This window comes from Microbacterium zouquanmingi (genome assembly GCF_052266675.1).
Classification (GTDB): Bacteria; Actinomycetota; Actinomycetes; order Actinomycetales; family Microbacteriaceae; genus Microbacterium.
In genome coordinates this window covers 1-55,695 of sequence record NZ_JBQPRA010000006.1, presented here as the reverse complement: position 1 = coordinate 55,695, position 55,695 = coordinate 1, and the positions used below count along the sequence as shown (strand labels likewise).

52 protein-coding genes, 1 tRNA gene and 1 pseudogene (1 of these 54 only partly in view) are annotated in these 55,695 nt (G+C 63.9%); 31 read left to right on the top strand and 23 right to left on the bottom strand.

The genetic code is table 11. From position 1 onward, the window contains the following. Positions 1–489, top strand: the 3' portion of a protein-coding gene (locus ACTU6V_RS13680) for a MarR family winged helix-turn-helix transcriptional regulator (protein ID WP_443469084.1). 105 nt of this gene lie to the left of the window's left edge; 489 of the gene's 594 nt are visible here — the last part of the coding sequence; the start codon falls outside the window, past its left edge; the stop codon is at positions 487–489. Positions 490–495: 6 nt separating this feature from the next. On the opposite strand, the gene ACTU6V_RS13675 is transcribed toward ACTU6V_RS13680, so the two are convergent. Continuing rightward, the gene (locus ACTU6V_RS13675; RefSeq protein WP_443475863.1) at positions 496–837 is read right to left on the bottom strand and encodes a histone-like nucleoid-structuring protein Lsr2; all 342 of its coding nucleotides are present in this window, start codon (positions 835–837) and stop codon (positions 496–498) included. A 50-nt stretch (positions 838–887) separates the two neighbouring features. Beyond that, entirely contained in the window at positions 888–1,706 is an 819-nt protein-coding gene (locus ACTU6V_RS13670) for a LuxR C-terminal-related transcriptional regulator (RefSeq protein WP_443469082.1), read from the bottom strand. A 133-nt stretch (positions 1,707–1,839) separates the two neighbouring features. On the opposite strand from ACTU6V_RS13670, the gene ACTU6V_RS13665 reads away from it, so the two are divergent. Further along, positions 1,840–3,675 carry a monocarboxylic acid transporter gene (locus ACTU6V_RS13665; protein WP_443475899.1) on the top strand — a complete coding sequence of 612 codons (1,836 nt, stop codon included), beginning with the start codon at positions 1,840–1,842 and terminating at the stop codon, positions 3,673–3,675. 66 nt (positions 3,676–3,741) lie between these two features. Here ACTU6V_RS13665 and ACTU6V_RS13660 read toward each other — a convergent pair whose 3' ends face one another. Continuing rightward, the gene (locus ACTU6V_RS13660) at positions 3,742–4,254 is read right to left on the bottom strand and encodes a methylated-DNA--[protein]-cysteine S-methyltransferase (protein WP_443475862.1); all 513 of its coding nucleotides are present in this window, start codon (positions 4,252–4,254) and stop codon (positions 3,742–3,744) included. 212 nt (positions 4,255–4,466) lie between these two features. Here ACTU6V_RS13660 and ACTU6V_RS13655 point away from each other — a divergent pair, with 212 nt between their 5' ends. Then, the gene (locus ACTU6V_RS13655) at positions 4,467–8,126 is read left to right on the top strand and encodes an AAA family ATPase (protein WP_443475898.1); all 3,660 of its coding nucleotides are present in this window, start codon (positions 4,467–4,469) and stop codon (positions 8,124–8,126) included. Next, a complete protein-coding gene (locus ACTU6V_RS13650) occupies positions 8,119–8,316 on the top strand; it encodes a hypothetical protein (RefSeq protein WP_443469080.1) in 198 nt (65 codons plus the stop codon). The genes ACTU6V_RS13655 and ACTU6V_RS13650 overlap by 8 nt, the downstream gene beginning before the upstream one ends. Before the next feature lie 74 nt (positions 8,317–8,390). On the opposite strand, the gene mscL is transcribed toward ACTU6V_RS13650, so the two are convergent. Genes mscL through ACTU6V_RS13635 form a run of 3 tightly spaced genes read right to left on the bottom strand, consistent with a single transcriptional unit; the run spans position 8,391 to position 9,715 of the window. Further along, complete coding sequence (gene mscL / locus ACTU6V_RS13645) at positions 8,391–8,804, bottom strand: large conductance mechanosensitive channel protein MscL (RefSeq protein WP_443469079.1); 414 nt, start codon at positions 8,802–8,804, stop codon at positions 8,391–8,393. Positions 8,805–8,830: 26 nt separating this feature from the next. After that, positions 8,831–9,103 (bottom strand): FmdB family zinc ribbon protein, encoded by a 273-nt coding sequence (locus ACTU6V_RS13640; RefSeq protein WP_443469078.1) that lies wholly within the window; start codon positions 9,101–9,103, stop codon positions 8,831–8,833. A gap of 15 nt (positions 9,104–9,118) precedes the next feature. Continuing rightward, on the bottom strand, positions 9,119–9,715 hold the full coding sequence (locus ACTU6V_RS13635; protein ID WP_443475861.1) for a 5-formyltetrahydrofolate cyclo-ligase: 597 nt from the start codon (positions 9,713–9,715) through the stop codon (positions 9,119–9,121). A gap of 51 nt (positions 9,716–9,766) precedes the next feature. Between ACTU6V_RS13635 and galU the strand changes: the two genes are divergently transcribed. The 4 genes from galU (at position 9,767) to ACTU6V_RS13615 (ending at position 12,390) form a co-directional block, all read left to right on the top strand. Beyond that, on the top strand, positions 9,767–10,654 hold the full coding sequence (gene galU, locus ACTU6V_RS13630; protein ID WP_443469076.1) for a UTP--glucose-1-phosphate uridylyltransferase GalU: 888 nt from the start codon (positions 9,767–9,769) through the stop codon (positions 10,652–10,654). 22 nt (positions 10,655–10,676) lie between these two features. Continuing rightward, positions 10,677–11,306 (top strand): GNAT family N-acetyltransferase, encoded by a 630-nt coding sequence (locus tag ACTU6V_RS13625; RefSeq protein ID WP_443469075.1) that lies wholly within the window; start codon positions 10,677–10,679, stop codon positions 11,304–11,306. 75 nt (positions 11,307–11,381) lie between these two features. Then, a complete protein-coding gene (locus ACTU6V_RS13620; protein ID WP_443469074.1) occupies positions 11,382–12,260 on the top strand; it encodes a hypothetical protein in 879 nt (292 codons plus the stop codon). A gap of 54 nt (positions 12,261–12,314) precedes the next feature. Further along, positions 12,315–12,390: transfer RNA gene (locus ACTU6V_RS13615), tRNA-Ala, on the top strand. Positions 12,391–12,534: 144 nt separating this feature from the next. On the opposite strand, the gene ACTU6V_RS13610 is transcribed toward ACTU6V_RS13615, so the two are convergent. The 3 genes from ACTU6V_RS13610 to ACTU6V_RS13600 all read right to left on the bottom strand — a co-directional run bounded on the left by ACTU6V_RS13610 (position 12,535) and on the right by ACTU6V_RS13600 (position 15,903). Beyond that, positions 12,535–14,034 (bottom strand): MFS transporter, encoded by a 1,500-nt coding sequence (locus ACTU6V_RS13610; protein WP_443469073.1) that lies wholly within the window; start codon positions 14,032–14,034, stop codon positions 12,535–12,537. A 298-nt stretch (positions 14,035–14,332) separates the two neighbouring features. Then, positions 14,333–15,148 carry an SDR family oxidoreductase gene (locus ACTU6V_RS13605; RefSeq protein ID WP_443469072.1) on the bottom strand — a complete coding sequence of 272 codons (816 nt, stop codon included), beginning with the start codon at positions 15,146–15,148 and terminating at the stop codon, positions 14,333–14,335. A 128-nt stretch (positions 15,149–15,276) separates the two neighbouring features. Then, a complete protein-coding gene (locus tag ACTU6V_RS13600; protein ID WP_443469071.1) occupies positions 15,277–15,903 on the bottom strand; it encodes a TetR/AcrR family transcriptional regulator in 627 nt (208 codons plus the stop codon). Positions 15,904–16,184: 281 nt separating this feature from the next. Here ACTU6V_RS13600 and ACTU6V_RS13595 point away from each other — a divergent pair, with 281 nt between their 5' ends. From ACTU6V_RS13595 to ACTU6V_RS13560, 8 genes are all read left to right on the top strand, one after another. Beyond that, positions 16,185–17,072, top strand: a complete 888-nt coding sequence (locus ACTU6V_RS13595; protein WP_443475860.1) for an alpha/beta hydrolase — start codon at positions 16,185–16,187, stop codon at positions 17,070–17,072. A 2-nt stretch (positions 17,073–17,074) separates the two neighbouring features. Beyond that, positions 17,075–18,730, top strand: a complete 1,656-nt coding sequence (locus ACTU6V_RS13590) for a flavin-containing monooxygenase (protein WP_443469069.1) — start codon at positions 17,075–17,077, stop codon at positions 18,728–18,730. Beyond that, entirely contained in the window at positions 18,727–19,473 is a 747-nt protein-coding gene (locus ACTU6V_RS13585) for a glucose 1-dehydrogenase (protein WP_443469068.1), read from the top strand. The genes ACTU6V_RS13590 and ACTU6V_RS13585 overlap by 4 nt, the downstream gene beginning before the upstream one ends. A 50-nt stretch (positions 19,474–19,523) precedes the next feature. After that, positions 19,524–20,252 carry a glucose 1-dehydrogenase gene (locus ACTU6V_RS13580; protein ID WP_443469067.1) on the top strand — a complete coding sequence of 243 codons (729 nt, stop codon included), beginning with the start codon at positions 19,524–19,526 and terminating at the stop codon, positions 20,250–20,252. Positions 20,253–20,317: 65 nt separating this feature from the next. After that, complete coding sequence (locus tag ACTU6V_RS13575; RefSeq protein WP_443469066.1) at positions 20,318–21,067, top strand: SDR family NAD(P)-dependent oxidoreductase; 750 nt, start codon at positions 20,318–20,320, stop codon at positions 21,065–21,067. A 44-nt stretch (positions 21,068–21,111) separates the two neighbouring features. Continuing rightward, positions 21,112–22,461, top strand: coding sequence for a Gfo/Idh/MocA family protein (locus tag ACTU6V_RS13570; protein ID WP_443475859.1), 1,350 nt, complete (start codon positions 21,112–21,114; stop codon positions 22,459–22,461). 115 nt (positions 22,462–22,576) lie between these two features. After that, entirely contained in the window at positions 22,577–24,748 is a 2,172-nt protein-coding gene (locus ACTU6V_RS13565; RefSeq protein ID WP_443469064.1) for a YhgE/Pip domain-containing protein, read from the top strand. Further along, positions 24,745–26,919 carry a YhgE/Pip domain-containing protein gene (locus tag ACTU6V_RS13560; protein WP_443469063.1) on the top strand — a complete coding sequence of 725 codons (2,175 nt, stop codon included), beginning with the start codon at positions 24,745–24,747 and terminating at the stop codon, positions 26,917–26,919. Before ACTU6V_RS13565 ends, ACTU6V_RS13560 begins: the two co-directional genes overlap by 4 nt. Here ACTU6V_RS13560 and ACTU6V_RS13555 read toward each other — a convergent pair. Continuing rightward, a complete protein-coding gene (locus tag ACTU6V_RS13555; RefSeq protein WP_443475858.1) occupies positions 26,912–27,820 on the bottom strand; it encodes a metallophosphoesterase in 909 nt (302 codons plus the stop codon). The genes ACTU6V_RS13560 and ACTU6V_RS13555 overlap by 8 nt on opposite strands. Before the next feature lie 143 nt (positions 27,821–27,963). On the opposite strand from ACTU6V_RS13555, the gene ACTU6V_RS13550 reads away from it, so the two are divergent. Further along, entirely contained in the window at positions 27,964–28,098 is a 135-nt protein-coding gene (locus tag ACTU6V_RS13550; protein ID WP_443469061.1) for a hypothetical protein, read from the top strand. Between the two features lie 79 nt (positions 28,099–28,177). On the opposite strand, the gene ACTU6V_RS13545 is transcribed toward ACTU6V_RS13550, so the two are convergent. Continuing rightward, complete coding sequence (locus tag ACTU6V_RS13545; RefSeq protein WP_443469060.1) at positions 28,178–28,876, bottom strand: IclR family transcriptional regulator; 699 nt, start codon at positions 28,874–28,876, stop codon at positions 28,178–28,180. A 130-nt stretch (positions 28,877–29,006) separates the two neighbouring features. Here ACTU6V_RS13545 and hutH point away from each other — a divergent pair, with 130 nt between their 5' ends. The 4 genes from hutH to ACTU6V_RS13525 all read left to right on the top strand — a co-directional run bounded on the left by hutH (position 29,007) and on the right by ACTU6V_RS13525 (position 34,371). Further along, complete coding sequence (gene hutH / locus ACTU6V_RS13540) at positions 29,007–30,551, top strand: histidine ammonia-lyase (protein ID WP_443469059.1); 1,545 nt, start codon at positions 29,007–29,009, stop codon at positions 30,549–30,551. After that, on the top strand, positions 30,548–32,191 hold the full coding sequence (gene hutU, locus ACTU6V_RS13535) for a urocanate hydratase (protein ID WP_443475857.1): 1,644 nt from the start codon (positions 30,548–30,550) through the stop codon (positions 32,189–32,191). Before hutH ends, hutU begins: the two co-directional genes overlap by 4 nt. Before the next feature lie 10 nt (positions 32,192–32,201). Further along, positions 32,202–33,356 (top strand): imidazolonepropionase, encoded by a 1,155-nt coding sequence (hutI, locus tag ACTU6V_RS13530; RefSeq protein ID WP_443475856.1) that lies wholly within the window; start codon positions 32,202–32,204, stop codon positions 33,354–33,356. A 109-nt stretch (positions 33,357–33,465) separates the two neighbouring features. After that, positions 33,466–34,371 (top strand): arginase family protein, encoded by a 906-nt coding sequence (locus ACTU6V_RS13525; RefSeq protein ID WP_443475855.1) that lies wholly within the window; start codon positions 33,466–33,468, stop codon positions 34,369–34,371. 3 nt (positions 34,372–34,374) lie between these two features. Here the strand turns inward: ACTU6V_RS13525 and ACTU6V_RS13520 are convergent, their stop codons facing one another. Beyond that, positions 34,375–35,652, bottom strand: coding sequence for a DUF445 domain-containing protein (locus ACTU6V_RS13520; RefSeq protein WP_443469055.1), 1,278 nt, complete (start codon positions 35,650–35,652; stop codon positions 34,375–34,377). Positions 35,653–35,708: 56 nt separating this feature from the next. Between ACTU6V_RS13520 and ACTU6V_RS13515 the strand changes: the two genes are divergently transcribed. After that, a complete protein-coding gene (locus ACTU6V_RS13515) occupies positions 35,709–35,981 on the top strand; it encodes a metal-sensitive transcriptional regulator (RefSeq protein ID WP_417510873.1) in 273 nt (90 codons plus the stop codon). Here the strand turns inward: ACTU6V_RS13515 and ACTU6V_RS13510 are convergent, their stop codons facing one another. Beyond that, positions 35,982–37,136, bottom strand: coding sequence for an acyl-CoA dehydrogenase family protein (locus tag ACTU6V_RS13510; protein WP_443475854.1), 1,155 nt, complete (start codon positions 37,134–37,136; stop codon positions 35,982–35,984). Continuing rightward, positions 37,133–37,888 (bottom strand): alpha/beta fold hydrolase, encoded by a 756-nt coding sequence (locus tag ACTU6V_RS13505; protein WP_443475853.1) that lies wholly within the window; start codon positions 37,886–37,888, stop codon positions 37,133–37,135. Before ACTU6V_RS13505 ends, ACTU6V_RS13510 begins: the two co-directional genes overlap by 4 nt. A gap of 351 nt (positions 37,889–38,239) precedes the next feature. On the opposite strand from ACTU6V_RS13505, the gene nrdH reads away from it, so the two are divergent. The 6 genes from nrdH (at position 38,240) to ACTU6V_RS13475 (ending at position 44,012) form a co-directional block, all read left to right on the top strand. Further along, positions 38,240–38,473, top strand: a complete 234-nt coding sequence (gene nrdH, locus ACTU6V_RS13500) for a glutaredoxin-like protein NrdH (protein ID WP_443469052.1) — start codon at positions 38,240–38,242, stop codon at positions 38,471–38,473. Between the two features lie 34 nt (positions 38,474–38,507). Beyond that, positions 38,508–38,957, top strand: coding sequence for a class Ib ribonucleoside-diphosphate reductase assembly flavoprotein NrdI (gene nrdI / locus ACTU6V_RS13495; RefSeq protein WP_443469051.1), 450 nt, complete (start codon positions 38,508–38,510; stop codon positions 38,955–38,957). A gap of 5 nt (positions 38,958–38,962) precedes the next feature. Beyond that, positions 38,963–41,098, top strand: coding sequence for a class 1b ribonucleoside-diphosphate reductase subunit alpha (nrdE, locus tag ACTU6V_RS13490; RefSeq protein WP_443475897.1), 2,136 nt, complete (start codon positions 38,963–38,965; stop codon positions 41,096–41,098). Positions 41,099–41,125: 27 nt separating this feature from the next. Then, on the top strand, positions 41,126–42,103 hold the full coding sequence (gene nrdF, locus ACTU6V_RS13485) for a class 1b ribonucleoside-diphosphate reductase subunit beta (RefSeq protein WP_443469050.1): 978 nt from the start codon (positions 41,126–41,128) through the stop codon (positions 42,101–42,103). Positions 42,104–42,466: 363 nt separating this feature from the next. Beyond that, positions 42,467–43,747 (top strand): tyrosine-type recombinase/integrase, encoded by a 1,281-nt coding sequence (locus ACTU6V_RS13480; RefSeq protein ID WP_443475852.1) that lies wholly within the window; start codon positions 42,467–42,469, stop codon positions 43,745–43,747. Beyond that, on the top strand, positions 43,737–44,012 hold the full coding sequence (locus tag ACTU6V_RS13475; RefSeq protein ID WP_443475896.1) for an excisionase family DNA-binding protein: 276 nt from the start codon (positions 43,737–43,739) through the stop codon (positions 44,010–44,012). Before ACTU6V_RS13480 ends, ACTU6V_RS13475 begins: the two co-directional genes overlap by 11 nt. Before the next feature lie 3 nt (positions 44,013–44,015). On the opposite strand, the gene ACTU6V_RS13470 is transcribed toward ACTU6V_RS13475, so the two are convergent. Continuing rightward, on the bottom strand, positions 44,016–44,999 hold the full coding sequence (locus ACTU6V_RS13470) for a DNA-processing protein DprA (RefSeq protein WP_443475851.1): 984 nt from the start codon (positions 44,997–44,999) through the stop codon (positions 44,016–44,018). Between the two features lie 195 nt (positions 45,000–45,194). On the opposite strand from ACTU6V_RS13470, the gene ACTU6V_RS13465 reads away from it, so the two are divergent. Further along, positions 45,195–45,560 (top strand): sulfate permease, encoded by a 366-nt coding sequence (locus ACTU6V_RS13465; protein ID WP_443475850.1) that lies wholly within the window; start codon positions 45,195–45,197, stop codon positions 45,558–45,560. Positions 45,561–45,566: 6 nt separating this feature from the next. Here the strand turns inward: ACTU6V_RS13465 and ACTU6V_RS13460 are convergent, their stop codons facing one another. The 4 genes from ACTU6V_RS13460 to ACTU6V_RS13445 all read right to left on the bottom strand — a co-directional run bounded on the left by ACTU6V_RS13460 (position 45,567) and on the right by ACTU6V_RS13445 (position 48,995). Next, positions 45,567–46,133 (bottom strand): hypothetical protein, encoded by a 567-nt coding sequence (locus ACTU6V_RS13460; protein ID WP_443475849.1) that lies wholly within the window; start codon positions 46,131–46,133, stop codon positions 45,567–45,569. A gap of 20 nt (positions 46,134–46,153) precedes the next feature. Continuing rightward, positions 46,154–46,612 carry a single-stranded DNA-binding protein gene (locus tag ACTU6V_RS13455; RefSeq protein WP_443475848.1) on the bottom strand — a complete coding sequence of 153 codons (459 nt, stop codon included), beginning with the start codon at positions 46,610–46,612 and terminating at the stop codon, positions 46,154–46,156. A gap of 83 nt (positions 46,613–46,695) precedes the next feature. Continuing rightward, positions 46,696–48,474, bottom strand: a complete 1,779-nt coding sequence (locus tag ACTU6V_RS13450; RefSeq protein ID WP_443475847.1) for a type IV secretory system conjugative DNA transfer family protein — start codon at positions 48,472–48,474, stop codon at positions 46,696–46,698. Then, positions 48,471–48,995 (bottom strand): hypothetical protein, encoded by a 525-nt coding sequence (locus tag ACTU6V_RS13445; protein ID WP_443475846.1) that lies wholly within the window; start codon positions 48,993–48,995, stop codon positions 48,471–48,473. Before ACTU6V_RS13445 ends, ACTU6V_RS13450 begins: the two co-directional genes overlap by 4 nt. 480 nt (positions 48,996–49,475) lie before the next feature. Between ACTU6V_RS13445 and ACTU6V_RS13440 the strand changes: the two genes are divergently transcribed. Further along, positions 49,476–49,784, top strand: coding sequence for a hypothetical protein (locus ACTU6V_RS13440; RefSeq protein ID WP_443475845.1), 309 nt, complete (start codon positions 49,476–49,478; stop codon positions 49,782–49,784). A gap of 50 nt (positions 49,785–49,834) precedes the next feature. Here the strand turns inward: ACTU6V_RS13440 and ACTU6V_RS13435 are convergent, their stop codons facing one another. The 3 genes from ACTU6V_RS13435 to ACTU6V_RS13425 form a co-directional block, all read right to left on the bottom strand. Continuing rightward, entirely contained in the window at positions 49,835–50,914 is a 1,080-nt protein-coding gene (locus ACTU6V_RS13435) for a TY-Chap2 family putative peptide chaperone (RefSeq protein WP_443475844.1), read from the bottom strand. 122 nt (positions 50,915–51,036) lie between these two features. Further along, a complete protein-coding gene (locus ACTU6V_RS13430) occupies positions 51,037–52,524 on the bottom strand; it encodes a VirB4 family type IV secretion system protein (RefSeq protein WP_443475843.1) in 1,488 nt (495 codons plus the stop codon). Further along, positions 52,521–53,303, bottom strand: a complete 783-nt coding sequence (locus tag ACTU6V_RS13425; protein WP_443475842.1) for a hypothetical protein — start codon at positions 53,301–53,303, stop codon at positions 52,521–52,523. Before ACTU6V_RS13425 ends, ACTU6V_RS13430 begins: the two co-directional genes overlap by 4 nt. Positions 53,304–53,439: 136 nt before the next feature. Between ACTU6V_RS13425 and ACTU6V_RS13420 the strand changes: the two genes are divergently transcribed. Further along, complete coding sequence (locus tag ACTU6V_RS13420) at positions 53,440–55,161, top strand: hypothetical protein (protein WP_443475841.1); 1,722 nt, start codon at positions 53,440–53,442, stop codon at positions 55,159–55,161. A 51-nt stretch (positions 55,162–55,212) separates the two neighbouring features. On the opposite strand, the pseudogene ACTU6V_RS13415 reads toward ACTU6V_RS13420, so the two are convergent. Further along, a pseudogene (locus tag ACTU6V_RS13415) lies at positions 55,213–55,659 on the bottom strand (SCO6880 family protein); the annotation flags it as partial. Positions 55,660–55,695: the final 36 nt, after the last annotated feature.

Genomic DNA, 55,695 nt, shown 5'->3' with positions numbered 1-55,695 from the left:
GGGTCACTCTCCCCAGCGGAGATGGAGCAGATCAACTCGCTGATGCGTGCGCTCGGCGGTCTGCGGGACGCCGAGCAGGCTCTCTCAGAGGCTTCCCTGCGCTACATGAAGCTCAACCAGACCGATATGCGGGCGCTGCACTTTCTGATCACGTGCGAGAACAGTGGTTCGATCGCCACCCCAGGAGCGATCGCATCTCATCTCGGGATCTCGACGGCCTCCACGACGAAACTGCTGGACCGACTTGAGCACGGCGGCCACATCACGCGCGCGCCGCATCCTTTTGACCGCAGAGCGCTCGCAATAGCGATTACGCCGTCGACTCGGAAGTCAGCTGTCGAGACGGTCGGGCGACAGCACGCGCGTCGGTTCATCGCGGCGGCGAACCTGTCGACGGCGGAGCGCGATGTCGTCATCCGCTTCCTGACAGACATGAAAAGCAAGATCGCCCTCGGCGATGAGCCGTGGGCGACCTTGAAAGAAGAGTGACGAACTTCAGTGCGCGGCGCGATAAGCGTCGATGATCGCAGCGGGAATGCGGCCACGCTCCGAGACTTTATGTCCGTTATGCTGCGCCCATTCACGGATCACAGCTGTCTCGGCGGAGCCAGCAGACCGCTTACGCGGGGAACTGCCGCGAGACGGAGCAGCACTCGCACGGCGTGCGCCGGCGATGTACGGCTCAAGTGCCCCGCGGAATGCGTCTGCATTCTCTGTCGTCAGATCAATTTCGTAAGCGGTGTTGTTGAGCGAGAAATAAACTGTCTCTCCCTCGCCGATTCCAAGAACGGTTCCATCGATATCGTCAACCAACTGGTGCACAATGCGTCGGGCCATTCCGTAATCATACGCATTAACGATTGAATATGTCTGGAAACCCCGGTTGTTCAGGGAAGTATGCCTGCACGACGCGCGCGGGCGACCGCGGCATGTCTGGTGGATGCATCCAGTTTCGACATTGCTGTCCCGAGATAGGCCTTTACTGTTCCCTCTCGCAGTCCCAGTTGCACAGCGATTTGGGCATTCGTGTGACCCAACCCCACGCAAGAGAGAACATCCATCTCACGCGGGGAGAGGCGCACGACGGGAATAGGGTGGGTGGTCGGTCCGGTGGTGCTGAGCTTCGACTCACCAGCTACTGCAATCAGCTTCTGCTCCAATCGCCCCAGCCGCGTTCGCAGTGATGCATCGGCAACCGCAGCCGAGATGCTGCGCAGCTCGGCGAAGCTCTCGCGCAGCTCTTCACGGGCTGATGGGGTGAGCGGACGCGGAAAAGGGGCCATCGATCGCATCCGTCGTTCGACCTCGTCGTGGATGCGCAATTCGGATGCCACAGCGTCGGCGACCGTCAATGCCGGAGCTGTTGTCACGCCGCCGACAGGGGATTCGTGCCAGGCGCCGGCGTACAGTACGCCGCGGGATCGCCCCGCCACGACGATCGGGATGGCAAGCAGGGTGCGGAGTCCTTCGCCGAGGACGAAGCCGTCGTAATCGTGCGTGATCTGTCGGGATGCTCCGTAGTTGGTCGTCATTCTGGGGCGCAGCTCTGTCATGGCTCGCCCGCCGAGTCCGCGCTCTGGACGCACCTGCAGTCCTTCGAGACTGCGGGTTCTGGATCCCGTGATGCTCGTCACCGATACCGCGCCGTCTTCGATGAGGCCACCGAAGGCGACCGGGAATCGGGTGCGCCGAGCCAACTCGAGCACGGCTTGTGCGACGAGATCGGCGTCCGGATCAAACGCGAACGTAAGGACTCCCTCGAGTACTGACTTTCGGGGGTGACGGTGACGTCGCCCCTTTTCGTAGCGTCGACCCTACCACTCGCGCGGCTACGGGGGAATCGACTACGTCGCCGTAGAAGAGTCCCCGAGATTCCAGAAGCTCAAGCGTACCCAGCGATCGTTCATCTTTCCCATGGCCGCGCTATTTCTGATCTGGTACTTCGTGTATGTGCTCCTCGGCGCCTATGCGACGGAATTCATGGGGCAGCGAGTCTGGGGTGACATCACTGTCGGACTCCTTCTCGGTCTCGCTCAATTCGTGACCACATTCTCGACGGCTGCGGCGCCTGCAGCCGAGAACAACCCGATCCTCAACATCGCGATATTCGCGGCTTTCGTTGCTGTCACGCTCTTCATCGTCATTCGCGCAAGCCGCAACAATAAGACAGCGGCTGATTATTACGCGGCTGGTCGCTCGTTCACCGGTCCGCAGAACGGATTCGCGATCGCGGGAGATTACCTCTCTGCGGCGTCGTTCCTCGGTATCTGCGGTGCTATCGCCGTCAACGGATACGACGGCTTCCTGTATTCAATCGGCTTCCTGGTCGCGTGGCTCGTGGCGCTCCTGCTGGTCGCCGAACTCATGCGCAACACAGGCAAGTTCACCATGGCCGATGTGCTCTCCTTCCGGCTCAAGCAGCGCCCGGTGCGATTGGCTGCGGCCATCACCACGCTGGCTGTGTGCTTCTTCTACCTGCTCGCACAGATGGCGGGAGCCGGGGGACTGGTCTCACTGCTCATGGGAATCGATGGTCGGATCGGACAATCGATCGTGATCGCCGTCGTCGGCATCCTGATGATCATCTACGTGCTGGTCGGCGGCATGAAGGGCACCACCTGGGTGCAGATCGTGAAGGCGTTCCTGCTCATCGCCGGTGCCGTCGTGATGACGATCTGGGTACTGGCGATCAACGGCTTCAATCTCAACACTCTGCTCGAAGCCGCCGTCGCAGCGTCTCCCGAGGGCGATGCTGTTCTCGCTCCCGGCCTGCAGTACGGCGCCAACCCGTTGGACTTCGTCTCGCTGGGACTCGCGCTCGTCCTCGGTACCGCGGGCCTCCCGCACGTGCTGATGCGGTTCTACACGGTCCCCACGGCCAAAGAGGCACGACGGTCGGTGGTCTGGGCCATCTGGCTGATCGGCGGCTTCTACCTGCTGACGCTGGTTCTCGGTTACGGCGCGGGCGCGCTGGTCGGACCGGAGGTCATCAGGGAGGCGCCCGGCGGTGTGAACTCCGCGGCACCGCTGCTGGCGCAGTACCTCGGCGGGCCGCTGCTGCTCGGGCTCATCTCGGCGGTCGCCTTCGCGACGATCCTCGCGGTGGTCGCGGGTCTCACCATCACGGCGGCAGCATCCTTTGCTCATGACATCTATGCGAATGTCATCCAGAAGGGCCGCAAGAAGCCAGACGGTTCACCAGTCGATCCCGACCCGCAGGCCGAGGTGAAGGTGGCCAGACGCACGGTCGTCGTCATCGGCATCCTGGCGATTGTCGGTGGTATCGGCGCACAGGGGCAGAACATCGCATTCCTGGTTGCGCTCGCCTTCGCCGTCGCCGCATCCGCGAACCTGCCGACCATCCTGTACTCGCTGTTCTGGCGTCGGTTCAACACCCGGGGCGCGCTGTGGAGCATGTACGGCGGTCTCGGCTCGGCGATCATCCTCATCGTGCTCTCGCCGGTGTTCTCCGGATCGGAGACGGCGATGATCCCGTCGATCGACATCGCGATCTGGCCGTTGAACAACCCTGGAATCGTGTCGATCCCGCTCGGGTTCCTGCTCGGATGGCTCGGTACGATCACCAGTCGCACGGCAGAGTCCCGTCAGCTGGCAGCAGAGATGGAGGTGCGTTCGCTGACCGGATTCGGTGCGGAGAAGGCGACCGAGCACTGACTGCCGTCGACGCAGCTCGCTGCTAGCGCGAATCCTCGGCCGCACTCGGTCGGGGGTTCGCGCCGTCTAGTTCTTCTCGAGGTCGAGGAGGTACCGCTTGTATTCGGGATGTGCGCCGTACTGACCGACCGTGCCGTCTGCCCGGACCACGCGGTGCACCGGCACGATGATCGAGAACGGAGTGAGTCGACATGCGGTGCCGACGGCCCGCGCGGCTCCGGCACGACCGGCGAGAACCGCGATCTCTCCGTAGCTGGCGGTCTCGCCCCAGCCGATCTTCGTGATCTGCTCGAGAGCGTCTCGATGGAACCCCTTGGTCAGTCGCCAGTCGAGCCGCACGTGCTCGTCGAAGCGCACGGGCTTGCCGGCAAAATAGCCGTCGAGCAGGTGAGCCAGCTCGTCTGCGGCACCCGGGTCGGGTACGGGGGGCTCGTGCAACCGCGTCGAGATGCTCTCGAGCAGCCACGGAACCGATGGGTCGGATGCCTCCGACAGGTCGAAGTTGACGATCCCCTCGTCGGAGAAGACCACCAGTGCATCCCCGAAAGGGGTGGGGGCGAAGTCATAGCGGAAGGTCATGACCCCATCTTGAACCCTGCGGAAGACACGAGAACCTCGATATCGCGCGAGTGGGGGAGAAGCGGTCGATCCACTCCAGTGGTGGAGGAAAAGTGGCTCATTCCGGTGAAACCCGCCCAGGATACAGGGTCTGCGGCGGTGTGGAGCTTAGTCTGTCGTATGTGTGGCGACGTGAAGACAAGGCCGCGAGCGCCGCGGCAGCGGATGCCGCGATGACGATCGGCGATCAATCAGACGACGCGACCGCCGTCGCGGTCGCGCATATCGCCGACGCCGAGCGCACGCGTCTGCGGGCAGAGGCAGCTGACCTGGGTGGACAGTCCCCCCTGACCACGTACCGTGACACCGTCGAAGGCGGCATCGACATCTCCAAGGCTCACCCGGGGAGCCTGCCGCAGTTCATCACCGGAAAGTCGACGCTGCTGTCGAACCTGTTCCGTGACGAGGTCGGACTGCGCACTGCGCGCCTGGCGGCCGAACGCATCACCGCGAAGAACACCGAGCTTCGCACCGTCCGCGGCATCGACGCCGTGCATCTCTCCGTCGGCATCTCCGGATGGCGCATCGGCGGCGCTGACTTCGCAGCTCCGGTCCTCCTCCGTCCGCTGGCGATCCGTCGGCACCACACCGACTACGAGCTGAAGCTGCAGGGCGCCTTCGTGGTCAACCCCGCGCTCGTCCGAATCGCACGCGAGCACTTCGGCATCACGATCGACGCAGAAGCACTGGCATCCCTCGCCTATGACGGGGGAATCTTCAAGCCTCAGCCCGTGATCGACCGACTGCGAGCGGCGACCCAGTCGATCGATACCTTCACCGTGCTGCCGCGTCTGGTGGTTTCGACGTTCGCTGACGTGGGCGCAAACATGTCGCGCGACAGCCGCACGCTGGATCATCAGCTGCTCAATGCGCTCGCAGGTCACGTCGATGACCGCGAACAGGTCACCGCGCCGCGACCGCAGCCGCATGTCACCAGCCCTGATGAGCGTGCTCCCGCATCGGACACGCTGCTGCTCGATGCCGATGCTGAGCAGGAGTCCGTGCTCAGCCGCATCTCTGCCGGGCACTCGCTGGTTGTCGCGACGCTCCCGGGCACCGGCGGCACCCAGACCGTGATCAACGCTCTGGGCGAGTTGGTCCGCGCGGGCAAGCGGGTGCTCGTCGTCTCGGCCAGGCGCTCCACGCTCGATGGCGTCCGCCATCGCCTGAGCAGCATCGGGCTCGACAGCCTCGCGGTCTCACCAGGCAGCATCCGTCGTGATCTCGTGCGCGCCATCGGCCGCAACGAGAAGGCCACCGCCCCGAAGGCCGGCGACGTCGACGACGCTCTCGTGCGCCTGCGCAACGTGCTGCTCGACTACCGCAAGGCGCTCTCGACTCCGATCGATGGGCTGGATGCCACGATCCTCGACGCGACGCGGCACCTGACTCGTCTCGCATCTCTTCCCACCCCGCCGTCGACCACCGCGCGACTGAACGCCGACACGTTACGCAGGCTCGCCGGTGGCCGCGCAGATGCTGCCGCAGCGCTGGTGCAGGCGGCGCGACTGGGCGAGTTCCGCTTCGGCCCGGATGATTCGCCCTGGTACGGCGTGAACTTCCGCAGCACCCAGGATGCTCGTGCGGCCCACGAACTCGCCGGCAGGCTGCACGCCACGGATGTTCCTGACGTTCTCGAACGTGGCTACGCGCTGATCTCGCAGACGCGGATGCGTCCGTTCGCCACGATCGACGAGCTCGGCGAGTACCTGCGTCTGCTCGAGGGAATTCGCGACTCGCTGGACCGCTTCAGCCCGACCGTCTTCGAGCGTCCGCTGGGCGAGCTGATCCAGGCGCACGGATCGCGCCGCGACGCCCCCACCATGTCGGGCGCGAACCGCCGCAGGCTGCGCAAGCTCGCCAAGGAGTACGTGCGTCCAGGCGTCCACATCACAGAGATGCACGAGGCGCTGCTGCGCATCCAGCAGCAGCGCACGCAGTGGCAGCGCTTCGTCGACGCCGGCGTTGCACCCGAGATTCCGCTCGGGCTCGGTGACGTGTACGCGTCGTGGGAGCGCGTGACCGCGGAGCTTTCCGAGCTGGACGCCGCGCTTGGCCGTCGGGAGCCGCTGGCGACTCTGCAGGTAGAGCGGCTCGTGCGCACTCTTGCAGGGCTCGCTGCGCAGTCCGACGTCTTCGACAACCTCGTCGAGCGCGCCACGATCCGCGACAAGCTGGCCACCCTCGGCCTTGAGCCGCTGCTGGCAGAACTGTCGGTGCGGCACGTCTCAGATGACGAAGTCGCCGATGAGCTGGAGTTCGCCTGGTGGCAGTCGCTGCTCGAGCGGGTGCTGCAGGATGACCGCGCGCTGCTCGGTGCCAACACCGCAGTGGTCGATCGTCTCGAGCGTGATTTTCGTCTCGTCGATGAGGCGCACGCGTCGATGGCCGGACCTCTGCTCTCGTGGCAGCTCGCCAACCAGTGGCGTATCGCGATCGTCGACGAACCGACCGAGTCGCAGAACCTCCGCCGTGCGCTCACGCAGGGCACTCCGACGACCGCCGAGATCGTGTCGGCGGCACCGACTCTCATGAATGTCCTCGCGCCGGCATGGATCGCCTCGCCGTATCTGGTCCCCGAGATCCCGGACTCGGTCGAGTTCGACACCGTGCTCCTGGCAGATGCCGCCGCGATCAACCTCGCCGAAGCGGCCCCGGCCATCCGGCGCGCGCGTCAGGTCATCGCTTTCGGCGATCCCGTCACGCAGCGCCCAACGCCGTTCGATCTGGCAGTCGACGCCGGAGAGGACTGGGAGAACGAAGTCCCCTTCGACGATGTCTCGGTCTTCGAGCGCCTCGCGGAGCTGCTGCCGGTCATGACGCTCACGCGCAGCTATCGCGCCGGTGGCGAGGATCTCGCCGAGCTCATCAACGACGCGTTCTATGGCGGCGAGATCGTCTCTCTGCCGTGGGCTGGTTCCTACCTCGGACGCGGCAGCCTCACCGTCGACTATGTCGAGGGCGGAGTGGGCGCACCGAACCCGATCTCGGGAGCGGTGGAGAGCCCGGATGCCGAAGTCGCCCGTGTAGTGACGCTCGTGGTCGAGCACGCCGTGCACCGCCCCTCCGAGTCGCTCATGGTGATCACGGCCAGCGCGCGTCACGCGGAGCGCGTGCGCGCCGCGGTGACGACAGCCTTCGCCGGACGATCGGATGTCGCCGACTTCGTCGGCCGCGACACTGCAGAGCCGTTCGCCGTGCTCACCCTGGAAGAGTCAGCCGCTGAGAGCCGCGATCGGGTGATCTTCTCGCTCGGATACGGCCTGACCAAGCACGGCAGGGTGCTCAGTGATTTCGGAGACCTCTCCACGCCTGATGGTGAACGGCTGCTCACAGTCGGCATGACCCGTGCGCGCCGATCGATGGTGATCGTGTCCTCCATCCGCCCTTCGTCCTTCGATGACGGACGGCTCGCGCACGGCGCATCCACTCTCATGTCGATTCTCGGCGGCCTCGCCTCCCGTGGGCGTGAGTCCCGTCTGGAAGACCTCGCCGACCCGCTGACGCTGGCTCTGGCCAGAGAGCTTCGCCGGCTCGGAGCATCCGTCGATGTCGATTATCGCGGGCTGCTCCCGCTGGTAGCTCAGTACGACGGCAAGGCCGTCGTCATCGAATCCGATTCCGAAACGCTGGGGGAGTCGCTGCGTGAGTCGCTGCGACTGCGTCCGCACGCGCTGCGCCGCCTGGGCTGGCACTATGTGCGAGTGCATGCTTTCGACCTGTACAGCGATCCGGTGACCGCGGCATCCCGCATTGCGGCCGTTCTCGGCATCGCCCCCGATGCGGTGCGCGCCGAAACCGACACGCAGCCGATCGACCTGCCAGATGTCTGAGCAAGGCGACACGCAACCCGAACGGCAGAAGATCGTCCGGGTTGCGGGAAGCCGCCGTGCCCGGCTGACGCCTGTTGCGGGGACCGATCCCTCGCCGGAGGTGCCGCCGAAGAGCGAACGCCGGACGCCGCACGGCGCGAAGGGCCCCAACGACGATGAGCTGTTCCGTGACGTTCCACCGCACTACTGAGGCGCACAGCGAAAGAGGGCGGTCGGCGCGGAATTCCGCGCGAACCGCCCTCTCGGCGTTTCAGCTGGGCGAACTCAGGCGCCTGTGCCTGCGTTCTTGCGCAGCAGGTCGCGGATCTCGATGAGCAGATCCTGCTCGCTCGGCAGGGTCTCCTCTTCGACGGCTGGGTTCTTCGCCGCCAGACGCTCCTTGTACCTGTTCATCGGCAGGACGAACACGAAGTACACCACGAGTGCGACAGCGATGAAGCTGATGATCGCCGAGATCAGGTCACCCAGCGGGAAAGTCACCGGGTTGCCATAGATGTTCGTCAGCGTCGGACCAAAATTGCCGGCAGCATCCGCTTCGAAGAAAAGCGCCACAATCGGGTTGATGACGCTGGAGACGACTGCGTTGACGATTGCCGTGAAGGCTCCGCCGATGACCACGGCGACAGCCAGATCGATGACGTTGCCCTGTGCGATGAATTCTTTGAAACCCTTGAACATTGGGTACCCCCAGGTCGTGTCAGGCCTCAGGTAGAGGCCGGAGCAGCCGCAGGCGCTGGGTTAGTGCCCGTCGACTTGTCCGTCTTCGATGATGCCGAGGAACTGTTCGCATTCCCAGCGCCACTCCGCGAATCGGTCCGATAGAATCCCGAGCCGTTGAAGGTCACCCCGATCGATCCGTACTGCTTGCGTAGCGTGCCGCCGCACTCGGGGCAGGTGGTCAGCGCGTCATCGGAAAAGGACTGGACGGCGTCGAAGGCGTGGTCGCACGAGGTGCAGGCATAGGCATAGGTAGGCATCGTGATCTCAGTGGTTCAGTGTCGCGCGGGCGACAGGTGGATGGTGCGAACAGGAGTGACGATGCCGGTTATCGGCTGATCGTGCAGCTCGCGGGGAAGGGACTCGAGGACTTCGGAATCGAAGGTCACGGCGTAGACGGGCGGAGCGGCACTCATCGATGCGATGGTCTTGTCGAAGTAGCCGCGGCCCCAACCGAGGCGGGTGCCGCGAGTATCCACTGCAGCCGCCGGGATGATCATGAGGTCGACGTTCTCGAGAGCGGTCGGGTCGAGCGGTTCACCGCTCGGCTCTGACAGTCCGAACCGGCCTTCTCTGAAGTCACCGGCTTCGTCAGCGACCGCCCAGTCGAGAAGCCCGTCTGTGCGCGTGATCGGAAGAAGAACGCGGATGCCGCGGCGCACCGCGCCCGCGATGAAGGAGCGCGTGCCGGGTTCGGTCGGCGTCGACACGAAACACGAGATGGTCCGCGCGCCGCGGGCGGCAACGAGCGCATCGAGCTGTGTAGTAAGACCGGATGCCGCGGCGCCACGCTCGTGCGCCGAGAGTGCGAGTCGGCGGTCACGGAGCTCGCTGCGCAATGCGCGCTTGGCCCGTATGACCTCATCCGACATACGGCGATTCTACGTGGCAGCACCGTCGAGACGGCGCACTATGCTGGCCGCATGGGAAAGCACTCGATGAAAGCAGTCATTCCAGCGGCGGGGCTCGGCACGAGGTTCCTTCCCGCGACGAAGGCCATGCCCAAGGAGATGCTGCCCGTTGTCGACAAGCCGGCGATTCAGTACGTCGTAGAAGAGGCGGCAGCGGCAGGCATCGACGACATTCTCGTGATCATCGGCCGCAACAAGAACATGATCTCCAACCACTTCGACTCGGTGCCAGAGCTCGAAGTGAAGCTCACTGAGAAAGGCGACATGAAGCGCCTTGAGCGAGTGATGAAGTCGAGCGACCTCGCAGACATCCACTACCTCCGTCAGGGGGAGCCGAAGGGCCTCGGACACGCAGTGCTGCGTGCAAAGGCACACGTCGGCGACAGCCCCTTCGTCGTCATGCTCGGTGATGACCTGATCGATGAGCGCGACCCGCTGATCACGACGATGATGGCCGAGCACGAGCGCACCGGCGCGACAGTGGTCGCGCTCATGGAAGTCGACCCCTCGCAGATCCACCTCTACGGCGCCGCGGCGATCGAGGCGACCGATGATGACGACATCGTGCGAGTCACGGGCCTCGTCGAGAAGCCTGCGCAGGAAGACGCTCCCTCCAATCTCGCGATCATCGGACGCTATGTGCTGCCCGCTTCGGTCTTCCCGATCCTCGAGCGCACCGAGCCCGGCAAGGGCGGCGAGATCCAGCTGACGGACGCGCTGCAGGAGCTCGCAGCCGAGTCCGATGGCCCGGGCGTGACCGGCGTAATCTTCCGCGGTCGGCGCTATGACACCGGGGACCGGGTCGACTACATCAAGGCGATCGTTCAGCTCGCCACCGATCGCGACGACCTCGGCAGCGATCTGCGTCCGTGGCTGAAGGACTTCGCCGCGAGCCTGTAGGCCGCCCGGCTGTGAGGAATCGATGGACCTGCTGCAAGGGCACCGTCATGGACCGGTTGAGCTGAGGCTCATCCGGACCAGAGACGCACGGGTGCTGCAGCAGGAGCTGCTCGCCAATCGGTCGTGGTTGCAGCGCTGGGAAGCCACGATCCCTGGCGGGATCGCTTCTTTCGATATGCGACTGAGTATTCGTCGCCTGCTGCAGCAGTACCGTGATGGGGGCGGCTACCCCTTCGTGATGCTGCACGACGGCCAGATCGCCGGGCAGCTCAACGTGTGGGGCGTCGCCAGAGGCTCGCTCAACTCAGCGACCATCGGATACTGGGTCAGCGAGCGCTTCGCGGGGCTGGGGATAACTCCGGCAGCGGTAGCGATGGCCACAGACGCCTGCTTCACCGAGTATGGGCTGCACAGGATGGAGATCTGCATCCGTCCTGAGAACGCGGCAAGTCTCCGCGTGGTGCAGAAGCTCGGATTCCGTTACGAGGGGTACCGGCGACGGTTCATTCACATCGACGGCGATTGGCGCGATCACTACGCGTTCGCGTTGACGCGTGAGGATGCGCCCGAGGGCGTACTGGCGCGCTGGGTGAGCGGACGTGCACCGCAGGATGCCGCCGCCATCCCCCCATCCGACCGCCTTTCGATCTGAATTTCTGCACAGTCGGGGAGCGACACGCGTCACGACTGAGGCGCGCGAGCCGTGCTGTCGCATACCGTTGAGGCTATGAATGGGCCGGTGCTGAGTGGGGGCGTGATCGTCCTCGTCGCGGTACTGCTGTGGATGCTGTACCTGCTGCCGTCTTGGCGTGGCCGCTACCAGTACAACGCCGCGGAGCGAAACGCCGTGCGCTTGAACCAGGCGCTGCGTGTTCTCGCCGAGACGAGTGAGACTCCTGATGAGGTTCGACTCGAACTCAACGCCCGCACCGCACACGCCCAGCAGAGGCTCGCCAAGCGTTTGCAGGCCGAGAGGGAATCCGCAGAACTCGAGACTCTTCGCGCCGAATTGGCAGCGACTCGCGCTGACCCTGTGGTCCGTCAGGCCAGGGTGAGGCGCCGCGTTCGCGTCACGGCGACAGTCATGCTGGTAGCAGGGCTCGCGGTAGCGGCATTCGGCGTATGGCAGCTGGTCGTCAGCGGTGCGCAGCTCATGATCTGGATCGGAGGCGCGCTGGCGCTCATCGCCGCCGCAACGCTGCAGAAGATGGCCTCTGTTGCGAACCGTGCCGCACGCCGACCTGTTGTCCACAGCGTCGAAGAGAAGACGTCGCGAGTGTCTCCTCCGCTGCACGATCAGGGTCGTGCGACGTCGTGGACGCCTCGTCCGCTGCCCGCACCCATGGCGACGGTGAGCGGTTCGCTGGCGCAGAACGCTCGCGCGGAGATCGAGGAGCAGCAGGAGCTGCGCCGTGCGGCCCGCGTCGCCGAGCTCCGTGCCCGTGCGGCGCAGATGGCTCCACCGGAACCGGTGGCAATCCCCGTGGCATCTCCCGCGCCGGCTGTTGCAGAGAGCAACTCGCCGTACTCCCGGATGGGTTTCGTCGATGACGCGGAGATCGAAGATCACGTTCGGCATCTGCTTGAGCGTCGTGCTGCCGGATGACCCGTTCCTCGGCGCAGCACGCCTTTCGAGCGTGATAATCTAGCTGAGGTTCATGGGCCTATGGCGCAGTTGGTAGCGCGCCTCGTTCGCATCGAGGAGGTCAGGGGTTCGAATCCCCTTAGGTCCACCAAAAGATTTACCTCGAACCGACACAGTTCGTTCTCCCGTTGGGAGTCGTGGTGCGAGATGGACTCCTTCTGACCGTAGCGCTCACGCACCGTGGTGGGCAGCGAATCTAATCGCCACCCACCACGGTGCGTGAGGCTGTGATCGGTCAGCTGCGTTCCAGCTCTGCCTCCAAGGCGTCAACCGGAGCATCGACCAGTGCGAGTTCGTCCGCTTCGACCTCGTCGACCGGTAGTCGTCGCGGTGCGAAGAGGGCGCATACGAAGGCGGCGAGGCTCAGGGTTGCGCTGATCAGGAACACCGACACCACTCCAGCGGTGGTGTAGACGGGGACTCCCTCGATGATCTCGACGCCGAAGCTATTCATGGCTGCTCCAGCGATCTGCGTGGAGAGCGCGACGACCACTCCGGAGATGGCCCCCATCATGCCGGCGGTTGCCGCACGAACCTTCATCGGGGACGACGCCATGAGCTGGTATCCAGCGGCGCCCCAGGCCATCGCCTGGATGCCGAAGAGTCCGTAACCGAGCATGGACATCCATGCCTCGGATCGCCCGAAAGCGAGAACGAGAGCGCCAGCCAAGCTGAACAACGGTCCTACGGTCAGGAAGATCCATGGGCCGGTGCGCTTCATCGCGAAACCCACCGCGAAGCCGACCGCGACGATGAGTATCGCGTACGGGGCCATGTAGAACGCGAGAGTGGTCACATCGATGCCAAAACCGTAAGAGCCACCGGTGAGCTCGCGCGAGGTCTGGAGGAAAGTGGGCAGATAGGAAGCCGTGACCGTGCCGGATGCCTGGGAGAACGAGTAGACGAGGATCACGGTGAGGAGTGGGCGAGTCGCGAGGAGCTTGGTATTGATGAACGGCTCCCGCACTCGTCCTTCGTAGAACGACCAGGCGATCAGGAGGGCGAGTCCTCCACCGATCGTGCCGATGCTCCGGATGTCGGTCCAGCCCCAGCCTTGCACCTCCGTGACGCCCAGCATGAGCAGGAGGAGACCGGCGGCAAGCCAAACGGCCCCGAGGAGGTCGATCCGGGCGGGGTTTCGCACCGAAGTCTCGGGGATGAGAGCGATCACGCCCACCGATCCGACGACCCCGATGGCAGCCAGGAACCAGAAGACCGAGCTGACGCCGAAGTTGTCGATGAGCAGTCCCGCGATGAACGGACCGATGACCGCGACGGCGCCGATTCCATTGCTGGTGAGGGCGATCCCGATGCTCCGCATGTGGTTCGGAAACACGTCACGGATAAGCGCGATGGAGATGGGGAGGAAAGCGATGCTGACCGCGGACAGAGCCCGTCCGATGAGCAGGATCGTCCAGGTGGGTGCGATGGCAGAGACGACTGCTCCCACAAGAGCGATCGCGGCCGTGATCAGCAGCACCCGTTTCTTGCCGAAGCGATCACCGAGCTTGCCGACGATCGGCGTAGCGATCGCGCCGACGAGGCTGAAGATGGTGAGGGACCAGCCGATCTGTGTCGTTTCGTACTTGACCGCAAACTGCGGCAGCGCGGGGGAGACGAGCAGGAAGCCCAGTCCTGTCTGCTCCGTGAGCACGATCAGAAAGACGAGCCCGGCGTACCAGCGACCTCGTCCAGCGGGTTTCTCCACTGCGGTGATTCCGCGAGAAGTGTTCAAGGTGACTCCTTTGTCACAGTGCGGCGATGCCGCTCGGTTGGATGTTGACGGTTCCTCAACGGGGGAGTGAGTTCGCCGGGGCGGCATCGTTGCCTCCCTTCGGCCTCCGCGGTCCACAGATATGGAGGTCTGGTCAGACTTCCGTCTGTCTGTGCAACTGCAGGATCACCCCGGTGTTGACAACGTAGTGATCATATGGACGCAGTGTCAATAGTGAATTGGGTGCGCTCGCCGAACGGCCGAGGGGTGCAGTCCAGTTGGCCGCTGCGCGACTACTGGATTGCACCCCTCGAAGCTGCTACGAATTCACGCCTGCCAGGAGCTCTGCGGTGTGTGCGGTGAGAACGTCGCGCGCCTGAGTCGGGTGAGGGTATATCCATCTGCGGCCCTGAGCGATCGCCTTCAAGGTGAGCTCTGCGACCTCATCCGCGGTGAGCCCTTCCTCAGCGAGCAGCGTCGCCAGCCGCTCCCGGAAGGCTTCCGCCGCCACGTCGCCGGTGCTGAGAGCATCCACGAAGATCCGGGTGCGCACCGGGCCCGGCAGCAGGATCGAGACCTGCAGCGGGGAGGAGATTGAATCGAGGTCGGCCTGCAACGACTGTGCAAGCACGCGTACCGCGTGCTTGCTGACGGTGTACGAGGCCTGTGACGCGCCGATCGAGATCCCGCCGATGGACGAGGTGAACAGGATGTGCCCGCTTGCGCCGTTCTCGATCATCGCCGGGGTGAATGCCCGCATTGTGTAGAAGGCGCCGTTTACGTTCACGGCCTCGACTCGCGCCCAGTCGGCAGGGGAGGTCTCCCAGGCGAGGCCGGTCTGTTCGATACCCGCGTTGCATGCCACGAACGCGGGTACGCCCAGCGACTCCAGGGCACGTTCGGCTGCGGCAGCGACAGAATCCCAGTTCGAGACGTCGACTTGCAGCGCGGTCGCTTTGCCTCCTTGTGCAGTGATATCGGAGGCGATCTCAGCAGCGCGGCGTTCGTCGACGTCCGCGACCACCGCATGCATTCCGACCTGCAGTGCGGTGTACCGCGCGAGCCCTTCTCCGATGCCCGATCCGGCGCCCGTGATGAAGGCGACTCGTCCGTGCAGTTGGTCGAAGCTGGTCATGGTGTTCTCCCTGGTGCGTCAGTGTTCGCGCGATCCACAGCGATTGCGATATCGCAATCGGCGCCGCACTGCCGCTATTTGAGCATCACTATAGACGGGGTGTCAATAACACCAGTAGCTCGAGTTGATTAGGCCCCGGCAATGCCGTCAACGATGTCCATCCACGCGTCGGCCATGAGTTGCGCGGCGAGTTCGTGATCGAAGGACTCGGCATTGAGATGCTTGCGGAACAGGTGCAGCAGGGGGGGAAAGAAGATGATCGCGTAGATATCGGCCCGCTGGGGATCGCTGATGACGTCGGCGTCGAGCAGCGCGCGAGACAGAGCGGTGACGTCCGGGAGGTTGTCGGGGAAAAGCATGTGCTGGATTGCGGTGTCGGAATCCGCAGCTTCGTAGACCGGCCGGAGGAGGCCTTCGAGGTCAGTCCATCGTTGCATCGCATCGAGGATCCAGTGTCGGACTGCGTCGCGGTCCTGGATCTTGAATGCCTGCGCGAGTCCGGGGTACGGGTCGCCGAACTCACCTTCGACTCGCTGGAGGAGATCCTTCAGGATGTCTGCTTTCGTGTGGAAGTGCAGGTAGAACGTCCCCCGGCTGGTCCCGGCTTCTTCGGTGATCTGATCCACCGTGGTCTGAACGTATCCCTGCTCCGCGAACACACGGACGGCGGCGTCTGTCAACAGTGCGCGAGTCAGCTCGCGGTGCGAGGCTTGCACGCGCCTGCGTCGCGTGGTCCTCGCTGGCGTCTCCTCCATGCCTCCACCCTACCGTCGCGTCAGTGGGGCCCGACGTAGTGCCCTTTTCTCGATAGGAACCCGTTGGTCCGCATGGCCCGGCGAACGAGTATTGACATAGTGTCTATCAAATGGCTAGATTGCCCATAAGTTGGTTGCTTCGCCTCAGCGGAGCAACGAAAAGCTCGTCAATGTAGACCAGCGAGAGGACGAAGATGTCATACCCCTACGATCCAGAAGTCCAGGCGACTGTTCCATACGCCCCGGAGATCGACTTAGAAGACATACACGCGGCGAGGGCGATGCTTGCGCAGGCAACGGCAGGAATGCCTCCGTTCGCTCCGGAGAGCGGCGTCACGCTGGTCGAGCTCCACAGCGGCGGTTCCGAACAGGACGCGCCACCGGTCGACCTGTTCCTCGTCAAGCCATCGGAGCAGTCAGCAGCGAACGCGCTCCCTGTCCTGCTGTGGTTCCACGGGGGCGGGTTCGTCTTCGGCAACGCGCGGGAGTCTCTGCCGTTCCTGGACGCCGCGGTCAGGCAAACGGGCGTGGTCGGGATCTCCGTGCAGTACAGCTTGGCGCCTGAGGCAACGTTCCCTACCCCCATCGATGAGGGCCTGGCCGCACTGAACTGGATCATCGCCCACGCCACCGAACTGGGCATCGATCCCGAGCGAATCGCGCTGGGCGGGCAGAGCGCCGGCGGTGCCTTCGCAGCCGCTCTCGCCCTCCGGTCGCGCGACGAAGGCGGGCCGAAGATCGCGTTCCAGCTCCTCGACATTCCCGTCACCGACGACCGCATCGCGACTCCGTCGGTCACCGACTACGCTGACGGCCTCCTGTGGAATACCCGGAATGCACAGCTGAGCTGGGAAGCCTACCTCGGGGGGACGGGCGAGCCAGTCTCGCCGTACGCCGCACCGGCGCGTGCAGAAGACCTCACGGGTCTGCCGCCGGCATTCATCACGGTCAACCAGTTCGACCCGCTCCGCGACGAGGGCATTGAATACGCACGTCGCCTCGCTCACGCCAACGTGCAGACCGAGCTGCATATGTATGCCGGCACCTTTCACGGTTCCTCTGGGATCGCTCTGACCGCAGCGGTGTCCCTCCGTCAGAACTCCGACCTGATTGCGGCGCTCGGCCGCGCTTTCGTTACTTCTGTACCTGTCAACGATGAGAGGAACTGACTATGAGTACCAACATGAACACCGATCTTGACGCTGTCGTCATCGGTGCCGGCTTCGGGGGGCTCTACGCCCTGCACTCACTGCGCGAGAAGGGATTCACTGCGATCGCGTTCGAAGCAGGCTCGAGCGTCGGCGGGACATGGTTCTGGAACCGCTACCCCGGAGCCCGTTGCGACGTCGAGAGTCTTGCCTACCAGTACTCCTTCAGCCAGGAGCTGGTGGACGAGTGGCGGTGGAGCGAACGGTACGCCACGCAGCCCGAGATCCTTGCCTACGCTGAGTTCGTCGCAGACCGCTACGACCTGCGTCGCGACATCGTCTTCAACGTTCGTGTGGAAGCAGCAACTTTCAATGAGGACGGCGCCTACTGGGACGTACACACCAGCGACGGCGCCCAGCGGACGGCTCGCCACATCATCTCGGCCACGGGTTCGCTCTCTGCGGTCGCGCTCCCTCCCTATGAAGGCATCCGCGAGTTCTCCGGGGAGATCTACCACCCCGGCGCCTGGCCCGCAGAGGGTGTCGACTTCACCGGCAAGCGGGTCGCGGTGATCGGCGTCGGCTCCTCTGGCGTGCAGCTCATCCCGGAGGTCGCCAAGCAGGCCGCCGAGCTCACCGTGTTCCAGCGCACGCCCGCATATGCCATCCCGGCTCGGAATCGTCCGCTCTACGACGATGAGATCCACTGGGCACGTCGTCACCACGCGCAGATCGCCGAGAACGCGCGCGACTCCGCCTCCGGGGTCGACACGCTGATCACCAATGATTCCATCCTGGAGACCCCGGAGCCGCAGCGCACACTCACGCTGGAGAAGAACTGGAAACTCGGAGGAAACCTCTTCCTCACCGCCTTCTTGGACGCCAATACCAACCTGGAAGCCAACGAGCTCATGGCCCAGTTCGTGCGGGACAAGATCAGGGGGCTCGTCGACGACCCTGAGGTCGCCCGCAAGCTCACGCCGACCGACTATCCGATCGGCGCGAAGCGGATCATCACCGACACGAATTTCTACCCCACGTTCAACCTGTCGCATGTGCACCTCGTCAGCCTCCTCGAGGAGCCGATTGAGCGGATCCTCGCGGACGGCATCCGGACCAGCGCGGGGGACTACCCGGTCGACGTCATTATCTACGCCACCGGTTACGACAGCATGACCGGACCGCTGACCCGCATCGACATCTGTGGCCGCGGCGGGAAATCGCTGAAGGAGGCGTGGGCTGACGGCGTCCACACGTACCTCGGTATCGCGACCACCGGGTTCCCGAATCTGTTCACGATCACGGGGCCGCAGAGCCCGTCGGTGACCGCGAACATGTTCGCGTCGATCGAGCAGCATGTCGACTGGACCGTGGAATGCATGGACCACATGCGTCGCAACGACCTCGTTGCGATCGATCCGTTCCCCGAATCCGAGGAGTGGTGGAACAACGAAGTCAATGCGGCGGTGGAGAAGACGCTCTACCTGCATGCCAAATCCTGGTACCGAGGCTCGAACATCGACGGCAAGCCCGACCAGTTCCTGGTCTATACCGGCGGCCTCAACACCTATCGCAATATCTGCGACGAGATCGCAGCGGACGGCTACCGCGGATTCGAGCTCGAAAGCGCGCAGAGCTTCGCCAGGGAAACAGTCGAAGCGAGCAGGATCTCAGCATGACGGGACGCCTTGCGGGAAAGACCGCACTGATCACTGGCGGAGCGATGGGCATGGGGGCAGCCCATGCCCGTGCATTCGTCGCCGAAGGAGCACAGGTCGTCATCGCGGACCTCGCCGATGACGCGGGGACTGCGCTGGCCGACGAACTCGGTGACGCAGCCCGCTTCGTCCACCTGAACGTCACTGACCCGGCGCAATGGGAGTCAGCCGTCGCCGAGACGGTCGGGCACTTCGGAAAACTCAACGTTCTGATCAACAACGCCGGCATCTTCACAACCGGATCGCTCGAGGAATACACCCTCGAGACATGGGACAAGACTCTCGCGATCAACCTGACAGGCGCTTTCCTCGGGCTCAAGAGCGCGGTCGCTGCGCTCGCAGAGGCCGCCCCGGCGTCCGTCGTGAACATCTCCTCGACTGCGGGAATCGAGGGGTATCCGGGCTTCCATGGCTACAGCGCCTCCAAATGGGGATTGCGCGGACTCACTCGCTCAGCCGCACTGGAACTCGCGGATCGAAGCATCCGGGTGAACAGCGTGCATCCGGGAGGCATCGCGACGCCTCTCCTCCAAGCCCTCCGAACCATCGAAGAGTCCGACCTCGAGGGGAGCACGCTCGAGCGACTCGCGCGACCGGAGGAGATCACAGGTCTTCTCGTTTTTCTCGCCAGCGATGAGTCGTCGTTCGTCACCGGGGCGGAGCACGTCATCGATGGCGGCGTCACAGCAGGAACGATGGTATGAGATCTGCAGACACTGATCGCCCTACGGGCACGGAAATTAGGAGGAACTACATGGATGCTCGCAATCACGACGGCGTCGCGATCGTCACTGGCGGAGCACGAGGAATCGGGGCGGCGTGCGCTGAGCGACTCGTGAGCGATGGCTTTCGTGTCGTCATCGCCGATGTGCTCGACGCCGACGGCGAGGCTCTCGCGGCTCGACTGGGTAACGGACGCTACGTCCATCTCGACGTTGTCGATGAAGCGCAGTGGGGCGATATGGTCGCCGACGTCGAAGCGAGCCTGGGGCCGGTTAACGTCCTGGTAAACAACGCCGGCATCGTGCACAACCAGCCCTTGGAAGAACTGAGTGCGGATGACTACCGCAAGGTGATCGACATCAACCAGGTCGGCGTCTTCTTGGGGATGCGGGCAGTGGCGCCGAGCATGCGCCGTGCCGGTCACGGATCGATCATCAATATCTCGTCGGTCGCGGGCATCATCGCATTCCCGAACGTGCTCGGGTACGTGGCGTCGAAGTGGGCGGTCCGAGGGATGTCGAAGGCAGCCGCTCAAGAGCTCGGCAAGGACAACATCCGGGTGAATTCGGTGCATCCGGGCATCATCGAGACGCCGATGACTGTGGGTACGGGCTCATTCGAGCAGACCGCGCACCAGCCGCTGGCCCATCCCGGCGAACCCGGTGACATCGCGGCGGCCGTCGCGTTCCTGGCCGCTGATGAGTCGAAATACATGACTGGAACCGAACTCGTCGTCGATGGCGGATTCACGAGCCAGTAGATCGCCAGACTCAGCCGGTGCGGGCCCGCAGCCGGAGTTCAATCATTAAGAAGAAGGAGTACGACATGGCGGGAAATCGGCTGGAGAACAAGGTCGCGATCGTTACCGGAGGAGGATCAGGGCTCGGCCTCGCCTCGGCGAAGCTCTTCGTAGCAGAGGGGGCCCGCGCTGTGATCATCGTGGACCTCGACTCACCGAAAGCCAGGGACGCGGCGGTCGGGATCGGAGCGGAGTTCATCCCCGTGGACGTCAGCGATGCCGCGGCGATGGACGCGCTGGTGCAGGGAGTGTTCGACAAGTACGGTCGCCTCGACGTGATGTTCAACAATGCTGGTATCAGCCTCCTGAAACCGATCCTGGAAACCGAGGACTCCGACTTCCAACGCCTCGTGGACGTGAACTTCCGCGGGGTGTTCAACGGAGTGAGAGCGGCGGGGCGGGCGATGGTCAAGCAGGGGAGCGGCTCCATCATCAGTACCGCATCCAACGGTGGCTCCTCGGCCACGGCTGGGCAGGCGGTCTACTGCGCGACGAAGTTCGCGGTCATCGGGATGAGCAAGGCCGCTGCGATCGAGCTGGCGCCTTCCGGGGTTCGGGTGAACACTCTCTCGCCGGGCACGATGCTCAGCGGCATGGTGCCTGACGACCCCGAGCTGCACGCACGACTCCACAAGCTGCAACCGGTGGGGTATGCCGCTGATCCCGTGCTGATGGCCCACGGTGCGGTATTCCTCGCCTCGGACGAAGCCGAGTACGTCACCGGCCACGACCTCATCATCGACGGAGGAGCCACCGCCGGACGCGCAGGCATGTGAGGCACGCTATGCGACGAGGCGCCATGCCTGCCAGGATGGGGCGCATGGACCTCGTCGCAGCGGATCTCACCGATCTTCGCGTCGGCGTGATCGGGGCCGGAGAGATCAGCCACGATCACGTCCGGGGCTGGCTGGAGCTCGGCGCACAGGTGACGGCGTATTCCCGCAGCGGCGCGGCAGCTCTCGTCCACGACTACGGCCTCGCTGAAGTCGATTCGCTCGACGAGCTGCTGCGAGTCAGCGATGTCGTCGACATCTGCACGCCGACCACAACCCACCCAGACCTCGTTCGGGCGGCGCTCGAGGCCAGGGTGCCCATCATCTGCGAGAAGCCGCTGGCTCTCACAGCGGATGCGGCCCAGGATCTGGTCGACGAGGCGCGGGAGGCGGGCATCCCGCTGTACCCCGCGCACGTCGTGCGATTTATGGACGACTACAGCGCGGCGAAGCGCGCTGTTGATGACGGGGAGATCGGCGCAGCATCCATCGCCCGCTTCCGACGGTCCGGCGCGTTCCCGACGTGGGGGAGCTGGTTCGCCGACGAGCAGCAATCCGGCGGCATCGTGCTCGACCAGATGATCCACGACATCGACTTCGCGGGCTGGGTCTGCGGCCCTGTCGTCAGCGTGTGCGGCATGCGGTCCGCTCCCGTGCCCGGATCTCCCGCTGTCTCCGCCCAGCTGCAGTTGCAGCACGAGGGCGGGGCGATCAGTTACGTTACCGGGATCTGGGGTGCTCCAGGGTTGGAATTCTCGACCAGGTTTTCGATCGCGGGGGATGCCGGTGTGCTCCGTCACGACAGCCGCGACAGCGCAGAGGGGGAGAGCCCGTATACGACCCAGCTGCGTGAGCTCGCTCGCGCGATCACCGGCGAGGGAACGTCCCGAGTCAGCGGGGCAGACGGCGTCGAGGCGGTACGGGTTGCACGGGCCGCGATCGAGACGATCGCAGCCGAGCGGGTGGAAATTCCGGATGCCATGCTCACAGCATCCGTTCCGGTGCACGAAAGCCTCGGGAGAATCATCGCCATCAGCGGTGTGTGCGGTCCTGGGCCTTCTCAGAACGTCTTCGACCCGGTCGCAGAGTTCGTGGACGAGATCGCGCTGCAAACGCAGGAGTATCCGGTGCGCGTATTCGCGACGCAGAGCAAGATCGTGGATGCTGCCATCGTCAGCATCCACTATTCGGGCGGGATGATCACAACGCTCTCGTGCTCCACGCAGGACGCGGCGGGGGAGATGATGCTCGAACTCGTCGGCACCGAGGGCAATGCGTCCATCAGTGCGGATGATCGCGGACATCGCACGACGCGCCGCGCCGCAGCGTGCGATGTTGTGAGGGCTGCTCAGGAATCCGCGCACACCGGGCGCCCGGTGGACCTCAGCATGCGGTGACGGGCCAGGCATGACGGGGCCTCTGTAACCCGATAGTGTGGCCACAGTGCCTATCGTTCTCGCTCCGGTGAAATGCGGCATGCCAGTCGGTTCATGAACACAGGGGGCGTACGGTATGGGCAACATTTGGCGAGTGTTCCTCCGCGACCTCAAACGCCTCGTCCGCGTGCCTCTCGCGCTCGTCATCATCGGCGGCGCTCTCATCACGCCATCGCTGTATGCCTGGTTCAACATCTCTGCGTTCTGGGACCCGTTCGACAACACGAAGAACCTCAGCATCGCCGTCGTCAACCTCGACGCGGGCGGTTCGACCTCGCTCACTGGCGACCTCAATGTCGGCGACCAGCTGGTCGCACAGCTGAAGGACAACGATGATCTCGGCTGGCATTTCCTCTCGGAAGACGAGGCGATGGAATCGATCAAGAGCGGCGAGAGCTACGCCGCCTTCGTCGTACCGAAGACCTTCACTGAAGATCTGCTCAGCCTCACCACGGGGGACTTCACCCAGCCGAAGCTGCAGTACTACGTCAACGAGAAGCTCAACGGTGTAGCGCCCGAGATCACCGACACCGGTGCCACAACGATCCAGACGCAGATGATCGATGCGTTCACCGAGCAGGTGGCCAGTGCGGTCGCAACAGCGATCAAGAGCGGCGGAGGCACCGCTGAGCAGGATCTGCTCGATGCTCAGGCCAAGATCATCACTGACCTCGAAGCAGCTAATCAGGTCGTCTCGGATACGCGAGCTCATCTGGCGACACTGCAGAGCGATATCGGCGCCTCGCGGGAAGGCCTGCAGTCCAACACCGTCGTGCTCTCCGACATCGACGGTGCACTCGGCGACGCGCAACGTACTCTGACCGATGCGCGCACCTTGACGGACAAGGCACAGGCGGATCTGCTCCGTCTCGCCGGTGAAGCGGCCACGGGACATGTGATCGGATCCGCAGAGGTGGCGGAAGGCACGTCCGCAGTGCTCGCGGCGCTGGGGCGGGTCAGCGTCGCAACCAGCTCGCTGTCAGCGGCCGTCGACGCGCAGCGCACCATTCTGGGCCAGGCGGGAACGCTGTTGTCAGGCCTTGACCAGCAGCTTGCGCAGACCTCGTCAGCCCTCACCAGCCTTGACGGCGATCTGGCTGCGGTCGAGGCAGACATGGGTCTTGCCATCTCGGATCTGAACGCTCTCACCGGCGCGGCCATGTGGCAGGACCTGCAAGATCTGACCTCGCTCGATCCAGAGCAGATCGCACAGTTCATGTCGACACCGGTCGTGGTCGATCAGCACACCATCTTCCCGACCAATACCTACGGCTCGCAGATGGCGGCGCTGTTCATCAACCTGTCCCTGTGGATCGGAGCATTCGTGCTCGTGGTGATCCTCAAGCTCAACGTCGACCGTGAAGAGATCCCCAATCTGACGGAGCGTCAGGGCTACCTCGGCCGGTGGCTGCTGTTCGCGGTCATCGCCGTGCTGCAGGCGATCACACTCAGCATCGGGAACATGATCATAGGCGTGCAGCACGTCAATGCCTTCGTTTTCTTCATCACGCCCGTGCTGATCGGACTGAGCTATCTGAGCATCATCTACGCTCTGTCGGTCACCTTCGGCTACATCGGTAAGGGACTGGCCGTGATCCTCGTGATCATGCAGATTCCGGGCGCTTCGGGCATCTACCCGATCCAGCTCATGCCGGAGTTCTTCCAGTCGCTGTATCCGTTCTTCCCGTTCACGTACGGAATCGATGCCATGCGCGAGGTGATCAGCGGCTTTGCCGGGTTCGCGTACTGGCGCTATCTCGGGATGCTGCTGGTGTTCGTCGCCCTGTCGTTCTTCCTCGGACTCGTACTGCGTCCCCACGTCGCCAACCTCACGCGTCTGTTCACGCGCGAGGTCGCCGAGACAGAGCTGTTCACCTCAGAGACCGGAGCGCCTTCGGGCCGCGGATACCGTCTCAACCATGTCCTGCGTGCCCTCGCGAGCCGTGCGACCTATCAGAAGCACCTCGCAAAGCGTGCGCTGCCTTTCGCGCGCTCGTACCGAAAGATGCGTGGCGCGGTCATCGTGGTGGGGCTGGCGGGGATCGTGCTGCTGGCAGCGCTCGCCATGATCTTCCCCGACAACAAGACCGAGTACGTGGGCCTATGGATACTGTGGCTGATCATCGTCTTCGCCGCGCTCGTCACCCTCGAGTACATCCGTTACAGCCTGCGTCTTTCGACAGAAGTGAGTGAGATGCCTGAAGCGGAGTTGCGGCAGGAACTCAAGGAACTGGAGGAGGCGCGGTGAGCGGCATCTGGCAGCTGTTCCGCAGCGATCTCAAGCGGGCCACGAGCAACGTCATGGCGATCATCGTGCTGTGCGGGCTGATCGTGATCCCCTCGGCATTCACCTGGTTCAACGTCATCGGCAGCTGGGAGCCGTTCGACAACACGAAGAACCTCAAGGTCGCTGTCGCCAGCGTCGATGAGGGCTACACGAGCCCGCTCTTCCCGCTCCATGTCAACGTCGGCAGCCTGGTCGAATCCGCGCTCCGCGCGAACGACCAGCTCGACTGGGTCATCACCACCAAGAAGGACGCGATCGCCGGGACCGAGTCCGGCGAGTACTACGCGGCGATGGTCCTGCCCAAGGACTTCAGCCAGCGCATGCTGACGTTCTACACCGCCGGTTCGCAGCGCACGCAGATCGATTACTACACCAACGACAAGTCCAATCCGCTCGCACCGCTGATCACCAGCGAAGGCGCAGACGATCTGTCCGCGAAGATCAACTCCGAGTTCACCGAGGAGCTGAGCAACGTCGCGCTGACCCTGGTGTCGTCGCTCGTGTCGTCGCTGACTGATTCGGAGTCACAGGCTGCGTACGCGCGTATCGAGGCGCACCTGGGACAGGTCGGGACGCAGCTGCGCGCGGCATCCGGCACCGCGACGATGTTCACCGCGCTGCTCGAATCCAGCGGACCACTGGTGAACGGCGCATCCGGTCTTCTGAGCACGGTCGAGTCCGAGTTCTCCTCGGCGGAAGGAAAGGTCCGCGAAGGCCTGGGTGCCGCTCAGGACGCCAAGGATGCCATCGCGCGGGCCACTGAAGCGCTCTCCGCAGCCTTCCAAGCCAGCCGAGATCAAATCGGCAAGTTCTCATCCGAAGTGGACCGTATCTTCTCGGGCATCGATGCCGACGCCGGCGCAAGCGTCGTGCTGATCGACCAGATGATCGTCGACCTCGGAGGCCTCGTCAGCAAGCATGAAGCGCTGCGAGATCGACTCATCAACGACGTGCAGCCGAATCTTCCTGAGGCTGAGAAAGAGGCATTTGCTGCGCTCATCGCCAGCCTGGACGCTGCGATCGAGCAGGAGAAGGGTCTCGAGTCCCGCCTGCAGGAGACCGCTGACGGCATCGCCACCGGCAACTCCGATGTGCAGCAGTTCCGCGCCTCGATCAATGCTCGGATCGCTGCGGCGCAGTCGGCTCTCGAGAACGCTGACAGCATCTACGCCAACGACCTCAAGCCGACTCTCGACGCGCTGGGTACGACCCTCAGCGCTGTCGGCACCTCTCTTGCCGGCGTCGCCGATCAGGTTTCCGGCGTCAGCGGTGCGGCTGGCGGCGTCGTGACCATCATCGAGAACGCCACGGCAGACAACCGCGCGCTTGCCGAAGCACTGGGCGCGGCCGCCGACGAGGTGGATCGAGTACAGCAGGCTTTGTCAACGGCCATCGACTCTGGCGACTTCAGCCAGATCGGACAGATCATCGGCGCCAACCCCTCCGTACTCGCCACCGCGCTCGCGCAGCCGATCGGCCTGGAGCGGATCCCGGTATATCCCGTGGTGAGCTTCGGGGCGGGAATGGCCCCGCTGTACACGGTGCTCTCACTCTGGGTCGGCGCGCTGCTGATGTCGGTGACGCTTCGTGTCGCCCCTCCCACGAGCGCTTTCCCCGGGGGGCCTGCGCTCAAGCTCCACGAGCAGTTCCTCGGCCGGTACATGATCTTCGGCCTGCTGGGCCTGGCGCAGAGCACCCTGGTGTTCCTCGGGAATATCCTCCTGGTCGGACTCGATCCGAAGCATCCGCTGCTGTTCATGCTTGTGGGCTGGGTGACCTCGCTCGTGTTCACGTTCATCATCTACACGCTGGTCGTATCGTTCCGAGATGCCGGCAAGGCACTGGCGGTGTTCCTGCTCGTCATCCAGGTGGCCGGCGCCGGCGGCGCCTACCCGCTGTCTCTCCTGCCGCAGTGGTTCCAGAGCGTGAGCCCGTTCCTGCCCGGTACCCACGCGATGGATGCGTTCCGAGACGCGCTCGCCGGCATCTACCAGGGCGACTACTGGGTATCGCTCGGACTGCTCGTGCTGTTCGTGGTGCCGATGCTCGTGCTGGGGCTCGCCGCGCGCAAGCCGATGATCGGGATCAACGACAAGATGGAAGCGATGCTGCAGTCAACCAAGCTCATGTGAGTGAGACGGGCGGCTGAGCGCCCGGTCGACCGGCGTCTCGAATGATGTCGGCGACGACGCCTGCATCGAAGTGGAAGACGAGTCCGTCGGGGGCGAGTCGCTCTACGAAGGGCACGACGCGCACGCGATCGCTCTCGATCGTGACGACGGATCCGCCGAAACCATCAATCGCCGACTCCTCAGCGGGGTCAGCGAACGCGCGTGAGATGTTCGTGACGCCCGGTGCTACCGTCACCGCGACCCCGGAGATGAACTCGGTGACGGGCAGGTGGTAGTGGCCGGCGAGAATGACACGCACATCGGAGTTGCGCACGATGTCGATGAGATCTACGCCGTCTGCATCGTCGAGTGCGAGCGCCTGCAACAGATCGGTTTGAGCCGGCACGGGCGGGTGGTGGATCACGACCACAGTGCCGTGCTCGGCCGGGGCCGCAAGCGTCTCGCGCAAGAACCGCTTCTGCGCAGGCTCGAGAGTGCCGTAGCCGGCTCCAGGAACTGAGCTGTCGAGCACGACGACTCTCCAGCCGTTCTGGACGCTGACGGATGCCACCGGGCGATCGAGGTCGATGCCGGCCAGCTCCCGCGGTGCGTCAGCATCCGGTTGTCCGTCGCCCAGCACAGCGCGGAACGATTCCCGCCGGTCGTGGTTGCCCATCGCGTACACGACGCGCGCCCCGCGCGCCTGTGCCCACGGCGTCAGCTGCTGGCGGATGCTGCGGTAAGACTCCTCGGTGCCGTCTTCGCTCACATCCCCTGAGACGACCACCAGGTCAAAGAGCAGGTGACCCACGTGTGAGAGAGCACGGTGCAGATGCTCGGCGGTATCGACGACGCCGTAGTGGCGGCCGCCGTCACCGGAGAAGTGCGTATCGCTGAGATGCAGAATGCGAAGAGCGCTCATGCAGACACTCTGCCAGAAGCGTCGGACACGACACCATGCTGAAGCGCATTTTTTACCTCTCACCGGGAAATTTGACTTCCGTGTGGAACCGGATATGGTCAAGGCACACCCGCCAGCCGAATCGAGAGGGGAAGCGAGTTCCGATGGCAGGAAAGACGCCAACACCCAAGACCGGAAAGAAGACCGCGCAGCTGTCGCTCAAGGAGAAACGAGCGGCCAAGCGCGCCAAGCAGGAGCCAGAATCCTTCATCAAGCCACGCAAGGGGGCGTCCGGCTGACCCGTTGAAGGACTGGTCCTGAAGGTGGGGGAGTCGCGGTCGGGTGACCTGCGGCTCCCCTTCCTGATCTGCCGGGCGCTCAGCGCAGACGGCGCTGCAACTCCTCTGCTGTCTGGATGACGGCGACCGCGGCATCCGATTCGCTCGGCCCGGTGCCGCGCGACCACGTCACCGCGACCGCGGCGATGGGCCATCCCGAGACGTCGCACACCGCTGCTCCCACAGAGCGCGTTCCGCCGGTCACCTCGCCATCCTCTGAGGCGAATCCCGCGGCGCGGATGCTGCGCAGCAGCTCGCGCAGCTCGCCCGGCCGTGCCGGCCCGAGGCCTGTGCGGGTCGAGAACGTCGAGGCGCTCGGGTACAGCGCGCGGACCTGCTCGCGAGGAAGCGAGGCAAGCATCGCGCGTCCGGTAGCGGTCAGATGTGCGGGCAGGCGCACACCGACATCCGTCACGAGCGCGGGGCGCCGGGGCGCACGCTCCTCGACGATGTAGACGACATCCGCGCCGCTCAAGACGCCGAGGTGGGTGCTTTCGCCGAGCCGGTCGGCGAGGGCCGCGACGAGCGGCCGTCCCAGCCTCGCCAACGGCTGCTGCCTCACGAACCCGCCGGCGAGTTCGGATGCCGCTGTCCCCAGCGCCCAGCGACGCTCCTCGCGCAGGTGCAGGACGAACCCGTGATCGGCGAGCGTGTTCAGCAGGTGATGCACGGTGGAGCGGGGAAGCTCCAGCTCTCGGGCGATCGCGGCGGCCGCCACCGGTGCCGGGCGCGTTGCCATGTGCCGAAGGATCCGCAGCGTCTGATCGGCCGCGGGGACCTGCGGGACTCTTGCGGTGTTGTCTGGGATCACAGACAAAGGATCTCATGCGCGACTGTTGACCGCGACCTGGCGGGTGTGGAATCAAGACATGCCCATTCCCGTTCGCATCGGCGCTGACTCCCTCAGCCCTGCCGAGGTCGTCGCGGTCGCGCGCGACGGTGCACAGATCCTGCTCACCGACGAAGTCCTCGATCGCATCGCCGAAACCCGCGGCGTCATCGACGCCCTCGCCGCCGACCCGAACCCGCATTACGGCGTCTCTACGGGTTTCGGCGCGCTTGCGACGACCTTCATCGCCCCGGAGCGCCGCCGCCAGCTGCAGGCCAGCCTGATCCGCTCGCATGCCGCAGGAACCGGCGCAGAAGTAGAGACCGAAGTCGTTCGGGCGCTGCAGCTTCTGCGCCTGCAGACGCTCGCCTCCGGACGCACAGGAGTGCGCCCCGTCGTCGTCGAGACCTACGCGGCGATGCTCAACGCCGCAATCACCCCGATCGTGCGGGAGTACGGTTCGCTCGGGTGCTCCGGTGACCTCGCACCGCTCGCGCATATCGCGCTCGCTGCGATGGGCGAAAGTGACGTGCGGGTCGATGGTGCGAGCATCGCGGCATCCGAGGCCCTGGCGGGAGCGGGAATCGAACCTCTCGTCCTCGAAGAGAAGGAGGGACTCGCGCTCATCAACGGCACCGATGGAATGCTCGGGATGCTGCTGCTCGCCCTCCACGATCTTGAGATCCTCCTCACGACGGCCGATCTCGCGGCGGCCATGTCGGTGGAGAGCCAGCTCGGCACGGACGCCGTCTTCGCCGCAGACCTCATGGCACTGCGTCCTCAGGATGGGCAGGCGGTGTCCGCGGCGCACATCCGGGCCTTCCTCGCAGGCTCTCCGCTGGTCGCCAGCCACCGCGGTCCAGAGGACGGGCGTGTGCAGGACGCCTACTCGCTCCGCTGCTCGCCCCAGGTGCATGGCGCGGCCCGCGACACCATGGCGCACGCGGCGACGATCGCATCGCGCGAACTCGCGAGCGTCATCGACAACCCCGTCGTGACCGTGGACGGCCGCATCGAATCCAACGGAAACTTCCACGGCGCACCGATCGCTGCGGTACTCGACTTCCTGGCGATCTCGGTCGCCGACGTGGCATCCGTTTCCGAGCGCCGCACGGATCGTGCGCTCGACCCGGCTCGAAACCGCGGGCTCGCGCCGTTCCTCGCGCATGAGGTCGGCGTCGACTCCGGGCTCATGATCGCGCAGTACGCCGCGGCCGGGATCGTCTCTGAGCTGAAGCGACTGGCTGTTCCGGCATCCGTCGACTCGATTCCCTCCTCAGCCATGCAGGAGGACCACGTCTCGATGGGGTGGGCCGCCGCACGAAAACTCCGGCGCGCGATCGATGGGCTCACCCGCGTGCTCGCGATCGAAGTGATCACCGGCGCTCTCGCGCTCGACCTGCGCGCACCACTTGAAGCGGGCCCAGCCACCGGCGCGGTCCGCGACCTCGTGCGCACGGTCGCCGGCGGCCCAGGGCCCGACCGCTTCCTCTCGCCCGAGATCGAAGCTGTCACCGAACTCGTCCGATCGGGCGCCATCGCCCGCGCTGCTTCGTCATCCGCCACTGCCGAGGAGAACTCATGACCCGCACGATCCACGCCGCCCGCGGAGCCGAGCGCACGGCCAAGAGCTGGGGTGCTGAAGCCGCCAAGCGGATGCTGATGAACAACCTCGATCCGCAGGTGGCCGAGCATCCGGAGGACCTGGTCGTCTACGGCGGCACCGGCAAGGCGGCGCGCAGCTGGGAGGCGTACGACGCGATCGTCCGCACGCTCGACGAACTCGAACCCGACGAGACTCTGCTCGTGCAGTCGGGGAAGCCGGTCGGCGTGTTCCGCACGCACGAGTGGGCGCCCCGCGTGCTGATCGCGAACTCCAACCTCGTCGGCGACTGGGCGACGTGGCCCGAGTTCCGCAGACTCGAGTCTCTCGGTCTGACGATGTACGGACAGATGACTGCCGGCTCGTGGATCTACATCGGCACGCAGGGCATCCTGCAGGGCACGTACGAGACCTTCGCTGCCGTCGCCCGCTCGCTCTCTCGAACGTCGCTGGCCGGTACTCTCACTCTCACCGCGGGTGCGGGCGGCATGGGCGGGGCGCAGCCGCTGGCCGTCACCATGAATGGGGGAGCAGTCCTCATCGTCGATGTCGATGAGACCCGGCTCTCACGCCGCGTGGAGCACGGCTACCTCGACCGCTACACGGTAGATCTCGATGCTGCCGTGGCCGATGTCCTCGCCGCCAGAGACGCCGGCGAGGCGCTCTCCGTCGGAGTCGTCGGCAATGCCGCCGATGTCTTCCCTGAGCTCCTGCGCCGTGGCATCCCGATCGATATCGTCACGGATCAGACCAGCGCGCATGATCCGCTTGCGTACCTGCCCCAGGGCGTTTCGGTGGCGGACTGGGAGGCGGAAGCGGAACGCGACCCGGAGGACTTCACGCGCCTGGCGCGTGCGTCGATGGCCGCACACGTCGGCGCGATGGTCGGGTTCCAGGATGTGGGAGCGGCCGTCTTCGACTACGGAAACTCCATCCGGCGTGAGGCCGAGCTCGGCGGATTCGAGCGCGCCTTCGCCTTCCCCGGGTTCGTGCCGGCGTACATCCGCCCGCTGTTCGCCGAGGGCAAGGGGCCGTTCCGGTGGGTGGCGCTCTCTGGCGACCCGGCCGACATCGCGGCCACCGATCGAGCGGTCAAAGAGCTCTTCCCCGAGGATGCCGCGCTGCACCGCTGGCTCGACCAGGCTGCCGAGAAGGTGCACTTCGAAGGGCTGCCGGCCCGCATCTGCTGGCTCGGGTACAAAGAACGCCACCTTGCAGGGCTCAAGTTCAACGAGATGGTCGCATCCGGTGAGTTGAAGGCGCCGATCGTGATCGGCCGCGACCACCTGGACGCCGGGTCCGTCGCCTCTCCCTACCGCGAGACCGAGGCGATGGCCGACGGCTCGGATGCGATCGCCGATTGGCCGCTGCTGAACGCATTGCTGAACACCGCGTCAGGGGCGTCATGGGTGTCACTGCATCACGGTGGCGGAGTCGGGATCGGTCGCAGCATCCACGCCGGTCAGGTCACCGTCGCGGACGGCACGGCTCTCGCAGCGGAGAAGCTCGAGCGCGTGCTCACGAACGACCCCGGCACAGGTGTCATGCGACACGTGGATGCCGGATATGAGCGTGCCCGCGAGGTTGCCCGCGAGCGTGGACTGAAGGTTCCGATGCTGTGAGGATGAGCACATGTGCACTCTGATCACGAACATCGGCGAGCTGACGACGAACACGGATGCGGGGATGCTCCGCGACGCCGCCGTTCTCATGGCGGATGGGCGCATCGCCTGGGTCGGATCGGCCGACGCCGTCCCCGCGGACCCCGCAGGCTTCGCGGAGATCGATGCCGACGGCCGAGCCGTGATCCCCGGATTCGTGGACAGCCACAGCCACATCGTCTTCGGCGGCGATCGTGCTGCAGAGTTCGAAGCGCGCATGGCGGGGGAGAAGTATGCCGCCGGTGGCATTCGCTCGACCGTTGCGGCGACGAGGGCCGCGAGCGAGGACGAGCTCCGGGCGAGGCTTCGCGCGTTCATCGCGGAGATGCGCGCGCAGGGAACGACGACCGTCGAGGTCAAGAGCGGATACGGCCTCGATATCGAGACCGAGCAGCGCCTGGTGCGGTTGGCCGCCGAGGAGACCGATGAGGTGACATTCCTCGGCGCGCATGTGGTGCCTGCAGAATATGCAGACGATCCCGACGGCTACGTCGATCTCGTCACGGGGCCGATGTTGGATGCCTGTGCTCCACACGCCCGGTGGATCGATGTGTTCTGCGAGACCGGCGCGTTTACCGTCGAGCAGTCCCGGCGAGTGCTCGAAGCGGGAACCGCCCGCGGGCTGATGCCGCGCGTTCATGCCGGTCAGCTCGGCCAGAGCGGTGGGGTGCGCATGGCTATCGAGCTGGGCGCGGCATCCGTCGATCACGGCACGTATCTGAGCGATGAAGACATTGAGGCGCTCGCCGCGTCAGATACGGTGCTGACGCTGCTGCCCGGAGTGGAGTTCTCCACGCGCCAGCCCTATCCCGACGCGCGCCGGCTCATCGACGCCGGGGTCACCGTCGCGCTGGCGTGCGACACGAACCCTGGGTCAAGCTTCACGTCCTCCATGCCGTTCTGCATCGCCGTCGCCGTGCGCGACATGGGGATGACACCGGTCGAGGCGTTGCGGGCAGCGACAGCAGGAGGAGCAGCAGCGCTGCGGCGCGACGATATCGGCATCATCGCACCGGGGGCTCGGGCCGATCTCGTGCTGCTGGATGCCCCCAGTCACGTGCACCTGTCCTACCGGCCAGGGGTTCCTCTCGTGCACAGCGTCTGGAAGGACGGGGTTCTGGCATGAGCCGGTGGTTCGCGCTGTCAAAACCTGTTCGCGCGGCGGAAGTATCTGCAGCGCGAACAGCGAACAGCAGCGCGAGGTGCGAAATAGCGGCGCGAAACGGAGGCCGAGGATGACGCTGTCGGTTGATGAGCTGTGGCCGCGGGCCGGCGGCTGGGAGGAGTTCGACAGCACACAACAGACGGATGTTGTGCTGCTGGGCGTGCCGACGTGGCGCACCTCGCTCTCACCGACCGGCGCTCACGCGACGCCCGCCGCGATTCGCGCGGCGTTGCGCCGGTACAGCGCGACGCTGATGGGGCCACCTGTCCTGGACCTCAACGAGGTGCTGCGCATTACGGATGCCGGTGATATCGCCGAGCCCGATGGGGACGACGGCATCGCTGCGACAGTGGCGCGGGTGGCCGAGCTCTCGGCGGCAGACGCGTTCGTCATCGCTCTTGGCGGGGACAACTCCCTCACCTACCCCGTGGCACGCGGTGCCGCAGCGAGCGGACTCATCACGATCGACGCGCACTTCGACCTGCGCGACGGAGTCTCGAACGGCTCGCCGGTCCGCCGGCTCGTCGAAGACGCCCCGGTGAGCGAGCGCATTGACCCGGCGCGCATCGTGCAGATCGGGATCGCCGACTTCGCGAATTCCGCTGCATACGCCCGCCGGGCGGCGGAATGGGGCATCCGGGTCATCACTCTCGACGAGCTCCGTCATCGCGGCATCCCGGACGTCGTGACCGAAGCAATAGGGCTCGCAGGCGCGGGCGACGTGGCACGCATCCACCTGGATGTCGACGTCGATGCGGCGGACAGAGCCATCGTGCCCGGCTGCCCGGCAAGTGTTCCCGGGGGCCTCGCCGCATTCGAGCTGCGCGCCCTGGTGCGCTCGCTCGCCCGGGACCCGCGCATCGTCAGCGCGGACATCGCAGAGGTCGATGCGACGGCAGACACCGAGGATGAGCGTACCGTGCGCTTGGCGGCACTGTGCGTTCTCGAGCTGCTGGCGGGGCTCGCCGCACGCTGAGATTCAGATGCCGGGGATCACCGCGTGAGCGATCGTGAAGATCGCCAGCCCTGCGAGAGCACCGACGACGGTGCCGTTGAGTCGGATGTACTGCAGGTCGCGACCGACCATGAGCTCGATCTTCTCGGTGGTCTCTGCGGGGTCCCACCGCTCGACGGTGTCGGTGATGATGGACGCGATGTCGTGCCGGTAGCGGTCCACGAGGAAGACAGCCGCGTCGGACACCCATGAATCCACCCGGCGCTGCAGAGCGGCATCCGTCGTGAGCCGTTCGCCGACTTCTTCGATGGCCTGCACGGCGCGAACCCGCAGGCTGCTCTCGGGGTCGGCGAGCGCACGGATCAGACCGTTCTTCGCGGTGTTCCACGCTTCAGCAGCCAGGGCGCCGACGCGGGGGCTGTCGAAGAGCGTCTCTTTCGCGTTCTCGAGCTTGCGCCTGGTGACCGGGTCGTTCTGCAGGTTGCCGGCGAGGCGGCCGAGGTATCCGTCGATCGCGAGGCGGGCCGGATGCTGCGGATCGGCGCGCACGGCATCCACGAACTTGATCGCCTCGTGGTAGACCGTGTCATCGACGAAGCGGTGGGCGAGCTTGGGAACCCATCCGGGCAGCCGCCGCGAGACGAGGCCGGAGAAGGCATCGGCGTTGGCGACCAGCCACGTCGAGATGCTGTCCGCTGCCAGATCGACCGCGCCGCGGTGTGCGCCGGACTCCACGATCTTCTCCAGCCATGCTCCGGCCGGTGTGCCCCACTCGGGCTGCACGAGATGCTCACGGGCAAGGTCTGCGATGAGGTCGCGCACATCGTCGTCGCTGAGGGCGTTGAGCACACCGGTCGCGATGGCAGAGCCCTCGGCTGCGACCCGCTGGGCATGCGGCTTCTCGCGCAGCCATTCGCCGGCCCGCTGCGCGATCGCCGTCGATGCTAGTTTCGTGCGAACCACGTCGGCGGCGAGGAAGTTCGTCTCGACGAACTCGCCGAGCGTGCGCCCGATCTCGTCCTTACGGTTCGGAATGATCGCCGTGTGCGGGATCGGCAGTCCCAGCGGGCGGCGGAACAGCGCCGTGACCGCGAACCAGTCGGCGAGGGCACCGACCATGCCGCCTTCGGCAGCGGCGCGAACGTACGCGAGCCAGGGGTAGCGCCCCTGCATCCAGAACGCGATGACGAATGCGATCGCCATGAAGATGAGCGCGCCGAGCGCGATCGCCTTCATCACGCGCAGCGCGCGCAGACGCTCCTGGTCAGCGGGGGACAGCAGGGCCATCGGAGTGCGCGGCATACGGTCATCCTCGCACGCACTCGGTCCCCGAGCCCGTCGAAGGGTACTCTCGGAACGTGATCGAAGACATCAAGAAGCGCGCGCTGCATCGCACGAGCATCCTCGAGGGTCAGCTGCGCGGGGTTGCCCGCATGATCGAGGGCGAGGAGTACTGCATGGACATCATCACGCAGTCCCGCGCCATTCAAAAGTCTCTGGAATCACTGAACCGCCTGCTTCTGGAGAACCACCTGCGCACGCACGTCACGCACATGTTCGAGCAGGGCGGAGACGAGCGGGAGCAGGCTGTCGACGAACTGCTGAAGGCCTTCGACTTCGAGCGGAAGTAGTCAGCCCACAGGTCCCAGCAGCGCGCTCGCCGCCGTGGAGTGCGCGGACTCCGGGTCGGAGGGGTGGAACATTCCCGCCAGCACGTCGCGGTAGAGCCTGGAGAGCTCGTTCGACGAGAAGTACGACCCGCCGCCGGCCGTGAGGATCGCCTGGTCGACGACATGCTTGGCCATCACGACAGCGCGGTGCTTCGTGCCGGAGAGCAGCGTGAACCAGCGAGCTCCATGGTCGGCACGCTCGTCGACATCACGCGCGAGGGCGGTGATCTGCGGTGGCAGGGCGTCATAGGTGAGGCTCATATCCGCGATGCGCCACCGGATGTCGGGATCCTGGCCATAGGCGAGCCCGGTCTTCTTCGACGTGCGCTTCTGCACCGTCTGGACCGCGAGCTCGATCGCGCGGTGGGCGATGCCGGTGTAGACCGAGGCGAGCAGCAGCTCGAACACGCTGAAGATGCCGAAGATGATCGGATCCGGCGATGGGCCGGGGTCGATGCGACGCACGATCTGCGAGGCGGGAGCGGTGGCGCCGTCGAGCCTCGTGGTGCGACTCTGCGTGCCGCGCATTCCCAGGGTGTCCCAGTCATCGCTGGTGGTGACCGCATCCGTGCGCTCGATGAACGCGAATACGAGCTTCGGCGCATCTTCGCTCGTGGTGTCCAGTCCGTGCAGGCCGAGCTTGGTCCACACCGGTGCGAGTGAGGTGAAGATCTTCGTTCCCGTGAATGCGTAAGAGCCATCGGCCTGGGGCACAGCATCCGTAGTGCTGTCGAACAGCACCAGGTCGTTGCCTCCCTCGCTGATCCCGAACGCGAAGACTTCTCCCGCGACCGCACCAGCCTGCACGAATTCGAGTCCCGGCACGCCTCGGTCGCTGAACACCTTCGCGACTCCGGTCCAGACCAGATGCATGTTGATCGCAAGGGCAGTGGCGGGGGATGCCCCGGCCAGGCGCTGCTGAAGGATCGCGGCCTGTTCGAGTCCGAGGCCGGCGCCGCCGCGCTCGGACGGGACGAGGATGCTCAGATATCCGGCATCCCGCAGCTCGGCGAGGTCCTGTTCGGGGAAGGTGTTCTCCCGGTCGTGGATCGGCGCGCGCTCGCGAATGCGCTCGAGCAGGTCGTCGGGGAGATACGCGGCGGGATCGAAACTCATGACACTGCCTCCAACAGCTGGCGGATGGTCTCTTCTGGCAGGTCGCGGTGCGGTGAGTGGCCGGCACCATGGACGATCGACATCGAGATGTTGTCGTTCGCCGCGAGCACTTCATCTGCGACGTCTCCCGTGAAGAGGCTGTAGACCTCGGGATCGGCGCCGATGACGTGGGTGGGGATGCTCAGCCGCGCGGCATCTGCGCGCACGTCCCAGGGGTCGTTCTGCGCGCTGGTCTGCTCGACGGCCCAGCGGCTGCCGCGGGTGACCGCGTCGACCTTGAGATCATGGTCCTGCGGATGCCAGTGCGGATGCTCGTCCTGCACGACCTCGATCCGATTGTCCGTGAACGCGCGCTCCTGGCTGCGGCGCACGATCTGCGCATCGCGGCCGTCCACAACGATCGCCGGGTCGAGGAGGATGAGGCGTTTCGTCCACCCCGGGTCGGATGCCGCGGCCACCGTGCTCGCTGCTCCGCCCAGAGAGTGTCCGATGACAGCATCCCAGGAGCCGCCGCGGTCGGGGGAGGCCAGCGCGAGATCCGAGGCGTAGGCGCCGACGGTGTAATCGAGCGCACGTGGGGCGTTGCCGTGCCCACGGAGGTCGATCGCGGACGCATGCCACCCCGCATTCGCAAGGGCATCGCCGAGCGCCCACATGAGAGCGCCTGAGGAGCCGAGTCCGTGCACGAGCAGAGCGGTCTTCTGGGAGGCAGGATCGCCCCACGAGAGGCGGGGGAGCGTCACGACGGTCACCCCTTCAGACTACGAGGCGAACCGGTCGCATGCGACACGCCCGCGACACGCCGAGGGGTGTTTTCCACAGGGAATCGAATGTCCGAACCCCGGCGTAGCGTCCAACCTGTGGATGGATTTCTGAGGGGCCTGCGAGAACCGCGAGATCATGCGCTTCGACAGGCTCTATATTGACCCCTCGGCTGTGGATGAAATGGTGGACAACCTGTGTTGTAACCGGTGGAGAACGGTGGAAAACTACACGGATGTAACTACTAGCCCTTGTGGTCAACCTCAATGTCCGTACCTATATGTAGTATTGAGATCCCGGTGAGGTCTACCGGGAGAAACCTAGTCCTGAGGGGGATAGCAATGTCGATCACGGTCTACACCAAGCCTTCGTGCGTGCAGTGCAATGCGACCTATCGCGCGCTTGATGCGAAGGGTCTCGAGTACGAGATCCACGACCTCTCTGAAGACGCTTCGGCGCTCGAGCAGGTCAAAGCTCTCGGGTACATGCAGGCACCTGTCGTCGTCACCGACGAGGGGCACTGGTCGGGGTTCCGTCCCGACAAGATCGACGAGCTCGCAGCCCGTCTGGTCTGAACCCTTCGACGGCGCTCAGGGAGCGGGGTGAATCATGCGTACCATCGCAACGGCTGCGCCGCTCCTGGTCTTTTTCTCCAGCACCTCGGGCAACACGGCCAGGTTCATCGAGAAGGTCGGTCTTCCGGCCGAGCGCATCCCGCTGTATAGAACAGAAGATCCGCTCGTCGTCGACCAGCCGTTCGTCCTTGTCACTCCCACCTATGGGGGAGGGCAGGGTCGAGGCGAGGAAAAAGGGGCCGTCCCCAAGCAGGTGATCCGGTTCCTCAACGATGAGCGCAACCGGCGCAACATCCGCGGGGTCATCTCCGCAGGCAACTCCAACTTCGGCGAGGCATTCTGCCTTGCCGGCGACATCATCAGCCGCAAGTGTCATGTGCCGCACTTGTACCGGCTTGAAGTTTTCGGCACGCAAGAAGACGTTGATCGCGTGAGCGACGGATTGGAACGATGGTGGACACTGCAATTGACGAGCAGACCGTGACCGAGATGGTGGAGTTCAAAGCCAATCCCGCATACGAGGGTCTTGACTATCACGCGCTCAACGCGATGCTGAACCTCTACGACGCGAACGGAAAGATCCAGTTCGACGCCGACAAGCGCGCGGCGCGGGAGTTCTTCCTGCAGCACGTCAATCAGAACACGGTGTTCTTCCACTCCCTCAAGGAGCGTCTCGACTACCTGGTCGAGAAGGAGTACTACGAGGGCGAGCTTCTTGAGAAGTACTCGTTCGAGTTCATCAAGAAGCTCACCGAACTGGCGTACTCGAAGAAGTTCCGCTTCGAGACCTTCCTCGGCGCGTTCAAGTACTACACCAGCTACACGCTGAAGACGTTCGACGGAAAGCGCTACCTGGAGCGCTTCGAAGAGCGCGTGGTGATGACCGCTCTCGGACTTGCCGACGGTGATGAGCAGGTTGCCATCGACCTCGTCGAAGAGATCATCTCTGGCCGATTCCAGCCTGCGACGCCGACCTTCCTCAACTCAGGCAAGGCACAGCGCGGCGAGCTCGTCAGCTGCTTCCTGCTGCGCATCGAAGACAACATGGAATCGATCTCGCGCGGCATCAACTCTTCGCTGCAGCTGTCCAAGCGCGGCGGTGGCGTGGCGCTGCTGCTGTCGAACATCCGCGAGTCCGGCGCACCGATCAAGCAGATCGAGAACCAGTCCAGCGGAATCATCCCTGTGATGAAGCTTCTCGAAGACAGCTTCAGCTACGCGAATCAGCTGGGTGCTCGTCAGGGGGCCGGTGCGGTGTACCTCAGTGCGCACCACCCCGACATCATGCGCTTCCTCGACACCAAGCGTGAGAACGCTGACGAGAAGATCCGCATCAAGACCCTCTCGCTCGGTGTCGTCGTTCCCGACATCACGTTCGAGCTCGCCAAGAACGGCGAAGACATGTACCTGTTCTCGCCGTATGACGTCGAGAAGGTCTACGGCGTGCCCTTCGGTGACATCTCGGTGACCGAGAAGTACCGCGAGATGGTCAACGACCCGCGCATCAAGAAGACGAAGATCAACGCACGAGAGTTCTTCCAGACTCTCGCCGAGATCCAGTTCGAGTCGGGCTACCCGTACATCATGTTCGAAGACACGGTGAACAAGGCCAACCCGATCAAGGGCCGCATCAACATGTCGAACCTCTGCAGCGAGATCCTGCAGGTGAACACGCCGACGACGTACAACGAAGACCTCTCGTACAACGAGATCGGCAAGGACATCTCCTGCAACCTCGGCTCGATGAACATTGCCCTGGCGATGGACGGCGGAAACCTCGGCGCGACCGTCGAGACCGCGATCCGCGGTCTCACCGCGGTGAGCAACCAGAGCCACATCTCCTCGGTCCGCTCGATCGAGGACGGCAACGACCGTTCGCACGCGATCGGCCTGGGCCAGATGAACCTGCACGGCTACCTGGCGCGCGAGCACGTGCACTACGGATCCGAAGAGGGCATCGACTTCACGAACATCTACTTCTACACGGTGCTGTTCCACGCGCTGCAGGCATCGAACAAGCTCGCAATCGAGCGCGGCGTGGCCTTCGACGGGTTCGAGGACTCGACGTACGCCTCCGGTGAGTTCTTCGACAAGTACATCGACCAGGCCTGGGTGCCTGCGACCGAGAAGGTCAAGGACCTTTTTGTCGGCCACAGCATCCCGACTCAGGCTGACTGGACCCTGCTGAAGGACAGCATCCAGAAGCACGGCATCTACAACCAGAACCTGCAGGCTGTGCCGCCGACCGGATCGATCTCGTACATCAACAACTCGACGAGTTCGATCCACCCGATCGCGTCGAAGGTCGAGATCCGCAAGGAAGGCAAGCTCGGGCGCGTCTACTACCCGGCGCCGTTCATGACGAACGACAACCTCGAGTATTACCAGGACGCGTACGAGATCGGCTACGAGAAGGTCATCGACACCTACGCCGCTGCCACGCAGCACGTTGACCAGGGCCTGTCGCTGACGCTGTTCTTCAAGGACACCGCCACGACCCGCGACATCAACAAGGCGCAGATCTACGCATGGCGCAAGGGCATCAAGACGATCTACTACATCCGTCTTCGCCAGATGGCGCTCGAGGGCACTGACATGTCCGAGTGCGTCAGCTGCATGCTCTGATCCGGATTTCTTAGAACAGGAACGATGATGACACCCGAATCGCTCAAGCTGGTCGACCACGTTCAGGCGATCAACTGGAACCGCATCCAGGACGACAAGGACCTCGAGGTCTGGAACCGTCTGGTGAACAACTTCTGGCTGCCCGAGAAGGTGCCGCTGTCGAACGACGTGCAGTCGTGGAACACGCTGACTCCCGAAGAGCAGCTGCTCACGATGCGCGTGTTCACCGGGCTGACCCTGCTCGACACGATTCAGGGCACGGTCGGCGCGGTATCGCTGATTCCCGACGCGATCACCCCCCACGAAGAGGCGGTGTACACCAACATCGCCTTCATGGAGTCGGTGCACGCCAAGAGCTACTCCTCGATCTTCTCGACCCTTGCGTCGACCAAGGAGATCGATGAGGCGTTCCGGTGGTCGACAGAGAACGTGAACCTTCAGAAGAAGGCTCAGATCATCATGGATTACTACCAGGGTGATGACCCGCTCAAGCGCAAGGTGGCATCGACTCTGCTGGAGTCGTTCCTGTTCTACTCGGGCTTCTACCTGCCGATCTACTGGTCGTCCAAGGCGAAGTTGACCAACACCGCCGACCTGATCCGTCTCATCATTCGTGACGAGGCCGTGCACGGCTACTACATCGGCTACAAGTATCAGAAGGGCCTCGAGAACGAGACCGAGGAGCGCCGTCAGGAGCTGAAGGATTACACCTTCAACCTGCTGTTCGAGCTCTACGACAACGAGGTGCAGTACACGCAGGATCTCTACGACGGCGTCGGTCTGACCGAGGACGTCAAGAAGTTCCTGCACTACAACGCCAACAAGGCGCTGATGAACCTCGGCTACGAGGCCATGTTCCCCTCGACCGTGACGAACGTGAACCCGGCGATCCTGTCGGCGCTCTCGCCGAACGCCGACGAGAACCACGACTTCTTCTCGGGATCGGGTTCGTCGTACGTCATCGGCAAGGCAGAGGCGACCGAAGACGACGACTGGGACTTCTAAGACTTCTCCTTAGAGGCCCCAGGTAAATACCTGATCACGCCCCTGATCCGCGAATTGTCGCAGATCAGGGGCGTTTTTCGTGCTCCCAGTTGAAAGACGGAGGAGGACAGAAATGAACAGGAATACCCATCCAGAAAGGCACGTAGGGGGCACGCGCGCACCTTCCACATGGAAGGGAGGCGAGGCAGGGACCGGAATTTGCAGTTGCTGCACCGCCCAAGCCGTGCCACTTCGTGCCACAGACGATCGAGTCACCCCCCGGAGATCCGCGGAAGCATGCGGTTTTTGGAGAGTCGCGAGGTCGAGTGGCACGAAGTGGCACGACGGTCCACCAGCGTCCGTTCGAGTCCATGGGAGGGCATCATGAGAAGCACCAAACGCGAGAATTGGGGGAGCCTGCGCAAGCTCCCTTCCGGCCGCTGGCAAGCCCGATACCCAGGACCTGACGGAACGACTTACACGGCCAGAACCGATCAAGACAGGCCGCTCACCTTCCTCACCAAAACGGATGCCCGCACCTGGCTTGCCGGGGTGCAGTCGAAGATGGCGCGGGGGCTGTGGGAGCCGTCGGAGGAGACCGCGGCCAGACTTGAAGCCGAGCTGGCAATCGAACAGGCGCAGTCGTTGGGCTTCGAGGAGTACTCCGCACGTTGGCTTGAAATGATCCGTACCGAACCTAATCGCAGCGGGAAGAAGCGGGCGGTTGGGACGGTGCGCTCGTACCAGGGGAAGGTCACCGGCTATCTCGTTCCAGAGTTCAGAAACACTCCGGTGCGCGAGATCGACGCCGCCCGCATCAAGGTGATGACGGATCGGCTGGACCAGATCCCCGCGCCGCTGAACCCAAAATCGAAGTTCAACGGCATCACTCGGCCGGTGCTCATCGTGCTCATGATGATCCTGCGGCAGGCCGCGCGAGACGGCATCATCCCGGCCGCACCGAATGTGTCGGTGCCGCGGCAAGAGTCGGTGCGGCACGACGCAGACCACGACGCGGGTGAAGACGTTGCGACGCCCATGCAGGTTGAAGCACTGTACGAGGCGGTTCCAGATCAGTGGGCTATCGCGGTGCTGCTCGCGGCATGGTGTCAACTGCGCCGAGGTGAGTGCCTCGGCCTGCAACGTCGTGACATCGAGTGGCACGACGACGGAAGCGCCACGCTGCACGTTCGGCGCCAGCTCAACGCCAACACCGGTGGCTACACCGACCTGAAGAGTGAGGCTGGCAGGCGATCCCTCAGCATCCCGAAGCTCATGATTGATCGACTGCAGCAACACTTGGAGAACTACGTTGCGTCCGAAGCAAAGGCTCCGGTGCTTCCTGCAGACCGGCGGGGGAGTATCCCGCTGTCGAATACCCGGTGGGGATATATCTGGGCTGACGTGAGAGACGGAGTTGACGGGCTGCCCCACCGCTTCAGGTTCCACGACCTGCGGCACACAGGGCTCACGATCTTCGCGCAAGAGGGGGCAACGCTCGCGGAGCTGATGAGACGCGGCGGTCACGCTGACATCCACATCGTGTTGCGTTATCAGCACGCCACGATGAGCCGTGACCGGGAGCTGGCCGACCGTATGAGTGACCGTGTCAGCGCGAGCATCGTCCGATCGCAGAAGGAGGACGAAGTCGGTGATGAGACCTAACAGGACAGCCAGGGACACCTGTGGAGTGACACTCATTCGCTTACAGGGAGGTACCACCATGGCTGCTCGAACTCGATCTGAGGCACCCGAATCTGCGTTGGTTTCATTGGCGGTCGCGGCCGAGAACCTGGGCGTCTCGGTTAAGACCATCAGACGGCGAATCTCTGACGGTACCGTCCGCGGATATCGGGTCGGCCGACTCATCCGCGTTGATCTCGACGAGCTGCGGCGGAGTCTGATGGTAGAGATTCCCACAACAAGGTAGGAGTTACAGCGCCCGGCTTTTGGGTGAGACAGCATGCAGCGCCCCCTCGCGGATAACACTCCGCTCGGGGGCGCTCGTCTCGTCCTCAAGCATTCGCACGATGTCGGCCCCAGTGGTGATGACGCGGGCGTGACCGCGTTGAAGAAGCAGGTTAGTTCCCGTGCTTGCGGTGCTCGTCACAGGCCCGGGGACTGCGCCGACGAGGCGGCCGAGCTGCGCAGCCTCTGTGGCCGTATGCAACGAACCCGACCGGGATCCTGCTTCAACGATGATCGTCGTGCTCGACAGCGCGGCAAGGATGCGTGATCGGTCGATGAACCGCTGGCGAGTTGGTGCCACCGACGGTGGCACCTCGGACAACAGCAGCCCCTCACGCGCAATGCGATCGATGAGGTCAGTGTGGCCCGCGGGGTATGGGCGGTTGACGCCAGATGCGAGTACCGCAACCGTGCTCGCATCCCGCATGAGCGCGGCGCGGTGCACGGACGCCTCAATTCCGTATGCGGCCCCTGCGACCAGCGTTTTACCGCTCCGAGTTAGATCTCCGCAGAGTTCGTCGGTGACGTGCGCACCGTATGCGGTGTCGGCGCGGGCACCCGTGACGGTGATTCGCTGCGGGAGCGGCTGAGTAAGCAATTCCGTGCGCCCCTTCGCCCACAGGGCGTACGGGGCACGCTGGCCGAGATCGTTAAGCGCCGTTGGCCAGTCGGGATCGCTCGGGATAATCACACGAAAGCTGCTTGCCTCGGCCATCCGGGCGGCGAGGTGCTCTGGTGCGGCAGCTGTATGCAGATGTTCTCGCCACACCGCAGCCTCAACTCGATCCATGCCGGGCACCGGCCCGTCGCCATCGGCCAGTGTGATCAGCTCGACTGCGCTCACCCTCTCCAGCAGGTTCCTGGTGAGGGCATCGTTGGGGCTGCTGACCATGGCCAGCATCACGCGAGCGGCCCGGTCGTCCTTGGCCAGATCAGAGAGAGCGGGCATGGCTGCCTCCTTCGGAGAGTGATTTCTCTCAGGAGGTGCGCGGCGACGGCCCCTTTCGGTTCCTCACTGGCAGGCGTACATTGGAAGATGAGGCACGTCCACAAACTAGTAGGCCCTTCGGGGTGGCCCTCATGGGAAATCGATATATGTCGCCTCCTCCTCCATGGAGAAGCATGTATATCGAGAGGTTCTGCCATGATTCGTTCAATTTGGATCCTGAGCATCTACGTTCGCGCGTTGATGCAGCGTTGCATGCCGACCAACATCCTTCTCGCCCTTATCCGCAGACGGCAAGGGCTGAAGTGGGGTGTGCCCGCGATGTTCGTCGCCGTGCCCTACCTGATGGTCGCCAATTGGTGCTCGACTCTGGTCGGCCAAGGTGGACCTGGATGGCTGAATCTCATCATCCTGATCTGTCTGTGGAACGCGATGAAGTTCGTAGTGATGGGCCCGGTCAGTGTGGTGCTTTTGCTCCGCGCGCGACATCACGAAGCGGCCGCCCGAAGGGCGGTCGAGTCGCGCGAATTGACCGAGGAGCGCGCTGTGGCGCTCAGCCGATAGACCTGCTCAGTCGCGAACCTCGCCCGTGTGATCATCGATATTTGCGAAGAACGCGTCCTCAGCGGCCTCGCGCGCTTGTACCTGATCTATGACGAACTGCACGAAGTCGGCATCTCGGTCAGTGATGACCTGTTCGACGATCTCGACCGTCCTCTCTTCACCGGGCCAGAAGGTCTGTCGCGTCGGACGATCCCGATCGAGTCGTGTGCCACTTGCTGCGATCCAATCTCGGAGACGCTGTCGCGCGTCGGCGAAGTCTCGATGCCAGCCCAGTGGGGCAGAGCCGTCTTGATTCGCGTCGTAGGCGCAGAGCCAGTGCAGATGGAGCGCTGACAGTCCCCAGAGCAGCTCCGGGTGTCGGTGCCAGAACGGCGGAATCACCGACGCCGGGAGCCCATACTCCAGCCGAAGCCAGTTCACCCACCGGTTGAGTTCGAAGAGTTCCTGCTCAAGGTCATGCGATGTGAGTAGATTCCAATTGACCGGATGGGGCGGTTCGGCAACGAGATCTTCCTCGTTCCACTGGTCGTGCAGACTCTCGGGCCTCTCATCGGGGGCGTCGTGTTTGCTCATGATTCTGGCCTGGATCCTGTTCACAGGCCGAGTGCAGGAGCGACATTTGTCGTCCGCTGAGGTCGAGGGTCAAACCCGCGATTCTGCTCGTGAGTAACGCCATCGCGTGCAGCGCTCTTGCGTGGCGAACGATCAACCTCGTACCTGGTGCGTGCGGCGTCATGACCGATGCGCTTCGCCACGAACTCCTCGCTCTCCACAGGCTGGCCTTCGCGCTCGTAGCTCACGGGGCGTTGGTATCCTTCGGCGAGAAAGTTGTCGCCTTTCGAGAAGTGGTCGCTCGCGAGTTCGGCTGAACGGCCAAACATGACGAGATGGTGGTAGCTCGTCTCTAACTGAGTGAAGGCGCCGTCTTCTTCACGGCGGAAGTGCTCTTGCCCGAATCGGAGATAGAGGCGCTGATTTCCGTTTGCTGAGGACGTGAGCTTCGGGTCTGAAGCAACGAAACCGGAGACGGATTCTTGTGTGTGGATCGACATGTTCTGTTCCTGTCTGCTCGGGTGACCGGCGTTGTTCGGTCACTGCAGCAGGAAGGTGCGCGTGGATTCCCGCGCGTGCATCGTTACCTTGCGGGGCATTCCAGCAGTGCCTCAACCGCCGCGCGATCGGTCTTGAGCTGCTGGCTGTCGGCCCGCTTCGGCCACGGATACAGGTCGGTGATGATCGGTGGTGCCGACCGAAGCAGGATGACCCCGGTACCAAAAGGCAGGGTGCGGATGCGGTCGGGCGGCAAGATCGGGACGCGACGAACGGAACGCTGGTTCGAGCGCGAACCATAGTCACCGAGTGTGATCGAGTCGGTGAACTCGTCCCGTTCGCCGATCAGCGTGGACAGGTCCTGGAGGTCGCGTGAGTTTGAGGCGCCGCCGAGGATGATCTTCGCGATGCTCGCATCCCAGATCGCGGCCGCTTGATTCTCTGACCACTTGTCTCGTGCCTGGGCGAGCGACTGGAGTACGGGCATCGTTGTGATCCCCGTACCGCCACCTTCTGCCATGAGTGTCGGGAGCGAGGGGAGCGGTGCGAGGTTTCCAATCTCATCGAGTGCGAGCAGTAACGGTGGGTCAAGCCGCGCGCCCGGTGATCGTGCAGCCATGCGGCGGGCCGTCTCGACGAGGTCTTCGACGAACGCAGCGACTAGGGCAGAGCTGTTCCCGGCACCCGCACCGGTTGCAAGCAAATAGAGAGTACCGCGACTGCGAATGAACGTCTCGGGGTCGAAGTGCTCACCGTCGGACGGGCTGACGGCATCGAGCACCCTCGGGTCGGCGAGTGCTGATAGCGCAAGGGACACGCCTTGCCAGATGCTGTCGCGCGTGCGTGGATCGGCATCGAGCATCGCCTCCAGTGACTCTGCCCAACCCGTTGCCGCGGATGGTGACCCGATCAAGATAGCGACTGCCTCGGCCGCCGCCGATGGGTCGAGCGTCCACCGAAAGAGCTCCGTCGGGCTTCGATGGTCGAGTGCCGCAGCGTGCAGGAGCGCCTGCAACGCAATGCGCGTCTTTCCCTCCCAAAACCCTCCGCCTTCGACGCCACCCGAAGACAACTCGGTGGCCGCGGCAAGTCCGGTTGCTCGGATCATCGCGGTGAGCGGATCCTCGCACCCGCGTATAGGCGACCAGCGCAGCCCGGCAGGGATACCTTCGGCAAGTCGTTGTGGATCGAAGACGGCAACCGGCCCGAGGCGCTCGCGAGCGCTGAGCGTTGCGGTGAGATTGTCAGGCCTCGTCGACGTCGTTACGACTGCGCCCGGTGCGTCAAGGATTGCCGGGATGACGATGTGGAGACCTTTGCCTGAGCGCGGTGGCCCGATGAGAAGGATCGAGTCTTCGACGCTGGCCCAGATCTGCTTGCCACGTGAACGGCCCAGCAAGTAACCCACGTCCTCGGGAGTGGGCCGCTCCAGTGAAGGACGAAGGGTGGCAGCTCGATGCAGGAGAGACTTCGCGGACACGTTGGCTGCGACTTCTTGGCTGTTCGCGGCGCCAGCGAGCTTGCGCGGGTTGGCATCCACCGCGCGCGCGTGGCGACGCCACCGCGCCCATACCCACCCGATGGTGCAGCCGATAATGAGCAGCATCGTCACCGCTATTGACCAGTAGAGGACGGCGTTCAGCTCAGGTGCTTGGAGCGCATTGGCCGGGTCTAAAGGGTCAAACAGCACGTTGACCCCACCGGCGAAGTCGACGGATGGTTGACCTGTCCCAGTGAGAAACGCAGTAACCGAACCGGCTGCTCGCAAGATGATGGCGATACCGAACACAGCGACGAGAGCGATCATCAAAGCATTGGTTAGCTCATCTCCGAGGCCGCGGCCTTGCGGATGGGGAGCGCTCATGACGGCAGCGGCGCCGAGACGATTACGCCCGATACGCGTCCGATGAGTATGGCCTCTGAACGGTGATCCACCGACTCGCTCAGGTCGACGAGGCCACGAGCGCTCCCGTCAGCGGACCCTTCAGTGCTGGAGATTGACAGCGCGACAGTGATGTCTTCACCAGGAATGAATCCGGATCCGGTGATCTCGACGAGCTGATGCGTCGGAGAGTGACGCGCTCTCCGCTTCGCACTGGGCTGTTCTACCTCGACTGCGGTGCGTTCTTTTCGGATGATGTCGGTGAAGACTGACCCGTCAAACTCGTGCACTTCGACTCGGACGGTGCGCGTTCGGTGAGCGGAGATCGCATCGAGCAACTCGCCGAACCGAGCCCGACTCCATTCGCTATCCGGACTCGGAGGCGGGAACTCTCGTCCGTCGTAGATGACGCGCATCGCACCGCGTTCGTCGATGCCGATGCTGGCGATAGGAAGGTTGACGGATGGTTCGGACGAGTTGTCTCTGGTGCTGCGATTGCCCATAAAACACAGGTGCGCCGCGGTCCTCGAGATACCTACTCACGACCCCGTGATTCTTCCTGGCGTGTCCCGCAGCAGGACAGGCGATCAGGACATTCCGCGGGTGACACTGGTGCCAAGACCAATTCGCCCGACCGATCGCTGACTCTTCGGATTGACGAAGGTGCGAGAATCGCTGGAGCCGACGGTGTGCGCTGGCCATTACTGCCATGGGAGATGTCGCGTGTCGAGAAAATTGAGCGATAACGCTCTGCGGGGAAGCATGTGCTGCATGGCAATAAGGTCGCGGTGGCGGTTCCTCGCCGGTACGCGTGGCGGCTTTGAGCGCACTGGTCCGTTCCCCACCATCCCCGTTTGGAGCGCCGCGCGGGTCAAGAATGACCAGCGCGAGCCGGTCCCGGGTGGTCGTTATGAGGTGACTCGACTAGATCGGAGCGCAGACGAGTTCGTCGGCGGGCTCGAGTTCGCTGGGATGGTTCCAGGGTGACGGCGTCGCCGGGCCGCACCTATCGTGTGCAGATTGACGTCATCGCCGAAGAATACGTCACTATTCTCGAGAACGGGGATCTGGTTCTCGAAGATGCGGTAACCGGCGACTTCATGGTCGTGGAGCGCTCCCGCCTCGACGATTTCGCGAATTCGGAGCCTCCGTACAGTGCTCACGTCGCCGAACGCATCCACCAGGTTCTGCTTAGCCCAATGCACGATGACTGCAACTGGCCATGGACACAGCAGCTTGATGGGGGGTGGTGGTACCGGCACGGGAAATGTCCGACCTGTGGTGAGTGGTGACCGAATGATCTGGGTTCTGCCGCTGCCAGAGCTGCGCTAGTTTTGTCGCGCTACAGCCACTTCGCAAGGAGTGATGCGGTGAACGGAATGAGCTTTCGGTCGTGCGCCTGGTAGATAGGCATGATGTCATGCGTTCCACCAGATTTGTCATACACTCGTCCCTCAATGGAGAGCACCAGCATCGTCTCGCTGTCGCGCTGGAGCGCCCAGAAGTGGCTTTCCGGTTCACCAGGCAAACCTAAAGGCGGAGTCGCTCGCAGGTCCTCCTGGGCGTGGGGGAACTGAGTCAAGTAGTCCTTCACAAGGCATCCGTGCGAAGAGTCGAGAAAGACGGATCGGGCGTCCCACTGATGCCTGTCGTTCATCAGCATCGTCAAGGCCGACGCAACGAACCGGTATACCAGCACTCGTGACGTCGTGGCAGGAGTCGGCGACGGAGATCCCCATCCTGTGGCCATTTCAAGCTCCTTCAACACTGAGTGCGGTGACCACGCGTCAACGACGTCGGCCCAGCTCGCGACGGTCACTGCGCTCTGAGCTTCGTGAACTTGCAGTGTTCCGACCCGATTTAGCATGACCCGTGGGATGTCGGGTGCCGACTCAGAGGAGAGGCCTTGTGTCGAAACGACGCACAGGACGTCATACATTCCTCCGCCAGGATGCATCTCGTATACGACGAGCTCGGGATGGCGCCGTGCGAGTTCGGACGCGACCCACCAGGATTGCGCGAGCGCGTATCGGCTCGCTCCCCACCCCGCGCTCAAGTGAGAATCCTCCGGACTGCTGTTCGCCCTGATTGACGATGCAGCTTCTCGCGAGTGCGCGAGCTTCGCCTGGTGGGAGGAGCGCAGGTCGCGGAGGACCTCCCGCGCATCTGGCTCGTTGCCGGGCCCGAATAACGAACTCGGTCGACGATAAATGCTCCAGTTCGACGAGGTGGCTTCCTTGTAGCGCGCCCACTCTTCCAACGACTGGAGCGGCCGATCCATAAGAGCCTTTTCGCCGCGGGCCTTGTACCTAGCTGTCTCCGGTGGATAGAGCGGCTCTCCGTCGTCGCCGTCGATACACCAAACCCCGACCGGTTCGAGCGGAGCTCCTTTGAGCGTTCTGACCAAGTGAATGAGGATCATCGACGACAAAGCTCCCTGTCAATCCAGCGGTGGACCCTGCCGAGCATAACGTCCCAGCGTCCGCCAGCAGCCATGCCAGCGCTTCACTGAGCGGTGAAGGGCATCATTTGGTTGGCGTCGAGTCATGAGCCGGTCATGCGGCTGGTGGTATCGAAGAGTTCCAGCTCTCTGGGATGTAACTGATGTTGGCAAACGAAGGAACGGTCCTTGATGCGCCAGAGCCCTTGGCCTACACCGAGCCCGGGCAGCAGCTTCTGCTCGGTACCGGTAAGTCCAAGTGCTTTCGCAGTTGCCCCGAGCTGATCAGACTCCTGCCGGTAGATGATCCGCGTCTCGGCGTTCGCAAGCAAGCTGTTGGCCAGAGCGCGCATCGCGGAGCCTTGATCTCCGACGTTCTCCAGGTCGGTCAACTTATGGAAAATGAGCATGTTCGCGATCCCGTAGTGTCGCGCTAGTCGCCAGTGAGCATCCATTCGTCGCAGCAACGCCGGATGCGACATGAGACGCCACGCCTCGTCGTAGATACACCAGCGCTGACCACCGTTCGGGTCGAGGAGCGCGGACTCCATCCACGCCGACGAACAAGTCATGAGCACCGACATCAACGTCGAGTTCTCCGTCACTCGCGACAGGTCAAGCGAGATCATCGGCAGTGTCGGATCGAACGTGACTGTTGACGGGCCATCGAAGAGCCCGGCGAGGTCACCCGAGACCAACCGCCGCAGCGCATGCCCGACGAGACGTCCGTCCTCGGCGAGACGCCCATCGAGATCTGCTTCCGGCGTCGGCGCAAGGATGTGATCGACGACCATCGGAAGGATCGGTACGTCGTTGCTGCGCACGACCTCAGTCAGCGCCGTGTCGATCGATGTGTGTTCGAGCGGAGTGAGCGGTCGTGTCAGAACCGTCTCGGCGAGTGCACCGATGAGGTCGCGTCGTCGTGCTGCGACGGTGGCTGACCAGCTCTCCTCACTCATTCCTGCAGGCCGATAGCCCTCGTCGAGAGGATTCAGGCGGGTAGAGAGTCCATGGCCGAGCACGATTGCTTTGCCACCGACGGCTTCGGCTACGGCGGTGTGCTCACCCTTCGGGTCGCCAGGAACGTAGACGCGGCGGCCGAACGGCAGCGACCGCGTGTAGAGGCTTTTGGCCAGACTGGATTTTCCAGAACCGACGATGCCCGCGAGCACGAGGTTCGGGGCAGTGATGAGGCCGCGCGCATAGAGCACCCATGGGTCGTAGACGAAAGACCCGCCGGAGTACAGATCCTGACCAACGAAAACACCGTCAGGCCCGAGGCCGCCTTCGGCTAGGAACGGGTACGCGCCAGCGAGGGTTGCCGAGGTGTCCTGATGCCGCGGCAGGCGAAGCTTTCCGGGAGAACGCAGCTGAGAAGGACCCGACTCTCCAGCTGCCGGGAGGTACGTGGTCGCCCGGCGCTCCGCCAATTCGGCGGCATACTTTGCGCGGGCAGCCTGACGCTCAGCCTTCTGCTGCTCAGCCTGCAACTTCGCGGCAGCCTGACTGCGCTGCTTACGCACGCGCCGCTTCTCAGCTGCTGGAGCGACGAGGACCGAGGTGTGCAGGCGCTCGGAATCATCGTGGCTCATAGTCCCAGACCTCGCTGCAGCTTGATCGCCGTGATGCTGGCGGGCTCGAACCACGACGTTCGCTGTTGCCCGCGGGTTCGGCCCGATGCTGACGGAGCACCAAGGGTGCGATTGTCATCGGGTAGTTGATCAGCTTGTGCAACCCCATGGAGTCGATACAGCGCGACGTGCTCGAAGCTGTAGCTGTAGGCGAGATGGTAGTCGCCATCTCGTACCTCACGCTCAAGCGGCCCGCTTGGTGGAGCATCGTAGACGTATCCGTTTTCCATCGCCGCGCTGGTTGTCTCGTCACCGTAGTCCCAGTACTTCAGCTGGTTGAGCCCAGCGAGAGCACCGTCCGTGTCGATCATGTCGAGAACCTCATCTGCCTCTGGACCGTGCAGGTAGACGACACTGATCCATCGAACAACCGGAGGCGCGTCGGCGCCTGGAGCTTCGTGCCAAGCAACGCGACTCGCGGCTGCGGCAGCTACGTCGAGTCGCAATTCTGTCTGGTCGGTCAGGGTCGCGGCCTGGTGGAGTTCGTCGGCAGCGGCCAGAGCATCCCTGGATCCGGCGGCATGGTCACCGTGGTCGTCAAACGCGCGAGGACGATTCTCGACATGGGCCACAGCAAGCTGATCGAGAACCTGCTTGAGCGATCGCACACCTGACAGCAGTTCACCGAGAATGCCGTACAAATCCTGCGGACTCTCAAACGTGCGCGTAGCGTGGGCGAGCGCGCGCAGCGCTTTGGATGCTTCTTCGGCATCAGCTCCGGGATCGTAGAACGTGGGCATGGTGACCTCCTGAGTTATGGCTACGGGCAACAGTCAGGTGCACCGTCGCTTCAGGAGATGTCGTAACTCCCTGCGATACTTGTGATGTGAATCGGTGATAGCTACGACTCAGCCACCGGGGAGAGGATGACCGGGTATGGATGACTCGTCAGCAGCTCACAGTGAAACCGATGACGACTCTGCGGCGCAGCACGACGTAGACAGCCCGCGGGCGGAAGGCGCTGCCGAGCTTGAAAGTGCGACGTCCACGACTCTTGTGGAGGTGACGCCAGGCATTGCCGTTGTCTTCGGTGAGGTCCCGGAGGGCCTAGAACTATTCGACCTTGATCTACTTCCATCGCTCGACAGAGCACAACTCAACACAGCGCTGGGGACGATAGGGAACATCGGGACCGTGGCTGGCAATGTCGCCGAGGCTATTTCTAGCGCGCAAGGGCTATACCGAGTCAATGACGCAACGTTGTCCTTGCTCCAGAGTGGGGGCAAGCTGGCTGCAAAGGACGGTGCAAAGCTCGGAGCAATCTTCAAGAACGGAGAGTTGGTCGCCCAGGCACGCTTCATCCCCGCTTCGATGACTGCCGCGACGGCCATCGCGGCTATTGGCCCGGCTGTTGCCATGCTTGCGCTTCAGATGCAGCTTGGCGAGATTTCAGGTCTCGTGCGTACAAATATTGCGCTGACCACCCAGACTCTGAAATCGATCCGAAATGAGCAATGGTCAGAGCTTGAAGCATTAGTTGAGGCTGTTGATGAAGCAGCCGACCATGCACGGAGTATTGAAGCTGTGCCCGATTCCGTGTGGGACTCAATCGCGGCGAGCTATCCGTCTTTGCGAAAGCAAATGAAGCTCTATCGAAGGAACGTCGCTGGTTACGTTCAGGAGCTTGGCAAGCTCAACGGGCGCCCACGACGCCAATATCTGGAGTCCAATGCTGAGGCAATGGTGTTCGACACGTATTCGTTACTCAGCTCTCTGAAGGCATACGCGGAGTATCAAGCGATCAAGGCAGTACGGGCGAGAACGCGAAGTGCGGACGACGAGAGCGAGGCCCAGCTATTTGAGCGTATTACTCGGGACACTCCGATCGAGATCCAGGCCGCGCGTGATGAGATCGCGAGCCTGACCAAGGAGCTAGTGCGCGAGCTAAGGATTATCGCTGAGCTTCCAGGCCGCGCGACTATGCCGCTCACAAAGAAACGAAAAGATGCCAAGGCCTCGCAGCTGACATGCGCGCAGCTACTCGAAGCCATTGAACCGGTTGCGAACATCATGTATCCACCTGTTGACAAGCCGAGTACTCCCGATGTCGTGTGCGCTCCGGAAGATTTTGACCTTGACCCCTACCTCCAGATACTTCGATGGTTTATGGAAGACACGGAAGTCCTTCAGGGTATTGCGTTTCCGCACGAGGCTGGAGGCACCCTCGCGGCGCTCGTACCAGCGGTACTTGCAAGGCGGGTTGACGCATCGTGGGATGCTTTGGCTTCAGGCAGGGCGGCTGCGATCGTGGACAAGTTCGCCTCCAGCACGTTTGTAGCTGTCACAGACCAGCGGATTGTCACAGCGTCTCCGCGCGCTCTGCTGCGGGAGGGTGAACTGGGGGCCGTGTTCCCGTTGAACGAAGTCCGGTACGTAAGACCTCGCCGTAACCAAGCCGACAACGTACGGTCGACGATCAGCGTCGCTACTGATCGGAAGGACATCACCTGGATGTTCCCCTCTGCGGCTGACGATGAGCAGATCGACAACTTCGCTGCTGTTGTCGAAGACGGGGTGCAAAGTGTGACGGCAAACCAACTCAGGATTGAAGGCGCACGGGATCGCGCAGCTGAGGAGAACTCGATCTTGTCTGAGTAGGTAATGCGCGCCAGCTTCGCAGTCAATCAACTTTGTCCTTAGCTCGACGAGTTACACAACGCGGCAGAGTGGCAGCGCAGCGGCGGTGAAGGCCTGGGCCTGCTGGCCGACGAGGAGGCGCGTCTCGCATGAAGCTTGAATTGCGGCCTGTTCGATGGCGGCGACGGCGGCGTCGAGTTCGTCAGCTGTTCGTGCGGAGACCGATATGAGCCCGGTGTAGCGCAAGATGCCGTGCCCTGCGGTGAGGTCGGCCTCCTGCTGGAGAACATCCTGAAACTCCGCGGTTTGCGAGGCATCCTCAATCTGACCGATGCGTTGGCGTTGGGCTGCATCTGAGATGTACTCCGTTTTCTTCTTACGGATGTCGCGCGCAGCCTGGTCAGAGCGCATCGGAGTGCACAGCAGAGAGAAGGATCGCTGGATCCCTGACGACAAGAGCACCGGTGCCAAGAAGCCGGGATAGACCATCGAGCGGGGCCACTCCGAGATCCACAACACGGGACTGCTGACGGTTTAGTTGACTCCAACGCTGTG

Excerpts from the sequence above, each read along its gene's own strand:
- ACTU6V_RS13675 (WP_443475863.1), bottom strand. The coding sequence starts at position 837 with ATGGCCCGACGCATTGTGCACCAGTTGGTTGACGATATCGATGGAACC.
- ACTU6V_RS13660 (WP_443475862.1), bottom strand. The coding sequence starts at position 4,254 with ATGACCTTCCGCTATGACTTCGCCCCCACCCCTTTCGGGGATGCACTG.
- ACTU6V_RS13655 (WP_443475898.1), top strand. The coding sequence starts at position 4,467 with ATGACGATCGGCGATCAATCAGACGACGCGACCGCCGTCGCGGTCGCG.
- ACTU6V_RS13650 (WP_443469080.1), top strand. The coding sequence starts at position 8,119 with ATGTCTGAGCAAGGCGACACGCAACCCGAACGGCAGAAGATCGTCCGG.
- mscL (WP_443469079.1), bottom strand. The coding sequence starts at position 8,804 with ATGTTCAAGGGTTTCAAAGAATTCATCGCACAGGGCAACGTCATCGAT.
- ACTU6V_RS13640 (WP_443469078.1), bottom strand. The coding sequence starts at position 9,103 with ATGCCTACCTATGCCTATGCCTGCACCTCGTGCGACCACGCCTTCGAC.
- ACTU6V_RS13635 (WP_443475861.1), bottom strand. The coding sequence starts at position 9,715 with ATGTCGGATGAGGTCATACGGGCCAAGCGCGCATTGCGCAGCGAGCTC.
- galU (WP_443469076.1), top strand. The coding sequence starts at position 9,767 with ATGGGAAAGCACTCGATGAAAGCAGTCATTCCAGCGGCGGGGCTCGGC.
- ACTU6V_RS13625 (WP_443469075.1), top strand. The coding sequence starts at position 10,677 with ATGGACCTGCTGCAAGGGCACCGTCATGGACCGGTTGAGCTGAGGCTC.
- ACTU6V_RS13620 (WP_443469074.1), top strand. The coding sequence starts at position 11,382 with ATGAATGGGCCGGTGCTGAGTGGGGGCGTGATCGTCCTCGTCGCGGTA.
- ACTU6V_RS13605 (WP_443469072.1), bottom strand. The coding sequence starts at position 15,148 with ATGACCAGCTTCGACCAACTGCACGGACGAGTCGCCTTCATCACGGGC.
- ACTU6V_RS13600 (WP_443469071.1), bottom strand. The coding sequence starts at position 15,903 with ATGGAGGAGACGCCAGCGAGGACCACGCGACGCAGGCGCGTGCAAGCC.
- ACTU6V_RS13595 (WP_443475860.1), top strand. The coding sequence starts at position 16,185 with ATGCTTGCGCAGGCAACGGCAGGAATGCCTCCGTTCGCTCCGGAGAGC.
- ACTU6V_RS13590 (WP_443469069.1), top strand. The coding sequence starts at position 17,075 with ATGAGTACCAACATGAACACCGATCTTGACGCTGTCGTCATCGGTGCC.
- ACTU6V_RS13585 (WP_443469068.1), top strand. The coding sequence starts at position 18,727 with ATGACGGGACGCCTTGCGGGAAAGACCGCACTGATCACTGGCGGAGCG.
- ACTU6V_RS13580 (WP_443469067.1), top strand. The coding sequence starts at position 19,524 with ATGGATGCTCGCAATCACGACGGCGTCGCGATCGTCACTGGCGGAGCA.
- ACTU6V_RS13575 (WP_443469066.1), top strand. The coding sequence starts at position 20,318 with ATGGCGGGAAATCGGCTGGAGAACAAGGTCGCGATCGTTACCGGAGGA.
- ACTU6V_RS13570 (WP_443475859.1), top strand. The coding sequence starts at position 21,112 with ATGGACCTCGTCGCAGCGGATCTCACCGATCTTCGCGTCGGCGTGATC.
- ACTU6V_RS13565 (WP_443469064.1), top strand. The coding sequence starts at position 22,577 with ATGGGCAACATTTGGCGAGTGTTCCTCCGCGACCTCAAACGCCTCGTC.
- ACTU6V_RS13555 (WP_443475858.1), bottom strand. The coding sequence starts at position 27,820 with ATGAGCGCTCTTCGCATTCTGCATCTCAGCGATACGCACTTCTCCGGT.
- ACTU6V_RS13550 (WP_443469061.1), top strand. The coding sequence starts at position 27,964 with ATGGCAGGAAAGACGCCAACACCCAAGACCGGAAAGAAGACCGCGCAG.
- ACTU6V_RS13545 (WP_443469060.1), bottom strand. The coding sequence starts at position 28,876 with ATGGCAACGCGCCCGGCACCGGTGGCGGCCGCCGCGATCGCCCGAGAG.
- hutH (WP_443469059.1), top strand. The coding sequence starts at position 29,007 with ATGCCCATTCCCGTTCGCATCGGCGCTGACTCCCTCAGCCCTGCCGAG.
- hutU (WP_443475857.1), top strand. The coding sequence starts at position 30,548 with ATGACCCGCACGATCCACGCCGCCCGCGGAGCCGAGCGCACGGCCAAG.
- hutI (WP_443475856.1), top strand. The coding sequence starts at position 32,202 with ATGTGCACTCTGATCACGAACATCGGCGAGCTGACGACGAACACGGAT.
- ACTU6V_RS13525 (WP_443475855.1), top strand. The coding sequence starts at position 33,466 with ATGACGCTGTCGGTTGATGAGCTGTGGCCGCGGGCCGGCGGCTGGGAG.
- ACTU6V_RS13520 (WP_443469055.1), bottom strand. The coding sequence starts at position 35,652 with ATGCCGCGCACTCCGATGGCCCTGCTGTCCCCCGCTGACCAGGAGCGT.
- ACTU6V_RS13510 (WP_443475854.1), bottom strand. The coding sequence starts at position 37,136 with ATGAGTTTCGATCCCGCCGCGTATCTCCCCGACGACCTGCTCGAGCGC.
- nrdH (WP_443469052.1), top strand. The coding sequence starts at position 38,240 with ATGTCGATCACGGTCTACACCAAGCCTTCGTGCGTGCAGTGCAATGCG.
- nrdI (WP_443469051.1), top strand. The coding sequence starts at position 38,508 with ATGCGTACCATCGCAACGGCTGCGCCGCTCCTGGTCTTTTTCTCCAGC.
- nrdE (WP_443475897.1), top strand. The coding sequence starts at position 38,963 with ATGGTGGAGTTCAAAGCCAATCCCGCATACGAGGGTCTTGACTATCAC.
- nrdF (WP_443469050.1), top strand. The coding sequence starts at position 41,126 with ATGACACCCGAATCGCTCAAGCTGGTCGACCACGTTCAGGCGATCAAC.
- ACTU6V_RS13480 (WP_443475852.1), top strand. The coding sequence starts at position 42,467 with ATGAGAAGCACCAAACGCGAGAATTGGGGGAGCCTGCGCAAGCTCCCT.
- ACTU6V_RS13475 (WP_443475896.1), top strand. The coding sequence starts at position 43,737 with ATGAGACCTAACAGGACAGCCAGGGACACCTGTGGAGTGACACTCATT.
- ACTU6V_RS13470 (WP_443475851.1), bottom strand. The coding sequence starts at position 44,999 with ATGCCCGCTCTCTCTGATCTGGCCAAGGACGACCGGGCCGCTCGCGTG.
- ACTU6V_RS13465 (WP_443475850.1), top strand. The coding sequence starts at position 45,195 with ATGATTCGTTCAATTTGGATCCTGAGCATCTACGTTCGCGCGTTGATG.
- ACTU6V_RS13460 (WP_443475849.1), bottom strand. The coding sequence starts at position 46,133 with ATGAGCAAACACGACGCCCCCGATGAGAGGCCCGAGAGTCTGCACGAC.
- ACTU6V_RS13455 (WP_443475848.1), bottom strand. The coding sequence starts at position 46,612 with ATGTCGATCCACACACAAGAATCCGTCTCCGGTTTCGTTGCTTCAGAC.
- ACTU6V_RS13450 (WP_443475847.1), bottom strand. The coding sequence starts at position 48,474 with ATGAGCGCTCCCCATCCGCAAGGCCGCGGCCTCGGAGATGAGCTAACC.
- ACTU6V_RS13445 (WP_443475846.1), bottom strand. The coding sequence starts at position 48,995 with ATGGGCAATCGCAGCACCAGAGACAACTCGTCCGAACCATCCGTCAAC.
- ACTU6V_RS13435 (WP_443475844.1), bottom strand. The coding sequence starts at position 50,914 with ATGATCCTCATTCACTTGGTCAGAACGCTCAAAGGAGCTCCGCTCGAA.
- ACTU6V_RS13430 (WP_443475843.1), bottom strand. The coding sequence starts at position 52,524 with ATGAGCCACGATGATTCCGAGCGCCTGCACACCTCGGTCCTCGTCGCT.
- ACTU6V_RS13425 (WP_443475842.1), bottom strand. The coding sequence starts at position 53,303 with ATGCCCACGTTCTACGATCCCGGAGCTGATGCCGAAGAAGCATCCAAA.
- ACTU6V_RS13420 (WP_443475841.1), top strand. The coding sequence starts at position 53,440 with ATGGATGACTCGTCAGCAGCTCACAGTGAAACCGATGACGACTCTGCG.